At 60.3% G+C, this 54923-nt stretch carries 58 protein-coding genes, 5 tRNA genes, 1 other RNA gene and 1 pseudogene (1 of these 65 cut by a window edge); 25 read left to right on the plus strand and 40 right to left on the minus strand.

Going from position 1 to position 54923, the window contains the following annotated elements; genetic code table 11:
* Window positions 1-156: 156 nt before the first annotated feature.
* Complete coding sequence (locus ACZ42Y_RS01925) at window positions 157-531, minus strand: class II SORL domain-containing protein (protein WP_058370054.1); 375 nt, start codon at window positions 529-531, stop codon at window positions 157-159.
* Window positions 532-631: 100 nt separating this feature from the next.
* Here ACZ42Y_RS01925 and sfsA point away from each other — a divergent pair, with 100 nt between their 5' ends.
* A complete protein-coding gene (gene sfsA, locus ACZ42Y_RS01930; protein WP_058370053.1) occupies window positions 632-1384 on the plus strand; it encodes a DNA/RNA nuclease SfsA in 753 nt (250 codons plus the stop codon).
* On the plus strand, window positions 1381-2181 hold the full coding sequence (locus ACZ42Y_RS01935; RefSeq protein ID WP_083494387.1) for an HAD-IIA family hydrolase: 801 nt from the start codon (window positions 1381-1383) through the stop codon (window positions 2179-2181). The genes sfsA and ACZ42Y_RS01935 overlap by 4 nt, the downstream gene beginning before the upstream one ends.
* Before the next feature lie 13 nt (window positions 2182-2194).
* On the opposite strand, the gene ACZ42Y_RS01940 is transcribed toward ACZ42Y_RS01935, so the two are convergent.
* The 4 genes from ACZ42Y_RS01940 to hemB all read right to left on the minus strand — a co-directional run bounded on the left by ACZ42Y_RS01940 (window position 2195) and on the right by hemB (window position 6164).
* Window positions 2195-2998, minus strand: coding sequence for an SDR family oxidoreductase (locus ACZ42Y_RS01940; protein ID WP_464735561.1), 804 nt, complete (start codon window positions 2996-2998; stop codon window positions 2195-2197).
* A gap of 26 nt (window positions 2999-3024) precedes the next feature.
* A complete protein-coding gene (locus tag ACZ42Y_RS01945; protein WP_058370050.1) occupies window positions 3025-3720 on the minus strand; it encodes an RNA 2'-phosphotransferase in 696 nt (231 codons plus the stop codon).
* A 24-nt stretch (window positions 3721-3744) separates the two neighbouring features.
* Window positions 3745-5004, minus strand: a complete 1260-nt coding sequence (locus tag ACZ42Y_RS01950) for a phosphoadenosine phosphosulfate reductase family protein (protein WP_058370049.1) — start codon at window positions 5002-5004, stop codon at window positions 3745-3747.
* Between the two features lie 110 nt (window positions 5005-5114).
* Window positions 5115-6164, minus strand: coding sequence for a porphobilinogen synthase (hemB, locus tag ACZ42Y_RS01955; RefSeq protein WP_236698061.1), 1050 nt, complete (start codon window positions 6162-6164; stop codon window positions 5115-5117).
* 111 nt (window positions 6165-6275) lie between these two features.
* Between hemB and ACZ42Y_RS01960 the strand changes: the two genes are divergently transcribed.
* Both ACZ42Y_RS01960 and ffs read left to right on the plus strand, forming a co-directional pair.
* Window positions 6276-6908, plus strand: coding sequence for a hypothetical protein (locus tag ACZ42Y_RS01960; protein WP_058370048.1), 633 nt, complete (start codon window positions 6276-6278; stop codon window positions 6906-6908).
* An RNA gene (gene ffs, locus ACZ42Y_RS01965) (signal recognition particle sRNA) lies at window positions 6898-7209 on the plus strand. Before ACZ42Y_RS01960 ends, ffs begins: the two co-directional genes overlap by 11 nt.
* 215 nt (window positions 7210-7424) lie before the next feature.
* Here ffs and ACZ42Y_RS01970 read toward each other — a convergent pair.
* The 3 genes from ACZ42Y_RS01970 to ACZ42Y_RS01980 all read right to left on the minus strand — a co-directional run bounded on the left by ACZ42Y_RS01970 (window position 7425) and on the right by ACZ42Y_RS01980 (window position 9329).
* Window positions 7425-7898, minus strand: coding sequence for a hypothetical protein (locus ACZ42Y_RS01970; RefSeq protein ID WP_236698181.1), 474 nt, complete (start codon window positions 7896-7898; stop codon window positions 7425-7427).
* An 84-nt stretch (window positions 7899-7982) separates the two neighbouring features.
* Window positions 7983-8765: an RsmB/NOP family class I SAM-dependent RNA methyltransferase gene (locus ACZ42Y_RS01975; protein ID WP_464735562.1), complete on the minus strand. Its 783-nt coding sequence runs from the start codon at window positions 8763-8765 to the stop codon at window positions 7983-7985.
* Between the two features lie 45 nt (window positions 8766-8810).
* Entirely contained in the window at window positions 8811-9329 is a 519-nt protein-coding gene (locus tag ACZ42Y_RS01980) for a hypothetical protein (RefSeq protein WP_464735563.1), read from the minus strand.
* Window positions 9330-9421: 92 nt separating this feature from the next.
* Here ACZ42Y_RS01980 and ACZ42Y_RS01985 point away from each other — a divergent pair, with 92 nt between their 5' ends.
* Window positions 9422-9772, plus strand: coding sequence for a hypothetical protein (locus ACZ42Y_RS01985; protein WP_058370046.1), 351 nt, complete (start codon window positions 9422-9424; stop codon window positions 9770-9772).
* Here ACZ42Y_RS01985 and ACZ42Y_RS01990 read toward each other — a convergent pair.
* Window positions 9743-10564 carry a nitrilase-related carbon-nitrogen hydrolase gene (locus ACZ42Y_RS01990; RefSeq protein WP_058370045.1) on the minus strand — a complete coding sequence of 274 codons (822 nt, stop codon included), beginning with the start codon at window positions 10562-10564 and terminating at the stop codon, window positions 9743-9745. The genes ACZ42Y_RS01985 and ACZ42Y_RS01990 overlap by 30 nt on opposite strands.
* A gap of 433 nt (window positions 10565-10997) precedes the next feature.
* Between ACZ42Y_RS01990 and ACZ42Y_RS01995 the strand changes: the two genes are divergently transcribed.
* Entirely contained in the window at window positions 10998-11267 is a 270-nt protein-coding gene (locus tag ACZ42Y_RS01995) for a hypothetical protein (RefSeq protein ID WP_058370044.1), read from the plus strand.
* Between the two features lie 220 nt (window positions 11268-11487).
* Here the strand turns inward: ACZ42Y_RS01995 and ACZ42Y_RS02000 are convergent, their stop codons facing one another.
* The 9 genes and pseudogenes from ACZ42Y_RS02000 to ACZ42Y_RS02040 form a co-directional block, all read right to left on the minus strand.
* Window positions 11488-13128 carry an amino acid permease gene (locus tag ACZ42Y_RS02000; RefSeq protein WP_236698058.1) on the minus strand — a complete coding sequence of 547 codons (1641 nt, stop codon included), beginning with the start codon at window positions 13126-13128 and terminating at the stop codon, window positions 11488-11490.
* Between the two features lie 125 nt (window positions 13129-13253).
* A tRNA-Arg gene (locus tag ACZ42Y_RS02005) sits at window positions 13254-13331 on the minus strand.
* Between the two features lie 85 nt (window positions 13332-13416).
* Entirely contained in the window at window positions 13417-14199 is a 783-nt protein-coding gene (tpiA, locus tag ACZ42Y_RS02010) for a triose-phosphate isomerase (protein ID WP_083494574.1), read from the minus strand.
* A 160-nt stretch (window positions 14200-14359) separates the two neighbouring features.
* Complete coding sequence (fbp, locus tag ACZ42Y_RS02015) at window positions 14360-15538, minus strand: fructose-1,6-bisphosphate aldolase/phosphatase (protein ID WP_058370043.1); 1179 nt, start codon at window positions 15536-15538, stop codon at window positions 14360-14362.
* An 856-nt stretch (window positions 15539-16394) separates the two neighbouring features.
* Complete coding sequence (locus tag ACZ42Y_RS02020) at window positions 16395-17012, minus strand: hypothetical protein (RefSeq protein WP_058370042.1); 618 nt, start codon at window positions 17010-17012, stop codon at window positions 16395-16397.
* A gap of 187 nt (window positions 17013-17199) precedes the next feature.
* Window positions 17200-19041 carry a ribosome biogenesis/translation initiation ATPase RLI gene (locus ACZ42Y_RS02025; protein WP_058370041.1) on the minus strand — a complete coding sequence of 614 codons (1842 nt, stop codon included), beginning with the start codon at window positions 19039-19041 and terminating at the stop codon, window positions 17200-17202.
* 457 nt (window positions 19042-19498) lie between these two features.
* Entirely contained in the window at window positions 19499-19906 is a 408-nt protein-coding gene (locus ACZ42Y_RS02030) for a hypothetical protein (RefSeq protein WP_058370040.1), read from the minus strand.
* A 34-nt stretch (window positions 19907-19940) separates the two neighbouring features.
* Window positions 19941-20558: a phosphoribosyltransferase gene (locus ACZ42Y_RS02035; protein WP_058370039.1), complete on the minus strand. Its 618-nt coding sequence runs from the start codon at window positions 20556-20558 to the stop codon at window positions 19941-19943.
* A 322-nt stretch (window positions 20559-20880) separates the two neighbouring features.
* A pseudogene (locus ACZ42Y_RS02040) lies at window positions 20881-21060 on the minus strand (30S ribosomal protein S17e); the annotation flags it as partial.
* A gap of 140 nt (window positions 21061-21200) precedes the next feature.
* On the opposite strand from ACZ42Y_RS02040, the gene thsB reads away from it, so the two are divergent.
* From thsB to ACZ42Y_RS02060, 4 genes are all read left to right on the plus strand, one after another.
* Window positions 21201-22901: a thermosome subunit beta gene (gene thsB / locus ACZ42Y_RS02045; protein ID WP_464735564.1), complete on the plus strand. Its 1701-nt coding sequence runs from the start codon at window positions 21201-21203 to the stop codon at window positions 22899-22901.
* Between the two features lie 136 nt (window positions 22902-23037).
* Window positions 23038-23640, plus strand: a complete 603-nt coding sequence (locus ACZ42Y_RS02050) for an adenylate kinase family protein (protein WP_236698180.1) — start codon at window positions 23038-23040, stop codon at window positions 23638-23640.
* Window positions 23609-24256: a translin family protein gene (locus ACZ42Y_RS02055; RefSeq protein WP_058370035.1), complete on the plus strand. Its 648-nt coding sequence runs from the start codon at window positions 23609-23611 to the stop codon at window positions 24254-24256. The genes ACZ42Y_RS02050 and ACZ42Y_RS02055 overlap by 32 nt, the downstream gene beginning before the upstream one ends.
* Before the next feature lie 94 nt (window positions 24257-24350).
* Window positions 24351-24593: a hypothetical protein gene (locus ACZ42Y_RS02060; protein ID WP_058370034.1), complete on the plus strand. Its 243-nt coding sequence runs from the start codon at window positions 24351-24353 to the stop codon at window positions 24591-24593.
* Window positions 24594-24643: 50 nt separating this feature from the next.
* Here the strand turns inward: ACZ42Y_RS02060 and ACZ42Y_RS02065 are convergent.
* A tRNA-Ser gene (locus ACZ42Y_RS02065) sits at window positions 24644-24731 on the minus strand.
* Between the two features lie 76 nt (window positions 24732-24807).
* Between ACZ42Y_RS02065 and ACZ42Y_RS02070 the strand changes: the two genes are divergently transcribed.
* Window positions 24808-25539, plus strand: coding sequence for a helix-turn-helix domain-containing protein (locus tag ACZ42Y_RS02070; RefSeq protein ID WP_464735565.1), 732 nt, complete (start codon window positions 24808-24810; stop codon window positions 25537-25539).
* Here the strand turns inward: ACZ42Y_RS02070 and ACZ42Y_RS02075 are convergent.
* Complete coding sequence (locus tag ACZ42Y_RS02075) at window positions 25502-25888, minus strand: nascent polypeptide-associated complex protein (RefSeq protein ID WP_058370033.1); 387 nt, start codon at window positions 25886-25888, stop codon at window positions 25502-25504. The genes ACZ42Y_RS02070 and ACZ42Y_RS02075 overlap by 38 nt on opposite strands.
* Before the next feature lie 166 nt (window positions 25889-26054).
* Between ACZ42Y_RS02075 and ACZ42Y_RS02080 the strand changes: the two genes are divergently transcribed.
* The gene (locus tag ACZ42Y_RS02080; RefSeq protein WP_058370032.1) at window positions 26055-27338 is read left to right on the plus strand and encodes an MBL fold metallo-hydrolase; all 1284 of its coding nucleotides are present in this window, start codon (window positions 26055-26057) and stop codon (window positions 27336-27338) included.
* Between the two features lie 239 nt (window positions 27339-27577).
* On the opposite strand, the gene ACZ42Y_RS02085 is transcribed toward ACZ42Y_RS02080, so the two are convergent.
* The 3 genes from ACZ42Y_RS02085 to ACZ42Y_RS02095 all read right to left on the minus strand — a co-directional run bounded on the left by ACZ42Y_RS02085 (window position 27578) and on the right by ACZ42Y_RS02095 (window position 29243).
* Window positions 27578-27736, minus strand: a tRNA-Tyr gene (locus ACZ42Y_RS02085).
* A 73-nt stretch (window positions 27737-27809) separates the two neighbouring features.
* Complete coding sequence (locus ACZ42Y_RS02090; protein WP_058370031.1) at window positions 27810-28652, minus strand: hypothetical protein; 843 nt, start codon at window positions 28650-28652, stop codon at window positions 27810-27812.
* A gap of 96 nt (window positions 28653-28748) precedes the next feature.
* Window positions 28749-29243, minus strand: coding sequence for a DNA-directed RNA polymerase subunit G (locus ACZ42Y_RS02095; RefSeq protein ID WP_464735566.1), 495 nt, complete (start codon window positions 29241-29243; stop codon window positions 28749-28751).
* 5 nt (window positions 29244-29248) lie between these two features.
* On the opposite strand from ACZ42Y_RS02095, the gene ACZ42Y_RS02100 reads away from it, so the two are divergent.
* Entirely contained in the window at window positions 29249-29707 is a 459-nt protein-coding gene (locus tag ACZ42Y_RS02100; RefSeq protein WP_058370029.1) for an Lsm family RNA-binding protein, read from the plus strand.
* On the plus strand, window positions 29704-31284 hold the full coding sequence (tgtA, locus tag ACZ42Y_RS02105) for a tRNA guanosine(15) transglycosylase TgtA (RefSeq protein ID WP_058370028.1): 1581 nt from the start codon (window positions 29704-29706) through the stop codon (window positions 31282-31284). The genes ACZ42Y_RS02100 and tgtA overlap by 4 nt, the downstream gene beginning before the upstream one ends.
* Window positions 31285-31325: 41 nt before the next feature.
* Here the strand turns inward: tgtA and ACZ42Y_RS02110 are convergent, their stop codons facing one another.
* The 3 genes from ACZ42Y_RS02110 to ACZ42Y_RS02120 all read right to left on the minus strand — a co-directional run bounded on the left by ACZ42Y_RS02110 (window position 31326) and on the right by ACZ42Y_RS02120 (window position 32767).
* Window positions 31326-32072, minus strand: a complete 747-nt coding sequence (locus tag ACZ42Y_RS02110; RefSeq protein WP_058370027.1) for a proteasome assembly chaperone family protein — start codon at window positions 32070-32072, stop codon at window positions 31326-31328.
* Window positions 32069-32581: a PUA domain-containing protein gene (locus ACZ42Y_RS02115; protein WP_058370026.1), complete on the minus strand. Its 513-nt coding sequence runs from the start codon at window positions 32579-32581 to the stop codon at window positions 32069-32071. The genes ACZ42Y_RS02110 and ACZ42Y_RS02115 overlap by 4 nt, the downstream gene beginning before the upstream one ends.
* Window positions 32582-32643: 62 nt before the next feature.
* Window positions 32644-32767 (minus strand) — tRNA-Pro (locus ACZ42Y_RS02120).
* A 180-nt stretch (window positions 32768-32947) separates the two neighbouring features.
* On the opposite strand from ACZ42Y_RS02120, the gene ACZ42Y_RS02125 reads away from it, so the two are divergent.
* Window positions 32948-33304, plus strand: a complete 357-nt coding sequence (locus tag ACZ42Y_RS02125; protein ID WP_058370025.1) for a hypothetical protein — start codon at window positions 32948-32950, stop codon at window positions 33302-33304.
* A 130-nt stretch (window positions 33305-33434) separates the two neighbouring features.
* Here ACZ42Y_RS02125 and ACZ42Y_RS02130 read toward each other — a convergent pair whose 3' ends face one another.
* Window positions 33435-33704 (minus strand): 50S ribosomal protein L38e, encoded by a 270-nt coding sequence (locus tag ACZ42Y_RS02130; RefSeq protein ID WP_058370024.1) that lies wholly within the window; start codon window positions 33702-33704, stop codon window positions 33435-33437.
* Between the two features lie 113 nt (window positions 33705-33817).
* Window positions 33818-33893 (minus strand) — tRNA-Thr (locus ACZ42Y_RS02135).
* A 102-nt stretch (window positions 33894-33995) separates the two neighbouring features.
* Here ACZ42Y_RS02135 and ACZ42Y_RS02140 point away from each other — a divergent pair.
* Entirely contained in the window at window positions 33996-35033 is a 1038-nt protein-coding gene (locus tag ACZ42Y_RS02140; protein WP_464735567.1) for a methionine synthase, read from the plus strand.
* A 73-nt stretch (window positions 35034-35106) separates the two neighbouring features.
* Complete coding sequence (locus tag ACZ42Y_RS02145; RefSeq protein ID WP_464735568.1) at window positions 35107-36327, plus strand: tRNA (guanine(10)-N(2))-dimethyltransferase; 1221 nt, start codon at window positions 35107-35109, stop codon at window positions 36325-36327.
* A gap of 40 nt (window positions 36328-36367) precedes the next feature.
* On the opposite strand, the gene ACZ42Y_RS02150 is transcribed toward ACZ42Y_RS02145, so the two are convergent.
* The 4 genes from ACZ42Y_RS02150 to ACZ42Y_RS02165 all read right to left on the minus strand — a co-directional run bounded on the left by ACZ42Y_RS02150 (window position 36368) and on the right by ACZ42Y_RS02165 (window position 39474).
* A complete protein-coding gene (locus ACZ42Y_RS02150; RefSeq protein WP_464735569.1) occupies window positions 36368-37273 on the minus strand; it encodes an MBL fold metallo-hydrolase in 906 nt (301 codons plus the stop codon).
* A gap of 253 nt (window positions 37274-37526) precedes the next feature.
* Window positions 37527-37946, minus strand: coding sequence for a transcription factor TFIIIC (locus ACZ42Y_RS02155; protein WP_070807844.1), 420 nt, complete (start codon window positions 37944-37946; stop codon window positions 37527-37529).
* Window positions 37947-38171: 225 nt separating this feature from the next.
* A complete protein-coding gene (locus ACZ42Y_RS02160; protein ID WP_464735570.1) occupies window positions 38172-39059 on the minus strand; it encodes a transcription initiation factor IIB in 888 nt (295 codons plus the stop codon).
* On the minus strand, window positions 39040-39474 hold the full coding sequence (locus ACZ42Y_RS02165; RefSeq protein ID WP_464735571.1) for an H/ACA ribonucleoprotein complex subunit GAR1: 435 nt from the start codon (window positions 39472-39474) through the stop codon (window positions 39040-39042). The genes ACZ42Y_RS02160 and ACZ42Y_RS02165 overlap by 20 nt, the downstream gene beginning before the upstream one ends.
* A gap of 132 nt (window positions 39475-39606) precedes the next feature.
* Between ACZ42Y_RS02165 and ACZ42Y_RS02170 the strand changes: the two genes are divergently transcribed.
* From ACZ42Y_RS02170 to ACZ42Y_RS02185, 4 genes are read left to right on the plus strand one after another with little or no spacing between them, the layout of a single operon-like run.
* Window positions 39607-40515 carry a ketopantoate reductase family protein gene (locus ACZ42Y_RS02170; protein WP_058370017.1) on the plus strand — a complete coding sequence of 303 codons (909 nt, stop codon included), beginning with the start codon at window positions 39607-39609 and terminating at the stop codon, window positions 40513-40515.
* 5 nt (window positions 40516-40520) lie between these two features.
* Window positions 40521-41876: an RsmB/NOP family class I SAM-dependent RNA methyltransferase gene (locus ACZ42Y_RS02175; RefSeq protein WP_464735572.1), complete on the plus strand. Its 1356-nt coding sequence runs from the start codon at window positions 40521-40523 to the stop codon at window positions 41874-41876.
* Window positions 41877-41933: 57 nt separating this feature from the next.
* The gene (yjjX, locus tag ACZ42Y_RS02180) at window positions 41934-42527 is read left to right on the plus strand and encodes an inosine/xanthosine triphosphatase (protein ID WP_058370015.1); all 594 of its coding nucleotides are present in this window, start codon (window positions 41934-41936) and stop codon (window positions 42525-42527) included.
* A gap of 40 nt (window positions 42528-42567) precedes the next feature.
* Complete coding sequence (locus tag ACZ42Y_RS02185) at window positions 42568-42966, plus strand: 30S ribosomal protein S8e (protein WP_058370014.1); 399 nt, start codon at window positions 42568-42570, stop codon at window positions 42964-42966.
* A 21-nt stretch (window positions 42967-42987) separates the two neighbouring features.
* On the opposite strand, the gene ACZ42Y_RS02190 is transcribed toward ACZ42Y_RS02185, so the two are convergent.
* The 3 genes from ACZ42Y_RS02190 to ACZ42Y_RS02200 form a co-directional block, all read right to left on the minus strand.
* A complete protein-coding gene (locus ACZ42Y_RS02190) occupies window positions 42988-44160 on the minus strand; it encodes a DUF763 domain-containing protein (RefSeq protein WP_058370013.1) in 1173 nt (390 codons plus the stop codon).
* Between the two features lie 101 nt (window positions 44161-44261).
* Window positions 44262-45389, minus strand: a complete 1128-nt coding sequence (locus tag ACZ42Y_RS02195; protein WP_464735573.1) for a M24 family metallopeptidase — start codon at window positions 45387-45389, stop codon at window positions 44262-44264.
* Between the two features lie 72 nt (window positions 45390-45461).
* Entirely contained in the window at window positions 45462-45992 is a 531-nt protein-coding gene (locus ACZ42Y_RS02200; RefSeq protein ID WP_058370011.1) for an SLOG cluster 4 domain-containing protein, read from the minus strand.
* 106 nt (window positions 45993-46098) lie between these two features.
* Here ACZ42Y_RS02200 and ACZ42Y_RS02205 point away from each other — a divergent pair, with 106 nt between their 5' ends.
* Window positions 46099-46848 carry an ERCC4 domain-containing protein gene (locus tag ACZ42Y_RS02205; RefSeq protein WP_058370010.1) on the plus strand — a complete coding sequence of 250 codons (750 nt, stop codon included), beginning with the start codon at window positions 46099-46101 and terminating at the stop codon, window positions 46846-46848.
* Between the two features lie 13 nt (window positions 46849-46861).
* Here ACZ42Y_RS02205 and ACZ42Y_RS02210 read toward each other — a convergent pair whose 3' ends face one another.
* From ACZ42Y_RS02210 to ACZ42Y_RS02220, 3 genes are all read right to left on the minus strand, one after another.
* Window positions 46862-47110 (minus strand): ferredoxin, encoded by a 249-nt coding sequence (locus tag ACZ42Y_RS02210; RefSeq protein WP_464735574.1) that lies wholly within the window; start codon window positions 47108-47110, stop codon window positions 46862-46864.
* A 154-nt stretch (window positions 47111-47264) separates the two neighbouring features.
* Window positions 47265-47837 (minus strand): DUF429 domain-containing protein, encoded by a 573-nt coding sequence (locus tag ACZ42Y_RS02215; RefSeq protein ID WP_058370009.1) that lies wholly within the window; start codon window positions 47835-47837, stop codon window positions 47265-47267.
* Window positions 47816-48814, minus strand: coding sequence for a DHH family phosphoesterase (locus tag ACZ42Y_RS02220; protein WP_058370008.1), 999 nt, complete (start codon window positions 48812-48814; stop codon window positions 47816-47818). The genes ACZ42Y_RS02215 and ACZ42Y_RS02220 overlap by 22 nt, the downstream gene beginning before the upstream one ends.
* Window positions 48815-49027: 213 nt before the next feature.
* On the opposite strand from ACZ42Y_RS02220, the gene ACZ42Y_RS02225 reads away from it, so the two are divergent.
* The gene (locus ACZ42Y_RS02225; protein WP_058370007.1) at window positions 49028-49951 is read left to right on the plus strand and encodes an N-glycosylase/DNA lyase; all 924 of its coding nucleotides are present in this window, start codon (window positions 49028-49030) and stop codon (window positions 49949-49951) included.
* Here the strand turns inward: ACZ42Y_RS02225 and ACZ42Y_RS02230 are convergent.
* Together ACZ42Y_RS02230 and infB are read right to left on the minus strand one after the other, a co-directional pair.
* The gene (locus ACZ42Y_RS02230; RefSeq protein WP_058370006.1) at window positions 49948-51690 is read right to left on the minus strand and encodes a M28 family peptidase; all 1743 of its coding nucleotides are present in this window, start codon (window positions 51688-51690) and stop codon (window positions 49948-49950) included. The genes ACZ42Y_RS02225 and ACZ42Y_RS02230 overlap by 4 nt on opposite strands.
* 89 nt (window positions 51691-51779) lie before the next feature.
* The gene (gene infB, locus ACZ42Y_RS02235) at window positions 51780-53603 is read right to left on the minus strand and encodes a translation initiation factor IF-2 (RefSeq protein ID WP_058370005.1); all 1824 of its coding nucleotides are present in this window, start codon (window positions 53601-53603) and stop codon (window positions 51780-51782) included.
* Between the two features lie 194 nt (window positions 53604-53797).
* Here infB and ACZ42Y_RS02240 point away from each other — a divergent pair, with 194 nt between their 5' ends.
* Window positions 53798-54454: a 30S ribosomal protein S6e gene (locus ACZ42Y_RS02240; protein WP_464735575.1), complete on the plus strand. Its 657-nt coding sequence runs from the start codon at window positions 53798-53800 to the stop codon at window positions 54452-54454.
* A gap of 137 nt (window positions 54455-54591) precedes the next feature.
* A protein-coding gene (locus ACZ42Y_RS02245) for a translation initiation factor IF-2 subunit gamma (RefSeq protein ID WP_058371299.1) crosses the window boundary here: on the plus strand, window positions 54592-54923 show its 5' end (the start). It continues 919 nt past the right edge of the window; the window shows 332 of its 1251 coding nt (coding positions 1-332); the start codon lies at window positions 54592-54594; its stop codon lies off the right edge, out of view.

Genomic DNA, 54923 nt, shown 5'->3' on the forward strand with positions numbered 1-54923 from the left:
AGAGAAGCCGTACAGAGAGTGGGCGGGACGGCGCGGCCGTGCAGTACAGAGGTGGAGGCTTATACAGCCAGGGCGCGGTGTCCGGCAAAAAGGGCCTCTCGGCGGCCGAGGAAGCGGAGAGGCCGGGCCTGCAGGAAAAGAAGTACTTGGGGCTCTTCACTCTACCTTTATCTCCTTGCGGGACTCCCAGAGGCCGTGGAGGTTGCAGTAGCCGAGCGCATAGAGGGTGCCGCTCTTCTCCAGCTTAATAGTTATAGTTATCTCGGGCTCTGCGTACACCGGCTCAAGGTCTATGGTGGCTATATGTATCGGGTTGAAGGCGCGGCCCTCCTCCTGGAACCATATCTCGAGGCGGCGTATGGAGTGCTGCACCTCGTTAGGGTGCGGGCCTACCTTAATGGTCACATTGAAGGGCTCGCCCTTCCTCACCTTCTCCGGCGCCTCTATCTTGGGCGCATGGGTCTCTGCCTTAGACGCGGCCGGGCCCCCGGCCTCCCGAGTGTATATTAGCTCGCCAAACGCCTTGGCCATGGCCCACAGCCTCCGGTTTAACAAGAGTTAACTTGATACAGAATAAAAGGGTAGCGACGCACATGCATGTCCGAGGCTCAGCGAGAAGGGAGGCGCAGTGTTGAGCATAGTACTGCAGGTTGACAATCTGATAGAGTGTAGGCTGCTGCGCAGGGTTAACCGCTTCGTCGTCGAGGCGGAAGCCGGCGGCGAGAGGATACTCGCCCACAACACCAATACCGGAAGACTTGCCGACGTGCTGGCTCCGGGCCGCCGAGCCCTCTGCATACCGGCCAGGAGGCCTGGTAAAACGAGGCTCAGGCTTATAGCAGTGGAGTACAACGGTGGCTACGCCGTTGTCGATACCAGGCTACAAGAGGATGCCTTCGCCGCCGCCGTAGACAAGGGCCTGGTGCCCTGGGCAGCCGGCTGCAGGGTGGCCTCGAGGAGGCCCCGACTAGGGGGCTCGGTGCTCGACTTCCTGCTCCGCTGCCCGGCTGGAGAAGTCTACGTGGAGTCCAAGAGCGCCGTGCTTATGGGGCCCGGCGGCCTAGCCATGTACCCGGACTGCCCGACTGAGCGCGGTAGGAGGCACATACGCGAGCTTATAGAGCATGCTCGGCGGGGTGTAAGGGCTGCCCTTGTATTTATAGCCGCGCTGCCCGGGGCCCGGGGCTTCGCCCCGAACCCCGAGGGCGACCCCGAGATACCGGGCCTCGTGGAGGAGGCCGTTAAAGCGGGCGTAATTGTGAAGGCGCTGGGCCTGAACTTCGACGCTGAGAGGCGGGGGGTTAGGCTATATGCACCCGACCTCCCGGTCGTGCTAAGGCGGCCCCGAGATTCCAGGAGCCATAGAGGGCTTCTACGGGGATGAGCGTGTTGGGCCTGGCCGATAGATATAGGCTGCTCCTTGTCGATCTTGACGGCGTCGTGTGGAGGGGGTCTAGGCTCCTCCGGGAAAACATCGAGTGGCTGCAGAGGGCGAGGGAGAAGGGAGCCTCCATAGTATTCGTCTCCAACAACTCCACTAGGAGTAGGAGGGTGTACTCGGAGCGCCTCACAGAGATAATGGGATTCAACGTGGCTGTGAACGATATAGTTACTAGCGGCTATGCCGTGGCGCGCTGGATCAGAGAGCAGGAGGGCCCCTCAAGAACACTCGCCCTGGGCGAGGAGGGGCTTGTCGAGGAGCTACTAGCCCAGGGCCATATAGTGTTGAGCGCTGCGGATGGAGGCCGCTGCCCGGTAGACTATGTAGTCGTGGGCCTGGATAGGAACCTCACCTACTCCAGGCTTAAGGCTGCCCACACTGCTGTGAGAAGGTGCGGGGCCAAGCTAGTGGCAGCCAATGACGACGCCTCAATGCCTGCCGAGAAGGGCGATGTGCCCGGCGCGGGGGCAATACTAGCGGCGCTCGAGAGGTCCACCGGTACAAGGGCGTTGTTTGTGGCCGGGAAGCCCAACCCCTACATGTACCGTCTTGTGCTTGAGGAGAGGGGCGTAGAGCCGGGAGAGGCTCTGGCAATAGGGGACCGCTGCGACACCGACATAGAGGCCGCCAGGAGGCTTGGCATAGACAGCGTGCTCGTGCTAACTGGTGTAGCCGGAGAGAGGGGAGACCGCTGTAGCGCCACTTACAGGGTGGAGACGCTCTCCCGCCTGCCCCTCTAGCCCCCGGGAGGGGCTACACGCACCCCGTCATAGCCCCGTCTATGACTATCGTAGAGCCATTGATGTAGCCCGACACGTCGCTCAGCAGGAAGGCTACAAGCCCCGCTATCTCCTCCGGCCTGCCGACCCTCCTCATAGGGGTGAGCTCTATCACCCAGCGGCGCCACGCCTCCTCAAATTCGACCCCCTTCATTTCGGCCAGCTTCCTTATGTTGCTCCTGGCGCCAGGGGTATCGAAGCTGCCCATGAGTATGGTGTTCGCCCGTATACCCCTGCCGCCGTAGTGGCGGGCGAGACTCTTGGCGAGCTGCACCAGCCCCGCGCGGGCCGTGTCGGCGAGCGTGAAGTGCGGCATCGGCTCCTTAGCGGTCACCGATGAGAGGTATATGAGCGAGCCGCGGCCCTGCTCGAGAAACCTCGGCAGGAGGAGGCTCGTCAGGTAGCCCGGGGCTATGAGGTGGAGCTGAGCAGCCTCCATCCAGTCCTCGTAGCCCGCCTGGTCCAGGTAGCATGGCTCGCAGGACACGTTGCCAACATTGAATACGAGGGCGTCTAGGCCTCCCAGGCCGCTCCACGCCTCATCTACGAGCCGCTCCAGGTCCTCCCTCCTCCTCATATCGGCTATGAGCGCTAGGGGCTCCTCCCCGGAGGCTTTCACTATCTCCCTGGCAGCTCTTGTCAGCGACTCTCTGCTGCGCCCCACTATGGCTACCCTGGCACCCCAGGATGCAAGGCCCCGGGCCACGTAGAAGCCTATGCCCCTGGTGGAGGCTGTTACCAGCACACGTAGCCCGTTGAGGCTGAACTTCGCGCTCAATGCGGCCCCTGCCCCGGGCCCTTCTCTTAAACGGGGGTCTCCATGCCCTGGAGACGTTCAATCCTCTTTATGCACTCTGGGGGCACATGGGAGGCGAGATACATCACGTGGCTAGCCCTATACACAGGGATGCCCCGGCTGGCTAGGCACTGGGGGTCTATATGCAGCAATACTACGCGGTCTCCATGCCTCCTGGCCGCCTCGAGGGCCTCCTGGGGCCTGGCGGAGAGGTGCACCATTAGCCTCTTCATGGGCTTGAGGCCCTCCCTCAGTATTGGCCGGAGGTTCTCCACAACAGTGCCATGGTAGAGGACCTGGGGCAGCTCCCTACTGCTGAGGGGGCGGTAGCCGAGCCTTAAGCGGATACTATGGCCGTAGGCTGCCCGTATGCGGCGCATGTCCTCGGAGAGCTGGAACCTTCCCTTCGGGTCGAGGAGGGCAACCGCGACTATATGCTCCGGCGTTACCCACTGGTAGAGGTCGCGTCGCCTCCACCTCTCCCTAATAGCCCTGGCCAGCTCCTCCACCCTGACCCATCCCTGCTCGTCCAGCTGGAGCCCCGCCTCATGAGGTATGTGGCGGAGGAGGGCGCTCATCAGCTTACTCAGCCGGAGCCGCTGCTCAGGCGTCATGAATAGCTCGGCAGGCTTGCCGCAGTGCACCGGCTCCTCAGTGAAGACGCCACAGACCCGGCAGCGGTAGATGGGCCTAGGAGCCCCCATGACCCCGCTTCCCTGCGGAGGATATCAGGAGCCCTGGCCCCCGGATAGCCGCTCGGCCTCAACTAGCCTAGAGGCCTCAGCTGCCCTAGACACCGCCTCCTCGTAGGCCCCGCCCACGACCTCGCCTATCAGCTCCACCGCCTCCTCGGGCGTCACCCTCTTTGCCCTGGGCAGCGGGTTGACCCAGAGGCTGCGATACGCTGCCTCCAGCCTGCTGCGCCTTATCTCCTCCAGATCCATGCCTTCAACCGTCTTCTTCACTCGGTAGAGCTTCACCGCTACAGCGGGGTGATGCCTCCAGAGGTGTTGACGGCGGAACTCCTCCCAGGGGATCCCGGTATCACTGTAGTAGCGCCGGTAGCTAGTCTTAATCGCCTCCTCTATGAGGCCCGGATCCTCGAGTAGGTCCATCTCATCCTCGCTAAACTCGTGGAGCGCCTTGTAGGGGCACATTAGGCATGCAACGCGGGGCAGCCCCTGGAGGTAGTCCGGGTGCACTAGGCCGAGGTCCCGCACGATCTTCGCAACGTCCAGGAGAGTCCATATGTATATCGGTCTTATCCTGCCTCCATCATAGAGCCTGGGCCTCCTGGGGGACATCCGGTACAGCCTGTTAAACCTCTTGAACGCCTCTGTCATCCGGTCCCCGTCGGCTATAGCGTCGGGCCTCCTAGCCTTCCTCAGCCTCTTTATAGGCCGTAGCTTCATGTAGGTGCACCAGCGCTTCCCACGGTAGGGGAGCCCCTCCTCCAGCAGCCTCCTCCTCATAAGCTCCCTATCAGCCTCCACAACCTCTATCTCCACGCCGAGCCTCTCCGCAGCCTTGACTGCGAAGTCTATGTTCCTGGGCGGCTCCAGGTAGGAGACGTGGCTGTAGACCGCGTAGACGTGGAGGCCGCGGACACGCTCCTGCAGCCGCGCCAACACCGCCAGCGCTGCAGTGCTGTCCTTGCCCCCGCTGAAGTTCACCATCACGGTCTTGCCTTCGAGCTTCTCCCCGTACTCCCTGTAGACCCAGTCAACGTACTCATCCAGGTCCCAGGCCACGTAGACGAGGGGCCACGGTATGTCCTCGACCAGCCTCGCGTACTCCACCTGGACGCCGCCAGCCCCAAGCACGCCTCCCGATAGGAAGCTGTCTATCCTCACAGCCTCCTCGGCATCCAGCCAGAGGTAGCGGCCGCGCAGGCTACCATCCGGCCTATACAGTACACTGAACTCCACCGATGAAACAGCGTACCCTGTTACCTCGCCGCTACTGCTCAGCGCCGGATACCTCTCCATTGAGAGCCCCTAGCTTCTTGGCACAGCGCTAATCCCTCTATAAAGTCTGGCTTGAGCCCTCGAGGCTGCGCTGGCCCGGCGGGCAGGGGAGGAAATAATGGATTTAGAAATTAGAACGGGTTGTAGCCCTCGCGGAGCCATCTCGCCACGTCGAGCGCATGGTAGGTTAGTATTAGGTCCGCACCGGCCCTCTTGATCGCCGTGAGTATCTCGAAGGTGACCAGCTTCTCGTCGACCCAGCCCTTCTCGGCCGCAGCCTTCACCATCGAGTACTCGCCACTCACGTTATAGGCTGCCAGCGGGTAGTGGGGAAAACTCTCCTTGACCAGCCTTATCACGTCAAGGTAGGCCAGGGCAGGCTTGACCATCAGTATGTCGGCGCCCTCCTCAACATCGAGCATAGACTCCTTTATAGCCTCCATAGCGTTGCGGGGGTCCATCTGGTAGCTCCTCCGGTCCCCGAACCTGGGGGCGGAGCCGGCAGCCTCTCGGAAGGGGCCATAGAAGCCGCTAGCATACTTCACCGCGTAGCTCATTATGCCTACCTCGCTGAACCCCTCCCGGTCGAGGGCCTCTCGTATAGCCTTAACCATCCCATCCATCATTCCCGAGGGCGCTACGAAGTCCGCGCCGGCCTCCGCGTGGGTGACAGCCATCCTGGATATGACCTCGAGCGTCGAGTCGTTGTCTATCAGCTTCCTGCCTCTCTTTTCAACGGGTATCCCGCAGTGCCCGTGGCTCGTATACCCGCATATGCATACATCGGTGAAGATCAGGGGCTCCTCGCCGAAGTCGCGGCGTATAGCCTTAATGGCTCTAGGCACCGGGCCCCGGGGGTCGTAAGCGTAGCTGCCCGTATGGTCCTTCTTCTCGTCCGGGACCACCCCGAAGAGGATGAAGGCCTTGACGCCGAGCTCTAGAGCGCTCGACACTATATCCGTTACCTTCTCGACAGGGTAGCGGTACTGGCCGGGCATTGCCGCTATGGGCTCGGGCTCGTTGATGCCCTCACGGACGAATACGGGGTATATGAGGTCGTTCACCGTGAGCGCCGTCTCTGCCACGAGGTCCCTTATCGCCTTGGTCAGCCTTAGCCTACGGGGACGCAGCTCGGGGAACCTGGGCATGGCAGACACCATTGCTAGGGGCAGCCTGGGCATCCACGAGGTATAGGCGCACCACCAGGGATTATAGGTGCTGCCACAGCGCTAATCTATTACATAGCGCCAGGGCTCAGCAAGAGGAGTTACCGGTTACTGGGTCTGGACGCTATGGGGGAGCCAGAGTTCCTCATAGTCTACCACGAGCCCGGGGATCCCTCGGAGCACCGGAGGGTGCAGGAGCTGGCTGCACGTATAAGAGAGCTGGCAGGGGTAGAGCTGGAGGCCATCCCGCTCAGGGAGTTCAAGAGGTGTAGTAGGTGTAGACGTGTCTACCTGCTCATGTTCACCCGGGGTGGGCACTGGCTCAGCCTCCGAGAGAAGGGGGTTAACGCGGCCCACATACCGCCCTCGGTCACCGCCGCCGCCGTGGCCGAGGAGCTTGAGAGGCGCGGCCTGGACCGTGTAATGCTTGTGGCGTTGAAGGCCCGCCGGCTAGTGAGGGGGCAGTCCGAAGACCTGGAACTGATTGCCAGGCTCCTCCAGGCTAGGGGGCTCCGGGCGGAGGCGAGGATACTCGATAGCCTTGAGCCGCCGGAGAGGCCGGAAACCCGGGAGCCCGTGGCCCCGGTAGCGCTGCTCGCGGGCAGGCTTGTGAGAGCTGCATGCATGCTCACCAAGGGGCCCTGCCTAGGCCCCTTCATCGACTATGGCTGGTGGCACCTACTCGCATGGATTACAAGCGATATAAGAGCGGGCCTAGGGGAAAATCCCGGGGGGCCGAGGAGGGCTCCGCGCGGGTAGGGCCGGGGGCTCGCCCTCCCCCGAGCCCCGAAATGGGCGTAATGCGGGGGCCAGTAACCCGCACGTCGGCCGTAGTGGTCCAGGGCAGACCCGGCCGACCCATGACCCCCGTCCCGCGGGGCCGGCGGCGGCGGAGCCCCCTCCGGAGGGAGGGAGGCTACCGCCCTTACCGGGGGAACCAGGCCAGGCCCGGAAGGGAGCAACCTAACCCCGGACGCCCGGCGTTCGCGGGGCCACGGGGTGAGGCAACGGCCGGGCCCCCTGCCCTGGGCCCCTACGGCTGGCGTGCGGGGGCCGCGCGGGCCCTCGGCAACCCCCTGCCATCTGCTCCTCCTGGCCGGTTCACAGCCTAGGCGCCAGGCTACGATTTAATTAGGAGGGCCGGGAGCGGTAATTGGTCATGGCCCGGGTATCGCCCGGGGTGACTGCGCCGCGTAACGGCGCAGAAGGGGGATGACCCCGGGTATCCGTTCCAGGCCCCGTAGCCCTGGGCACAAAACGCTTGGAGAGGAGAACCTACTCCGTCACAGCGATGTATTCTGGCAGCCATGTAAGCAGCTCCTCTATAACCTGGTCGGGGTCGCTTATCTCCTCTACTTCCTCCTCCTCGGCCGAGAGTATGCCCTGCAGAGCATGGATTATGGCGGACAGGGTGAGCGTATAAGACTCCTTCATCAGCCTTGAGAGCTTGTCGGCTGCATCGGTTATCCTCTTCCAGGCGTCCTCTGCCTCAAGGGCTACGCAGAAGTCGTCGGGCTGCTCGGTGCCGAAGTGGCAGGCCAGGTAGAGCTTGTCTGTTATCCTTACCCCGACTATCCTTGAGCCCCTGTACTCCTCAACGCCCACTACCGCGTGGCCTAGTCCCTTCTCCACTATCTCGCGGAGCGGGAGCCTCGAAAGGGGAGGCCCTTGAATGCTTCCACGGAGCTTTATGCCTCTCAGAGGCTCGAGCGCTTTATATACGTCGTCATACTTCACTGTAACCTGCATAGACAAGATGGAGTCTCCCTCCCGCTGCCCGTGTCCCCCGGGGCTGCGGCTGGAGAGGGCGGAGGGCTATACATGGATTTGCCGCTAGAGCTTGACCAGCTTGGCTATGAAGAAGCCCTGCGTGCCGTGCAAGTGGGGGAGTAGGCGCTGGCTCCTGGGCAGCCGGCGGGGCCTCTCCCCTAGCACCGGCTCCGGCTCCACAAGCTCTAGCTCCTGATGGCGCTCAAGGAGCCTCCTCACAACCCATATAGTCTCGCTTCTGGTCAGCGTGCAGACGCTGTAGACTATGGTGCTGCGTGGAGGAGCTGCCTCCGCCACCGCCGAGACTATGCGGAGCTGGAGCCTGCGGAAGTAGTGTAGGTCGCCGCGGCCAAGCCAGAGCTTAACCTCGGGCTCGTACTGGAGCCTCCCTATATCGGTACACGGCGGGTCCACGATTGCGGTGTCGAATCTCCTTAGGTAGGGGCTGCGGGCGTCTCCAGCTACGAGGTCTACCAGGTGCCCGATGGAGAGGCGGGCCCGGGTCCGTTTAGCCTCGACCAGCCTGGAGGGTTTAACATCGCCTGCAACGACGTAGCGGGCGCCCAGCCAGGCCATGTGGCTCGCTTTCACCGCCGCACCTGCTGTAGGGTCTACGGCCACCTTCCCGCTGGGCGAGGCCACCCAGGAGACCAGGGCTGAGGCCTTGTCCTGAATAACGTAGAGGCCCTTCTGGTACTCCTCGGTCCTGGCGGCCATGGAGTCGCCGGATACTATCCTGGCAACGTCGGGGAGGTCCCTATCCGGCTCAATAACCACCCCCTGGCGGCCGAGCCTCTCCCTCAGCCGCTCCATGTCCACGCCGGGCTTCACGCGTATCCAACGCACGGGGTCCCGGTTGAGGGCCGCAAGCAGCTTGGGCAGCTCGGGTATCTAGGCCTCCATAAGCTCCTCTATCATCCAGCGCGGAAAGCTGTAGAGGACGCTAAGCCTCTCAACCCCGCTAAGCCCCCGGACGAACTCCCCTGGATCCGCGCCGCGCAGCTCAAGGATCTTCTCCGGGTCGAGGCCTGCGCGGGGTGCCAGCCTACGGGCGCGGCTCGGCTTCAGCTTACCGCTTATCGCCTCGTAGGCAAGCGTGCGGGCAAGCATCCACCTCGTAGAATGGCTTGCTGGGCCATAACCGAGGCTGGTGAGGACCCTGTCAAGCAGGATGTAGTTACGGGCAACGCCCAGCGTTAGTACCCTCACGACAGGCTTCATATAGTCCAGCTCGGGGTGGCGGCTGAAGAACCTGGTCGCTGTGTCGCGCAGCGAGGTGCGGCTCCTCACCGTCTCGGCTAGCACTCTAGCGGCGACCTCCTCCGGAAGTACCATGGCGTCTACACCGTGTCCTCCAATCGCCGGCAGCCGCCTCTTCAACCCCATGGATTCTGGGCGGCTCCCAGGCAAGCATAAGAGCCATATTTGGGTTACAATACAATGTGATCTAGTGTACATCAATTCAGTGTAGGTGTAGTAGAGAATATCGAGGGCGGGGAGCTATGCCTGCCCCGGAGATGGCCGGCGCTAGGAAGAGGATCCTATGGGCCCTGGTGGGCGTCGTAGGCTACATTCTCAGCCCGCTCTCCTGGTGGAACGACGCGTTCGTAAACGTGCCCATAGCGCTGGCTGTTGCATGGGTTCTCGAGAGGCTGTTTGGACTAGCCAAGCCTCTGGGCTTCTACATAGGCTACACAGCGTCCAACGTGCTCGGCCTCTACCTGCTCGCCCTGGGTGTTGGCGGTGCGGCGGCTAGGAAGCCTACATGGCGTCAGCTGCTCAAGATCGCTGTAGTGGGCGCAGTGTATACTGTGATAGCAACACTAGTCCTCTCCTGGCTCGGCCTCCTCTAGCCCCATGAGCCTTGCCGCGAGGGGCTGGAGCCTGAGCAGGGGCAGGAGCCTGCGTACCTCCTCTAGATAGCCCCTGTCGACCTCAGCCTCCACATAGCCTTCGCGGGCACCCGCGTCTACAACCACGAAGCCCAGTGGATCAACAACCATGCTACGGCCGGTGAAGTCGGGCCCCAGAGCCGAGGCCACAGCAAGGTAGACGGTGTTCTCCGAGGCCCTAGCCTGGGCGAGGAAGCGGAGCTGCTCCTCCTTACCCGGGCCACGGTACCATGCAGTAGGCACCGCCACCAGCTCGGCGCCGCGCAGGGCCAGGCTGCGAGCCACCTCGGGGAAGCGGAGTTCGAAGCAGATGAGAGCGCCCACACGGAGCCCTGCAGCATTAACGATTCTCGGCGGCTCTCCTCCCCGGCAGAGCAGGCTCGACTCCCTGTAGCCCAGCGCGTCGAAGAGCAGAGTCTTCCGGTAGAGAAGCTCGACCCCGCCACTAGGCTTCACAGACACCACAGAGCTGTATAGACAGTCCCCGCCCCTCTCCAGAAAACCTGATACAATATATGCACCATATTCTGTCGAGGCCCTGCCCAGGGCTTCCAGGAAGACACTGTCCCCCAGGCCTTCGGCCCTTTCCCTCAGCCCATCACGGGAGAGGCCGGCGGGGTAGACGTTAGCGTACTCTGGCAGCAGTATCAGCCCGGCCTCCACCCTCGAACGTGACAGTATCTCTAGGACACGCTCACCACTCTCGCGGGGCTCGCGGCCCGGCTGGTACTGGAGCAGCCCAACCCTAGGCATGCTGTCAAACCCGCACGCGAGACGGGAACGCCGGAGAGGTGATCGCGATCGCACTGGGGCCTGCTCTGGCCCCTATACGTGTACCGGAAATGGGGCAGCGAAGAGGCCAGATATTGTAGTCCTTGAGCTGTCCTCAACCTCCTTGAGGATATCGGGAGACAGGGCTCTCGATATAGTAGCCATAATGGCCTTGGCTTCAACGTCGCTGGAGCACTACTTCCCAGGCATGTGAGGCATCGGGGCAGCGGCATCGGAACCATCCGCTCTATGGTGGATAAGGTGGTTTAAGGAGGCGTCACACGTCATAACCTTGTACCCTCTCAGCTAGCACTGTAGGCGCTTCCATCCCTGTCAGCTTCTTCTCAGAGACAGCCGGTGCATCCACCGCGCGTATAATAGTACCGCCTCACGGGTATGAGAGCGTTCTATTGTCGTGCTTCGAGCCGAGCTGCGAGAGGCTAGAGCAGGGATTATTGGAGACTACCCGTCTAGGAGGAGGGAGCTACTGGAGAAGGACAGGACGTGGTTCATGCGGAGAGCCGGGGAGTGGAGGAGGCCGAGGAGAATACCAGAGCTTGACGCTGGCGGAACCAGGGTTCTCTTCGCCGATGGTAGAGTCTTCGAGCACCAGGGCGTGAAGCTCAGGTTTACGGGGCCTCTATTCCACTGGGTGGAGTTGATGGGCCTCCGATGTACCTGCTAGGCTACATGCTCAACCGGGCGAAGCTTAGGAGAGCCGTGGAGAACGCTGTAAGGATAATCAGGGGCCTCTAGGCTGGATCTCGCTACATATGATCACCACTGGCTAGGGAGCCGAGGTCCCGGGAGAGGACTATGGAGGTTTGGAGGGAGACGGAGAGGCAGGAATGAGGCTTGTAACCGCCGCCGAGTATCCGGGTGGAGCCGGTGGCGCTCCGCTACCGCTAGCTGGTCCTCCTCTGCTCAGCCGGCTTCTTCTCTGTAAGCTTTAGGTAGCGGCCGCTGCGGCGGAGCCACTTCTCCTTCTCCTGGGGCGAGGAGACGTGTATATGGAGGGGGTGCAACTGGAGCCCCGCCTCCCTCCTAACCCTGGCCTCGAGCTTCCTGGATGACATCTTCTCGCTCGTGGCTACAAGGAGGTCCACGTCGTGCGACTGCTCTAGCTCCCCACGGGCTATGCCGCCCACGAGATAGAGCTCGAAGTCCCTGAGTACGCGGTTGAGCACCGCCACTACCCGTGGGATCCACTGCCTCCACCCCATCTTCAGCCTCTCCCTCTCAACGAGCCGATAGTCTATGTAGCCGGCTATCCTCCGGCCAGTAGCGGCCCGGTAGAGCCACTCCGCGGCGAACGAGCCCGCCAGGAGGAGCAGAAAGAGCGCCGCCTGGCCCGGCTCGCGGGCAGCAGTGTAGCCCACCAGGAGCGCCAGGACAGCCAGCGATGAGAGGAAGCCCGTGAGGGCTAGAAGGGGGTTAGCCTTGGCCTCTCTACGCAACCTGTAGGCGGCGAGGTCCACCATGGCGAATATGAGGAGGAAGCCAGCGCTGCCCGCGAAAGCTATGGCCTCTAGTCCCTCAGTGTTCACGAGCACGAGGGAGGCCAACGCTATTATTAACAAGCCCTCGGGGGCGTGCCTCCAGACGCTCTTGGCCATTACGCGCGGCAACTGCCCATACCTAGCCACCACGTAGCTTATCCCCGCTGTACCATATAGGGTAGCGTTTATCGCTGAGGCCGTCGAGGCCAGGGCGGCCGCAACAACGGTATAGAAGCCCGCCGAACCCATCTCCCTGGAGGCCACCTCCGCGAGCGCGTAGTCGCGGGCCCTCACGACCTCAGAGGGCGAGAGTATGCCGGCGGACACGAGGGCTATAGCGATGTAGACAGCTGTCACAGTGGCCACCGAGGCGTAGTAGGCTTTTGACAAGTCCTCCAGGGAGGAGGCCTCGCCCGCCGCATTGGCTATTAGCTCAAACCCCTCATAGGCTAGGAATATGATCATCCCTCCTACAACTATGCTTGATAGCTGCGGCCACCTGGAGGGGGAGAACCTGCTCCACTCAACCATCAACAGCCCCGGCAGGGCGACCAGGAGGAGGACGGCCAGCTTAAAGAACACGAGCGCATCCTCAACCCTGCTTGACACTAGCCCGCCGAGCGCATTGACGAGGGTGAATACGACTATAACCAGGCTAGCCAGGAGGTGGGAGAGCAGTCGGCCGCCGCCGGCCAGGCTGGCAGCATAGCTCCCGAAAGCGTAGGCGTAAAGCGATATCATAACCGTGTAGCTCACTATGAGGAGGATGTTGAGCCCGCCGGCCACCAGCCCGGGGCCATAGCCCCGGACGAGGAACTCCACCGTGCCGCCGCGGCTCGGGTACCTCATGGTGAGCCTTGCGTAAGAGTAGGCCGTAGCAAGCGCAACGAGCCCGGCGAGGAGGAACGCCACCGGGGCCCCGGCCCCCGCCAGCTGCAGGCTGAGGCCCAGGACGGCGAATATACCGCCACCAATCATGCCCCCAACTCCGATGCTGAAGGCCTCTCTAAACCCCAGTGTGCCCCCTTCAGCAATCCTGCCGGACAAGGCCAGGAAGCCCTCTCTAGCAGCCCGGGTGGATGGAGATATCAGAGCTGCTTGGACCCACATGCCACGTCTATGCCGGGGCGGCCGGGAGCCCTCTAGGAGTGGCGTGGACCAGCAGGGGCGTGTGGCGGGCCCGCCGGGATTTGAACCCGGGACCTCCGGCTCCGGAGGCCGGCGCTCTATCCTGGCTGAGCTACGGGCCCAGCCAGCCCGGGGTGGCCCCGTGGCTTCCGGAGTCTCCACCGCCGGGGGGCTCTATACCCCTTCCGCCCCCCGGGCCGGCGGACTCTATCCCTGCTTCTCAGCAGCCTTTGCCAAGGCTTCGGCCAGCTCCAGCATCTTAGCCTCCGGGTCCTTGGCCTTCATAACCGCTGAGGCCACTAGCACGCCGGCTGCCCCAAGCTCCAGCGCCCTGGCCGCGTCCTCGCCGCTGGTTATCCCTGCACCGGCAAGCACCGGCACCTCAGGGTTGATCATCCTAACCATTCTTATACTGGATGTTATCACTTCCGGCTTAGCCTTGGAGACAGGTAAGCCCGTACCTATAAGCTCCGGCGGCTCCACAGCCACCATCGTAGGAGCGAACACAGCCGCAGCAGCAGCGGCAGCGGGGGTGTCCGCGCAGACAAGCGTCTCCAGCCCGAGGCTTGTAGCACGCCTAACCAGGAGGTCTATGTCGCTGAGGCGTAGGCGGCGCTCGCTATGGTTGAGCAGCGTGCCCTTTGCTCCAGCCTCCTTGACCGCCTCTAGCGGGATAAAGCCCGTGTAGGCGCCAGGCTCTACTGGATCCACGTGCTGCGCGTATACAACAACCTTGTCCAGAGCCTCGCTTATCCTAGCTATCTCGGTAGCTGGCACCGCCAGTATGAAGCGCACTATACCATCGTACTGCTCCGCGAGCTTCTCGGCCGAGAGCGCTATGGCTAGCCCGGCACTGCCGAAGGCTGTTGGATAAGCCTTGTAGTTCACAGCCAGCACCGGCAGCCCCCGGGGCTCCGGGGCGCCGCTGGTCTCCTCCTTCCTGTGCGACGTGTACTGCGCATGTAGCGAGGAGAGAAGCACCGTACCCATAATGCTACGCCCCCAGGCCAGGAGAGCCGGCGCCACAGCCTCAAGGATTTAGGGCTTAGCGCCCCGGGTAGGCGCGGTGGACGAGCCAGCTGAAGGACTAGACTCAGTGCAGTGGGGACGTAACTTTTAGGCTATTGGCTCAAAAACCCGGGGAGGAGCGCTAGTCGTGGGCCTCCGACTCCGCCTCCTTGACTACACCGCGCAGCTTCACGTGGACGTACTTGGTGTAGTACTCGGCGTCGGTGAACCTGTTCTTGAGCTTCTCGAGCACCTGGGGTAGCGTGGTGTACTCCATCTCCTCTGGGCCCAGCCTGTGGGGCATGAATGGGCCATGGCGCCTCATGTAATCGGCTATCTGCTGCGCGAGCCTCCTGGTCTCGTCAAACGCCGGATCGTCGAATAGATCTACCGGGCCTATCAGCCTACCCTTGGTTATGTTGAAGCCCAGCCCTATTATCCTTGGAGGGCCGTCGAATCTGGTGCACTTAGCGTCGCGCAGGCCGACAGGCATCAGCGGGCCCCAGTGGCTGCCCCTCATCCAGCCAGCCACGAGGTGGGGGAAGCTGAAGGGCTCGAGTATCTCGCCGAGCGCCGGGAACCCGCTCTGGGCACGCACGATAGCTACTGGATCATCCTTGCCCACGTAGCGGCCTGCTATCAAGTTGAGCCTCTCGCTGCTCACAACAGCTGCTATCTCATCGTCGCTCTTCCTATACACCCTCTTTATCACATAGCGGCTGGGTGTACCTATGAGAGCCAGCAGGTCATACATCTCCTCGGGCGAGTTTAGCACAACGTACTTGCCCTCATAGAGGTCGAGCACCTCAAACTTGAAGCCATCATGCATCCTCGGGTCTATCACAAGACCGGCAGTGTTGAAGGGATCCGCAAATATCTTGAAGAGCGGCAGGTTGAAAGCGCCAGGCTCGGTCTTGTCAGCCATGAACACTACTATTGGCTCGCTGCGCCTCTCCACTATCTCCATCTCGGCTACGCCGGGGCCCAGACCCCGCACATTGCCGGAGAATGCGTCGCTGAGCAGATCCTGCCCGGCAGCATAGAGGCCTAGCTCCTTAGCCACCTCAGCCGCCTTCTTGAAGGCCTCCCAGGCGAGGCCATGTATATCAGAGCTGTCAACACCCTTACGGTGTGTCATTATGAGCTGGAGGTCGTCACCAACGTGGGTTACATAGTAGTCTATGATGGTGCCCTTTCTCTTAGCCTCGGCGAGGACACGTGCCGCTGCAGCCATGGTGTCAGGGTGAACCTTGTGGTGGCCGGCTATACTCCCTATATCAGCCTTTATCACGCTTATCGTTACACGCCTCTCGTCGGACATTGTGGACTTCACCACTCTAGCCACCATAAATGCGGTTGTATAAAGCCTCTTCTAGCCAAGCAAAATTCCATGAGCAAGGGGTGGGGTGCTAAGAGTCAATTGTCAATTCCAATTAAGAGGAAGGAAGAAGCCTCGAAGAAGAGTACCTGGTAATACCCTTGCTGGGAAGGACTCTATCCTGGGTAGCCTCATAAAACCTTAGTATGAAGAAAATTCTTATTATTACATACTGCTTGATGGAATTTAAAGAGGTTTTGCTGCCTGGACAGGCGATTGGCGCTGGCATGCAGGCCTCTTGCTTAGCCTGACAGGCTACGTGCACTGTTAGCCCCTCCCTGCAAGGTATCATAGCGGCGCATATCTCATGTTAACCTGTTATGCATTTATGTAACAATTATAGAGAGTTTACCTATATATTAGGCGATATGAACCCCGTACCATAGGGATTACGGTTGATCCGGGAGAGCCCCTGCATGCACCCGCACAGGATAGAAGCCCAGGCCTATATGAGGGTATGATGCTCCATGTAGCTCGAGAAGAGAAAATTTGCTGCAACCACTCCACTTATTAGATACAAAAATTTATAAATTATGGTAGTTTATGATAGTAGTAAGTGTTTCATCCATTAGCGATGATCGTTGATGGACAGCCTGGAGGCTCGCCGCATCTTTCACGCGCTTCAGGGAGGAGGACGAGGGATCCAGACCTGCAGCCTAAGCATAATCATGTCGGGGTAAGCTTCAGAGGTAGCTCATAACCAGCACGGGCCCTACCCGGCTCCTAGTGGGGTGGAATAGCGGAGTTACATAAAGGCGCGCTGTCTTGGGGGATGGGGTCTTTAGGGCCATCCCCGCGGTTAAATGGTGCCTCCCCTCTCTGCAAGCTTGACAGCCAGTTCTCTGCTCACCAGCCTGGCCCCGGCTCCTAGAGAAACCGTGAGCTCCTGGAGCGCGTATAGGAGGAGAGGTACTTCGCCCCATATCCTCCTGCCGCGGAGCTTCTCCGTGAGCCTCGCAAGCCTTCTACCCACAAACCTGGCAAGGGCCTTTATGGCGTCCTCGATGCGTGATGCTAGGTTCACTGCTTCTCTCCGGGCCATCCTCCTCGCACCTACCGTAAAGCCGCGTGGAGCGTAGATTATGTATACTAGGTCGGCCCTGTTGAACACCTTGCCTCTCAAGCTGGCTACACGGCTGCGGAGCCTCCTTATGCGGCGTTGCAGCTGGCTCGGGGAGATGGGCCTGCTCTCCTGCGTGCTTGTGTAGAGCGCTACTACCAGGGGGCTGCTGGCCGGAAGCTGCAGAGTCACCACGGTGACCGTGTAGTCGCTGGACTCGTCTACCCTTGAGACGCCTGTCAGGAGCGGGTTGACCAGCCTCCATGCAGTGTAGTACCGTCTAGCACCCCTTAGTAGGGGTAGTAGTAGCTGGTTGACAGCCTCGAGCCGCCGCTGGCGCCGCTGTAGGCTGTGCATAGCCACCGTGTCCCCCGGGTTCGACCCCCCGGGGCCTGTGGTAGATGATGCGTTTCTGGCTCTGAGGATCCTAGCCGTCCTGACAGGGAGTGGTAGGGCTCCGTCCCCCGGTATCAGAGTGCTTCTCTCCTGTCAGGGTCTATGGACTATCGCGCCAGGCTTAAGGCGCTGCCGTCCCCGGCCGGGGCTACTCCTCCGTCTCTCCCTCCTCCTTCTCGCTGGGCCTCGGTAAGTAGTAGTACTTGCCTAGCCTCTTCTGCATCCTGTCCAGGAAGCTTCCCTCCTTGTTGATCCTAGGCCTCCCGGTTTCAGGGTCCTTCCTTATCGTTATGCCCAGCTCCTTTAGGAAGAGGTTCATGCCCTCATGCAGGGGGAGGGGTCTTGAAGCCTTTCCATGCCGCCCTGGGGTGCCGGTGAACACTAGTATCTTGCTGGCTATGTAGTCCTGCACCGCTATATCGTGTTCAACAACGATGGCGGCAGCGCTTCTGGCCTCTGTGAGCCTCCTGATAGCCTTGGCTACGGTGAGCCTCTCCTCCACGTCGAGGTATGCTGAGGGCTCGTCGAGTAGGTAGATGTCCGCTTCTCTCGCCAGCGCGGCGGCTACGGCAACCTTCTGTAGCTCGCCGCCGCTTAGCTCTCTAAGCTTCCGGTCCAGTAGCCGGTCTATGCCGAGCCTCCTCACAATCTCTACGTTAAGCCAGGATCCCGGCGAGAGTGTGGAGGGGTTGGCCTCTCTGAGTAGCTGCTCTACAGTCTTCTCCTCGCCGAGCACCTCGGGGTTTATATACTGGGGCTTGTAGCTCACCTTGAGCTGCCCCTCTGGCTTCTCCACGCTTCCCTCTGCGGGCTCCAGCTCGCCGGCTAGTGTGCGCACGAAGGTGGTTTTGCCTATGCCATTGGGCCCTACTACGCCGAGCACCTCGCCCTCGTGGAGATCCCCGGGCTCGGCCTCTAGGCGGAAGCCGTTCAGGCGCACTAGGAGCCTACTCCAGCCGATGTAGCGTTTCGCCTCAGCGCTGGCCTGCCGGGTGAAGCTTATAGTGTATCTTATTGGCTCGCTCCTTATCCTCATGTTCTCGGCTGGCAGGTAGCCTTTGAGGAAGTAGTTTATACCGGCGCGCACACCGTAGGGCTTGGATGCTATGCCGTAGACTCCCGGCTCGCCATACATTATGGCTACGTGGTCTGACAGGTAGTCTAGCATAGCTATGTCGTGCTCCACCACTACGGTGTAGCTATCCCTGGGCACATAGCTGCGGATGGCCTTTGCCACTCGTATGCGCTCCCTTATGTCGAGGTAGCTGCTAGGCTCGTCGAAGAGGTAGAGGTTGGCGTCCTTGCTCAGCACAGCTGCAACCAGGAAGCGCTGTAGCTCGCCGCCGCTGAGCTGCCTCACGTCGCGGTCGAGAAGACGCTCCAGGTTAAGATCCCTGGCCAGGTCCCTCCATAATCCACGTTCGTCGGCCCGCTCTAGCAGGTCCCGCAGCCGCCCCTTTACCCTGCGCGGTACAAGGTCCACGTACTGTATCTTGTGTGCGGCTCTTATCTTGCCGTCCGCGAGCATTTTAAAGTAGTTCTGCATCTCGGTGCCACGGAACCTCTTGATTATCTCGTCCCAGTCGGGTGGCGCCCCCTCAACTATACCCAGGTTGGGCCGCAGCTCGCCGGCGAGTATGCGGAGGGCGGTAGACTTCCCTGTGCCGTTCTTACCTATTATGCCTAGTATCCTCCCCTGCCGGGGCACGGGTACCCCGTAGAGCTTGAATCCATTAACCCCGTAACGGTGTACCAGCATGCGTTCGAGCTCGTCTGGAAGGTTCACTATGCTTATGGCCTTGAAGGGGCACTTCTTCACGCATATGCCGCAGCCTATGCAGGTCTCCTCATATATGACGGGCTTCCTCCTCTCTGGGCTCATCTCTATAGCCTTGCCTCCTGTCAGGTTTACGGGACAGAACGCTATGCACTCCTGGTGGCACTTGCTGGGCTTGCATAGATCATAATCTATGACAGCTATCCTCACCATTCCAGCGCTCCCTGAGGAGAAGGCCCACAGGCCCAGCGGCTCATAAGGCTCTGGCGGCGCGTACATCCTAGAGGCAGATGACGGTACCTATATAGGGCTCTAGGAATGGCCCAACTTGGGGGTATGGGGAGTGGTGACGGCACCGAGCCGCTCCTCGGCCTGCTAGTTGAGAGCCCTTGCCTTAAAAACCCGGGGAGACGGCGGTGAAGAAAGGCAAGGTATGCCGACGCCCCTCGTTACCTTACCACTCCTCTTCCTCCCACTCCTCCTCTTCCTCCTCTTCCCACCATTCCTCTTCTTCCTCTTCCTCTTCCCACCACTCCTCTTCCTCGTCTAGTATGAGCCATTTCATTATGCCTCACCATGCTTGGCGGGCTCCATGCTCCCCGCTCTTGGCGCTTTTCTTTAACTCTTATCCTAAAGGCCTCCCCGGAGGCTATGAGGAATCAAAAGGGGCCTACTCGCCCTGCATCCGGTAAACCCGCTCGCGCAGCGGGAAGACAGCAAGCCTCGTCTCCCTAGTCCGGTCGCAGCTGCCGGCGGTGCAGGAGCTTGGAGGCTCTAGGACGCCGGGGATAAGGCTCTGTGGCAGTCGGTTTGCGGGGTAGACGGCTACGATCAGCACACGGCCTCCTGGCCGGGGCTTGTAGCTATGTAGGACGTCCGCTATGTTGCGCTGGCCGGCGAGGTATAGGAGGAGGTCTATCCCGGGGTTCCTAGCTATGCCAAAGCCCCTTACCCTGGCAGCGTACACCGCGAGCGCGGCGGAGGCTATCTCCTCCGGGCAGTAGCGGCGAGCCAGGCTCTCCGCAACCAGGGATACCAGTGCTTCGCGGCCATCGGCAGGGCTGAGCTCCTCCTCCAACCCCTCCCGGTACCGGGTGCAGAGCAGCTCGACCTTAAGGTTGCCTATTCCCGGCAGCAGCTGTACCCAGCTGGCGCGTGTTGAAAACCCTCTTGAGGAACCCAAGGTCTTCACCCGTTATTCTCGCCGCCTCCTCGAGGGTTAGCCCCCTCTTCTTTACAAGCTCCTCGACGGTCTCCGCCTTATCCCAGGGGAAGATTATCCAGGCATCAGTCTCCTCGGCGTAGAAGTCAGGCCGGTACATTGACCAGGGCTTGAGGTAGAGGGCGGCTGTGAGTATCCTCCGGGGCCCGTAGTGGGAGAGGAAGCTCACAGCCATGTTGAAGGTCTTCCCGGTGTCGGCTACATCGTCTACTACCAGCACTACCTTATCCCTTATGTCGGCTATAAGGGGCTGGGTGACTACGGGCCTCTCAGAGGTCTCGCCGATCCCCCGGTAGAACTTAATCTCGAGGGCCCCCATCACGGGTGTGCCTAGATAGTCTGAGAGCAGCCTGGCCGGGATCCATCCGCCCCGAAGGACTCCCACGATGACGTCAACCTTTATCCCCTTACTTAGCACCTGCTCGGCTATCCTCGCGCAGCCGTCCTCTACCTCGCGCCAGGTTACAGGCTTAAACTTGACAGGCTCTGGATGGCCTTGACCCGCCAAGGCATCTGGCGCCCCCGGTTGCCGGCGTCACTCCCATCCCATGGCTCGTGGGCTCAGGCCCCCGGGCTTTTGGGCCTCAGGGTGGCCTAAGGGTGCTGCGCGGACGGGGGTAAAGGAGCCGGGCTCCCTAGTGCGGGCCCGGGGCTGTTGTAGAGGCTTATGTCTAGCTCTCCGCTGCTGGCTGGCCTTCGCCGGCCTGCTGGGGCTGTTGCTGCTGCCCCGCCTCTGCCGGCTGCTGCGCCGCCTGGGCTAGCAGCGCTGCCCTGGTCTCCTCGGCGTGCTGCTGCTCTATAAGGTACTGCAGCTGCCCCGTCCTCTTGTATATCTTATATAGCCTGGTGACGTAGCCTGCTATCTGGTTCCTCAGCTTCTTCGAAGGCGTCTCTATAAGGTTTGATACCACGCGCTTGTTATGCTCGAAATCCTCTGTGAAGAGGTCGGGATACATTGACAGCAGCTTACGCGCGGTGCGCTTGACTACCCCGATCCTTACTTTACCCATTACATGCCCCCGGGACCGGCCCCGGCTCTTCCGCGGGAGATATACCTTGTGGAAGCCCCGAGAGCAAGGTTTATATAGAAGCACTCTGAAGGCAACCTACCCGGACGTAGCGCATCAAAGGGATGGCTAGAGGTGGAACCATGTCTGCGCCCGCGCGCGCGGTCACAGTGGAGCCCACCGGTGTGCCGGTGCTCATACTCAAGGAGGGCACCCAGAGGACCTACGGCCGCGAGGCTCTACGCGCTAACATAATGATAGTGCGGGCGATTGCCGAGACTCTGCGCACCACCTACGGCCCCAAGGGCATGGACAAGATGCTAGTCGATAGCCTCGGCGACATAACTATAACCAACGACGGCGCCACCATACTTGACAAGATGGATGTCCAGCACCCGACTGCCAAGCTCGTAGTACAGATAGCTAAGGGCCAGGACGAGGAGGTGGGTGACGGCACCAAGACTGCCGTGATACTCGCTGGTGAGCTACTCCGCGTAGCCGAGGAGCTCCTCGATAAGAACGTGCACCCCACAATCATAGTCAGCGGCTATAAGAAGGCGGCAGAGGAGGCCATAAAGAAGCTCCAGGAGCTGGCCGAGCCCATAGACATAAACAACGATGAGATACTCAAGAAGATAGCCAGGACCAGCCTCACCAGCAAGGCTGTGCACGGCGCCCGCGACTACCTGGCAGAGATTGTAGTCAAGGCAGTCAAGCAGGTCACCGAGAAGCGCGGCGACAAGTGGTACATAGACCTGGACAGCATACAGATAATAAAGAAGCATGGTGGCGGTCTCCGCGACACCCAGCTAGTCTACGGCATTGTGCTCGATAAGGAGGTTGTGCACCCAGGCATGCCCAAGAGGGTTGAGAACGCCTACATAGTGCTGCTCGACGCCCCGCTTGAGGTGGAGAAGCCGGAGATCGACGCCGAGATAAGGATCAGCGACCCGACCTACCTGAAGAAGTTCCTCGAGGAGGAGGAGCGCATACTAGAGGACATGGTGGAGAAGATCTACAACGTTGCCGTTGAGAGGATGAAGAGGGACGGCATGGAGCCTGGTAAGGCCGGCATAGTGGTGATAACCCAGAAGGGCATCGACGAGGTGGCCCAGCACTTCCTAGCCAAGAAGGGCATAATGGCCGTGAGAAGGGTCAAGAGGAGCGACATAGAGAAGATATCCAAGGCCACCGGAGCCAAGATAGTGAGCAACATTGAGGACCTAACTCCAGAGGACCTGGGCTTCGCCAAGCTAGTTGAGGAGAGGAAGGTCGGCGAAGACAAGATGGTGTTCATAGAGGGCTGCCCCAACCCCAAGGCGGTGACTATAGTGATACGTGGTGGTCTCGAGCGGCTGGTTGACGAGGCTGAGAGGAGTATACAGGATGCTATGCACGCAGTAGCCGACGCTATAAGGGACGGCAAGATAGTCGCGGGCGGTGGCGCTGTCGAGGTAGAGCTGTCCAAGTATCTGCGCGAGATCGCTCCGAAGATTGGCGGCAAGGAGCAGCTAGCGGTAGAGGCCTTCGCCCGCGCCCTTGAGGGCCTGCCGATGGCGCTGGCCGAGAACGCGGGCCTGGACCCCGTGGAGAACATGATGAAGCTGCGCGCCGCCCACTCCAAGCCGGACGGCAAGTGGTATGGTATCAACGTGTTCAACGGCAACGTTGAGAACATGATGGAGCTTGGCGTAGTGGAGCCTGTAAGCATCAAGGCTAACGCCATCAAGGCCGGCACCGAGGCTGCAACCATGGTGCTGAGGATAGACGACATAATCGCCGCCGCCCGCCGCGAGGAGAAGGAGGAGAAGGAGAAGGAGAAGAAGGAGGAAGGGGAGGAGTAACCCCCTATTCATCCAAACTCGTTTTTAAAGGAGTAGAACCACTCTATAAGGGGCTTTCTGTCGCCCTGCCTACATTAGTCTCTTAGTAGGGTCTTAGCCTCCACCTGCTCCACGGGAGCGTAGCGTCTTGATTGTTGTGGCGGGTGTGCCCGGTACCGGCAAGAGTCTTGTGGGCTCGCGTGTGGCCAGGCTCCTCCTGCGCCGCTTTACAACACTCTCGTGGATTGTCCTGGAGAAGGGGCTCTGGACGGGCTATGATGCTGATAGGAGAAGCTTCATAGCAGACTATGATAGGCTTGTAAGGGAGATCCGCTACTACCAGGACTATGTTGTTGAGACCCACTGGCTGGAGCCCTTCGAGACCATTCTCGATGCCATTGAGGCTGTTGTAGTGACGAGATGCAACCCCCTGGTGCTCCTGGAGCGGCTGCAGAGGCGTGGGTGGCCTCCAGCAAAGATTGCCGAGAATGTTGAGGCCGAGCTGGTGGGGGTAGTGGCTGCCGAGGCCCGGCGGCTGGTGGATAAAGGCGTCCCGGTGGTTGAGATTGATACGACCCAGATGGATCCCGATGACGCTGCAAAACTTGTGGTTGATATGATCGGCAGGGGAGTGTCTCGCTGCTGTATAGACTGGCTCTCCGTGCTAGAGGGGGATGAGCTAGGGTTTTTGCTTGAAAAGCTCTCTAGCCTGGGTGGTGCCCCTCTGCATGAGCGGCGCGGGAGTGCCGAGGCTGGCTGAGATACGTGTAGACGAGCTGGCTCAGAGGTTTCGCGGCATTATATCCGAGATAGACGCTGTGCTCTCCAGGAGGGAGGAGGCTAGGGATAGCCTGATAAAGACCGGCCGGGACATTATCAAGATGTCCGGCTGGGCTATAAATGCTCTTCACCGGGGCCTCGTCGATGAGGCGCGTGGCTACATTGAGGATATGGATAGGATTGTTAAAGAGTTCCTGAAGCTTGCCAGGAGCGATAGCTTCCTGCTGGAGAGCGGCTTCGTTTACAACGTCTTAGCAGAGTATGTCGAGGCCAGAGTGTTCTACAGCATAGTGGTTGAGGGGAAGATACCCAGCCACCACGACCTTGGAGTGGGAGAGGTCCCCTACCTCCAGGGGCTGGGCGACGTCCTAGGGGAGCTCCGCCGCCTTGCACTAGACCTTATGCGTTCCGACAGGCTGGAGGAGGCAGAGGTAGTACTTGACCTAATGGAAGCCCTCTACTACGAGATGCGTGCACTAGAGTACCCTGATGCGCTCATACCAGGCGTCAGGCATAAGGTTGACGTAGCACGGCGGCTCATAGATGATACTAAGTCTCTGCTCCTCAGCGTAAAGGCTAGGAGGGGATGCGGGTAGATCGGCGATGAGAAGCTATCGGATGGACCCGCTCACGGCTTTTATGGATACCTTTTGCCGCTATCTACGCGACCGGGGGGTAATGGCTCTCTCGATGGCTAGGGCTACTGGCCAGAGGAGGCTTCGAATATCCCTCTACGGCCTCTGGCGGCGCCACGAGGCAGAGGAGACAGGATATATGAGATTCATGGATGTTGTAGAGGAGCTGCTAAGATGCGGGGAGTGCCTGGAGAAGCTCAGGGAGAAGGGAGTGGAGAAGATAGATGCTTCGAGCAAGGAGCCCTACATGGTTGTAGATGTTGATAAGCTCCAGCAGCTCCTCCGGGAGTGCAGGTAGGTGGGATGATGCGGGAGAACGGGAAGGCGTCTGGGCCCTCTGCAGCTCGGTGGCGCCGGGGGCGGGATTTGAACCCGCGCGGGGTGGACCCCCACCGGCTTAGCAGGCCGGCGCCCTACCAGGCTAGGCGACCCCGGCATCCATTTCGAACTATAAGGCTGAGGGCATAGGGGTTAAATCCTTTTCTGTAGATATTAGGGGTGGTATAAGAGAGATGGTCGAGCCCTCCTGGCCCCCGCGTGTGGTGCTCGAGAAGATAGCTAGGCATATCGCTGGAGAGATTGTCATGAGTGAAAGTCCTGGCAGCGTGCTCAGGAAGTGGAGAGAGATATTCGCCGCCAGCCAGCTTGACGTGGCAAGACACATGGGCGTCACCCCCAGCGTTGTAAGCGACTATGAGAAGGGCCGTAGGACGCCTGGCTCTCAGTTTATACGGAGGTTCGTTGAGGCGCTGCTGGAGATCGATAGCGAGCGTGGATGGAGCGTTGTCTCCCACCTGGCTAAAATGCTTCAGCTAAACTACCTTGGAGCCGTCATAGATATGCGCGAGTTTGAGAGCGGCGTTGAGCTGGAAAAGGTGGTTACTAGCGTGAAGGGGTTCCCCGTAAACTCATACCTGTTGAACGAGCGTATATACGGCTACACTGTTGTGGACAGCCTCAGGGCCATAATGAGTCTTAGCGGGAGCGAGTTCCTTCACCTGCTGGGCTCTACTACGCAGCGCGTGATAGTCTTCACTAGGGTCACCACGGGCAGGAGTCCGATGATAGCTCTACGAGTATCAACGATTAAGCCGGCAGCCATGGTGCTGCATGGGCCGCGTAAGCTGGACTACCTGGCCCTCTGGATGGCTGAGAGCGAGAGGGTCCCAGTGATACTAAGCCTGGCGAAGAGCGTCGACGAGCTCGTCAGCGGCCTTCGCCAGCTCGCTTCCTCTCCTCGATAAGCATTATTGCCGCTGCTATGTCGCCCTCGGCTTCCTCTAACGCCTTTCTGGCCTCCTCGAGGCTTACCCCAGTCTGCTCCGCCACCAGCCTTACGTCCTCCTCGCTAACTTCTGCTCCCACGGTCTCCAGCCCTGCCTCCCTCTCCTCGACCTGCTGGGCAAAGGCCTGCAGCATGAGAGCCCCGCCGGGCATCTTAACCACTAGGGCCTGGGGGGTTATGAGGACCAGCTCTCTGCCCTCACGCTTCCTTATAACAATCTCCTCAGCCTCAAGGGTCTCTATGTCAACATTCTTCAGTCCAAGCCTCTTGAGCTGCTTCTTAAGCTCATTCGGGTTGAACCTAAGCAAGAGCCGGGCGCACCCCGCTTACCCTGCTACGGGTCAGCGGCGTGAGCCATTATAGTATATAATGGCTAGTTTGCGTTGCATGTTCAGGGGTGCCACAATTCGTTGTGGGAGTGTGTGAGGTTATGCCTCCTCCGGCCCTTGAACACATGTCGTAGAGGGGGTAGCCTTGGGTAAACCTGTGATCAGAGTACTAGGTGGAGGCAAGGAAGTCGGCAGAATGTCAATACTCGTGAGGAGAAACAGTGGGGATAAGAGAGGCATACTACTTGATGCGGGAGTCAACTTTGATGACGAGGATAGGCCGGTATTCGCAGCCACCTATCCGCCAAAGTACATTGACGCCATTATACTCAGCCACGCCCACCTAGACCATATAGGCACTGCGCCGATGTACTTCATCTCCGGCAATCCACGGGTCTATGCTACGCGCCCAACGATCCAGATGGCGAAGCTCATGCTAGAAGACTTCCTCAAGCTTAACGGCTACTACTCGCCCTATGAGCACCGTGAGGTGCAAACGCTCCTCGAGGCGGCAGAATACATAAGGTACGGCCAACGTGTCGATATAGATGGTGTCGAGGCTTCAGCCTACTCGGCGGGCCATATACCGGGCAGCACCTTTGTTGTGCTCGATATAGATGGTGTCAGGATAGGGTTCACGGGAGACATAAACACTATCGAGACGAAGCTGATGAAGCCTCCGCAGCTCGACGCCATAGGGAGAATTGACGTATTAATAACCGAGGCGACTTACGGAGCCTCCCTTCACCCGCCGAGGGAGAGGGCGGAGAAGCGCCTACTCTCAATAGTAGAGGAGGTTGTAGACCGCGGCGGTACCGTGCTGATACCATCGTTCAGCATAGCTAGAGGCCAAGAGATGATGATGATCCTCGCCGAGCACGATCCCGGAGTGCCTGTGTACGTTGACGGTATGATAAGAAAGGTGACAGAGATATTCCTGGAGAATAGCGAGTACATTAACAACCTACATCTCCTCCGCAAGGCCTACGAGGAGTTCAATATAGTAAAGGGCTGGCGTGATCGTAATAGGGCTTGGAGGCAGCCCAGCGTAATAATAGCGTCGGCAGGCATGCTTAAGGGGGGACCAAGCCTCTACTATCTAAAACGTATAGGCGGAAACCCCAGGAACGCAGTAGTCCTAGTTAGCTTCCAGGCGCCAGGGTCCAATGGCCGTAGGATAGTGGAGGAGGGACTTATGCCAGGAAGCGAGGAGCCTGTAAGAGCCAGGGTTGAATGGCTAGACTTCAGTAGCCATGCTGACTACAAGGGGCTGCTGGAGGTTGTGAAGGCTACCAAGCCTAGAATGGTGGTTATAGTGCACAGCGAGGAGGACGTGGCTAAAGAGTATGCGAAACACGTAATGGATACGGGGATACCTGAAAAGATCGTAATAGGAGAGAATAATAGTGATATAGCGGTGGATGCCTAGCTTCACCGCTTCAAAGCCTTGGACCCTATACATGCTCGCGTGCACAGCCGCTATCTAGTTTTGTCGGCTGAACCCCCTCCGGGTCTGGCAGCTCGTGGCTTGCAGGCCGGACTTCTACTACCTATTTAAATCGTTCAAGACCCTAGCTGCATCAGTGGTTTGCACCGGCTCTCGCCGGTGGCATGTGGCGTGAGTGTGGTCTAGGAGCTAGCAGGGGGTGGGATGGGTTGCCCGGGCGGTGGTCCCGCCGCGGGGATTCGAACCCCGGACCGCCCGGTGTCTGCCCCCAGGCCCCCGTGCCGGCGCGCCCTCATCCAGGCCCCCTGCGGGGGCGTCGGGCGCGTGGGGGGCCTGAGCCCCACCTACAGCCGGGCGCTCTGCCGCTGAGCTACGGCGGGATCCCTCCAGTGGACCGCCATGTAGGGTACGGACAGCTAGACCGGGTTTAATAGTGTTTCTCGTATTGGTGTTTTAGATCTTCAACCCCCTGCATGGAGCAAGCTTGTTCGCGTAGTCGCTGTACTGGGTTATCACTATGCATTTCTCTACATTGTAGTCTTCGGCCAGTCTCGAGAGAATATTTGCGGGAAGGTCAAGGGGCTCTATTATAACGAGCGTGCTCGGCCCGGCTCTCTCTAAGGCGGAGAGCATGCCAGCTATCTTATCGCTTATATAGAGCTTGTTTCCAAGCCTCTCTACAGTAATCTTGCCAGCCCCATCAACTTGCAGGCTGGCCAGAATGTTTTCGTCCAGAAGGTTCTTCAGATCTATAATGAGTACTGGGCCCTTGCTGGCACCCGCCAGCTTTCGCAGGAGCGGTGCGATCAGCTTTGCTCTAATCTGCGTGGCACAGCACTCCGTGTTGGTGTGAGCTTTCGCCGTAGGCCTTGTACATGGAATCGCCTTTATGCTATCCATGTACGAGTTCAATATCTCAATGAGTTCGTGCTGCGTTATTGAGGCTCCTTCTACGAGGAGCAGGGCCCTCGGAGGAGGCCCCTCTACGTTGTACGTAACCCTTCTGGATGTAAGGGATAGCCGGCGGATCAGATGCTCGAGATTCCTTGCATCATTGATGAGGTTTTTCTTGGGGGCTATCTTTGAGGATATAAGCTCTACGCATATGGCTGCTTTCCGCCTGCTCCGAAGGTAGTAGCCGGCCAGCACGGCCGCCAGGCCCGCTGCAAGGACCCCGGGGTGTAGATGGTGCGCGAGACCTGGAAGCATATGTGCTATACCAGTTATGGGCATCCCTACCCCGTATGCAAGGAGCGCTATAGCCGCTGCCGTTGCAAGCGCTGGCAGCTTATCCACGGCAGGGTATTCCCCGGAGGCTGGGCCTTGTTGTGAACCCCTCTTACACTGGTCAGCGAAACAAATGATACTCCATGTCCCTAGGGGTCTTCTCCTCTAGAGCTTGGAAACCTTAACATAGAGCTTCTCAGTCGGCTTCACGTCTAATTCCTTTGAGGACCTAAGTATGAAGAGGAGCCCCCCTAGTGATATGAGGACTGCTTTGCGCCCGCCCTCATCCTTCATCGAGACAACAGTGCCCCTCCCCACGAGGTCCTCTCCATCCTTATAGGCTGGCAGCTCTCTCGAAACGGTTACCTCCACCTCCGTGCCAGGCTCGTAGACCACAAGGTCTCTATGTATATCCATTTCAACCTCATAGACGCCGTCAAGGCTCTTAATACGGGCCAAGAACATTCGCGGGATAAGCTCCCGCTCAACAGACTCAACCCTTCCCCGGAACTGTGCTATCACGTTGCCCAACTCTCTATTGCACCCTGGACGCCCCCTGGCCTGCCGAGCTAAAATCCCCACCCTCCATGGGGGCTGGAAGGCTGATGCACCCTCTGTAGCTATAAAACTCCATGCGTCCCTTGTGTACCAGTGGTGCACCCTAGATGGCCTCAGCAATCGCCCCGGCTGCGGCGAGACGCCTAGTCGCAGAGCTGAACAATCTTCTGGGAAAGCGCGTCGAAGTAGTCCTAATGGATGGACGTAAGTACAAGGGAACCCTTCTCGGCTTCGACCACCCCGAGATGAACCTGGTCCTCGGCGACGTGGAGGCGGGAGAGACAAGGATACCCAGGCTCTTCATAATGGGCAGAGTTGTGGCCGAGATTAGGGCCTATGAAACAACCATGTTTGACCCGCGGGAATTCGCCAACTACGTCGCAAGGAGACTAGGACTGCGCCCTGATGCGATAAAGGTGTTCCAGGACGCCGGTGTCGTGGTAATATACAACAGTATAAGGGTCACAGCCAACGGCGTTGAGGGCGCGGGGCCCCTCGCGGCCAAGGTAAGCTACGTGCTAAGAGAGTATATTGAGGCGAAGAAGAGGGGAGAAGAGCTCCGTTGACCCGGATAGGCGTATTCGAGGTAAAGGATAAGGATCTTGCAGGGAGAATAGGGAGGCTCTACACCCCACACGGGGTCCTCGAGACCCCCGCGCTACTCCCAGTCATAGATATAGCTAGGCAGGAGGTCCCACTAAAGGATATAGAGTCGATGGGCTTCAATGCGGTAATAACCAATGCCTACCTGCTGTGGAAGAGGATGAGAAGCAGGGCGCTCGAGCAAGGCGTACACGGCATACTCAATTTCAATGGCATAGTTATGACTGACTCGGGAGCCTACCAGATACTCCAGTACGGCAGAGTCGACATAGATCCGCGCGAGGTGGTAGAGTTCCAGAAGGGCATAGGCAGCGATATAGCAGTGATCCTGGACGTGCCTACCGGCAACGCTGGGGACCCCGTCCAGGCCCGCTATAGTGTTGAGGAGACGCTACGCCGGGCTCGTGAAGCCCTAGAGCACATAGATGACGAGAGAATATGGACCCTACCGGTGCAGGGTGGACCCTTCCGGGAGCTTCTGGAGAAGAGCGCCAGGGAGTCGGCAAAGCTACCACGCTACCGCCTCTACGCCCTTGGAAGCCCCACAGTCCTCCTAGAGCGCTACGATTACTCCACGCTTGTGGAAATGGTGTTTACCGCGAGACGCTATCTTCCAAGAAGCAAGCCTCTCCACCTCTTCGGCGCGGGGCACCCCATGATAATTCCCTTCGCCGTGGCCCTTGGCGTGGACATGTTTGATTCAGCCTCATACATCCTATATGCAAGGGACGGCAGATACATGACCCTCAGCAGAACCTATAGGCTGGAGGAGCTAGACTACTTCCCCTGCAGCTGTCCAGTCTGCAGCAAATACACGCCACAGGAGCTAAGGGAGATGCCAAAGCAGGAGAGAACAAGGCTCCTGGCACTCCACAACCTCTACGTGCTTAAAACAGCCATAAACGAGGTAAAAACAGCCATAAAGGAAGGGAGGCTCTGGGAGCTCCTCGAGGAGAAGAGCAGAGCCCACCCATCCCTGGCCAAGGCCTTCAGCAAGCTCGCACAGTACAGCAACTATTTAGCCAGGCTGACGCCACGAGCCAAGGGCTCGCAGGCCAAGGGGATATTCCTCTACGGTAACGAGAGCCTCCACCATCCCAAGCTGGTAATCCACCGCGAGAGAGTCGTCAACTACTACAAGCCCAGGAAGGGGAAGGCCCTGCTAATCCCGGTTGACCCCTCGGAGAAGCCCTTCACGCACTCAAGGATATACAGGATGGCGGTCCGCGGGCTCGACCGTGGCTATCACGTGGTGGGTTATAGCCCCTATATAGGGGTGATTCCAGAGGAGCTCGCGGAGACTTACCCCCTCTCCCAGTACGAGATGAATGATTCTCAATACAGCGACGTCGTAGAGCGGACAGTAGGCTATGTTACAGAGTACTTCAAAAGGCATATAGATACCTATAGTGAAGTTATAGTGATAGAATACTCGGAGCTGCCCTGGAGCACCAGGCTAGCTCATCGCATAGCCCAAATGCTCCGAGAGCTGGGGCTACGTGTGGAGCTAAGGAGAATCGACCACCTCGGAGAAGATTAGGGAGCCCTCATCCGGCCCCTCGGGAGGGGAGGAAAAGAGGGCTACATGTAAGCCCGTTCGCTGCTGGGCGGCGTCATCATCTCCCTCTGCTGCTGCTCCATCATAGTAATCATCTCCTCTATCTTCTTTGCCTGCTCCAGCAGCTCCTCAACGCCGAAGCTCAGCCCGTAAAGCTCGTTTATCTTCTCAATGGCCACAGCGGCTGCCCTAGGATCCGGCCTAGCCGCCTCCGTGTAGGGGAGCACGGCCAGCGTCGGATAGCTCCTCACCTCTGCATAGAAGAGCAGAAGGGCCAGAGGCCCAACCACGTAGAGGCCTTTATCCATACGGGGCTCCTCAAGCCCACGGCTATAGGCGGAGGTAGCCACCCAGCGTAGCTTCTCCTCGCCCTGCCTGAACCTGGAGTCAAACCCGCCTATGAGAACAGCCTCCTTAACCTCGGCGGCCTGTAGGAAGTCCACTATAGCCTCGGCGAACCTGCTCCTCTCCTGGACAACCGGTATATCATGGTTGACGAGCAGCGTTATGCGCTTCCCAGAGTTCTCGCAGTAGTAGAGCGTGAAAGGGCCAACAACGCCACGCGAGCTGGGGGTAACGGCTTCGGGCATATACTTTGTTATTACATAGCCAGCTTCCCTGCAGTCAGCCGTGTCGGCAAGATGAAGCGTAGCTATATAGCCTACAGCCCCATAGCCCTTGAACCCTGTGATAAAGAGATCGGAGCCCCTCACATCCTCGGCGTACGCTACGCGGATAGTCCGAAACCTGTGAACGTTATACCTGCTCACCCTGGCTGCACCTCCCGCTGCCCAGGGGATACAGCCTTCTCAGCAAATTTACGTACACGGATAGCCTCTCCCCAGCACTCTTCCTCCAGAATCTCCTCGGGGGAGAGGCGGAGCCTACCCACGCCGAGCAGCACTCCACGCTCATCCAGAACTATAACCTCATCCCCTGCGAGGAGGCTTGTATCCAGCCTCCTTACCGCCCTGCACGGTATACTCTTCCGAAGCTCGCCCATGGCGTCCGGGGAAACCCATGCCCGCAGCCGGGGCTCAGGCAGCGATAGCAGCCGGCGCGCACCCCTCGGCGACAGGGAGAAAAGATAGTCGTGGGCCCGCAGCACCGCTAGAAGCCCTTCCTCGCCGTACACCTCCCTTATTCTCCGCGTCCCCGGCGAGACCCCCACGACAGCGTCATCGGGTATGAGGAGGTCGCCGGCAGGGTAGCCGAACTGGTAATCCGCTATCCCCCTTAGCCTTAGAACCTCCTCCCTCGTGGCCGGCCTAAGTATCATAGCCATCGAGCCCCTTAACGACCGCCAGAACAGGGCGGGTGACCGGCGGCTGGCGGAGGAGATGGTGGGCCCGCCGGGATTTGAACCCGGGACCACGGGGTCCCGAGTCGGGCACACCCCCGCCCTCACGGCTTCCCGGGCGGGGCTGTGTGTACCCCGCATCCTACCAAGCTAGACGACGGGCCCACCCACGCCGCCAGAGACTCCAATTACGGGGGATTCCAAGACCCTGGGGCGCTGTTATTTAGCTTTCTGGCCAGGGGCTAGGGCCGGGGTAGATACCGATTTAACCCCCAACAGGATGCATACCCAGCGTTGGCCTCTTTAAAGCCGCGTAGGAGCCCTATTGGAGATGGTGGCTAGGGAGTGGCAGGCAACGCTACCAATGTAAGCTCTCTCACAAGCCTGATAGCCGCAGCCAGCACTAACCCGCAGCTACTGGTAGCTGTAGTTCTGCAACTTCTCCTAGGCTTCGCGGCGGGCTACTATATGGCAAAAATAGCAAAGTACATTATAGCGCTCATAGGTGTGTTCCTGCTAGGTACATTGATAGGCGTGTGGGGAGCCTCTGGTAGTGTTAACGACCTAGCATCGAGGATAGAGGGACTGGCGAAATTCAAGGATCTCATACTAAACGCTGTAAAAATGCTCGGCTTCATAGCCGTAGGCCCTACGTCGATAGGCTTCATTATAGGTATAATAGTGGGCGTCACGCGTAAATAGGGACAAAACTACAGCATTTTCCCTCCCATCCCGCCCTTGAGGATGAGGGATGCCCAGGGCCCATACCGTAAAGACCCGGGGGCTAGCGCGGGATAAGCTAGAGTGTTGAAGCTAGAGCGTTATCTACAATTCACTTAAGCCTATCCTCCATCTCAGGGTCGAGAACCCGGAGGCTCTTGCACCTGCCCTTTATCGACTTAACGAACTCTACACCCTCGTCAATATTGTTGAACACCAGGGTGTAGAGATAGCTGGGGGTCCTGGCCTTAACCTTCAGCACCTTTATCCTCTTGGCCCCTTCCCCTGTTTCAACCCTCCGGTATCCAAGCTTGACACGGCACTCGCTAGCCCTCTCGACAACCTTGAGGAATTCCTCCTTGCTCTTTAGCTCGACGGGCATGCCGGCAACCCTCCGGGCTCCGTGACGCCCGTGGAGACCCCTTCTTAAAGGGAACTCTCTGCCCCCTTAGAGCGGCGGGCCCGAGGAAGGGAGAAGGCGGGGAGGCCCGCGACTGGAGCCGCCGCCGGGATTCGAACCCGGGACCTCCGCCTTACCAGGGCGGCGCTCTGCCGGCTGAGCTACGGCGGCGCCTCTCCAGGCTCAGCCTAGCCCGTCCCGCTGAGGGGTAAATCCCTTACGGCCTACTAGGCGCTCGGCCTGGGCTACGTGCCTCCGGGGTAGTAGAATTATATGCCGGTTCGCTCCTCGCCCTTCTCGGGTGTTTCCATGGGCTACGAGCTTCCCAAGGCTCTTGTAACGACGGTCGTAGGCAGCTATCCCAAGCTGCCCGAGGCGGAGCAGGCCATACAGAGGAGGAAGCGCGGGCTCATAAGCGAGGAGGAGTTCCATGAGCTCGTAAAGCCTGCTATAAAGGCGGTGGTTATGGACCAGATAGAGGCCGGCGTAGATGTAATCAGCGACGGCGAGCAGGCCCGCGAGGACATGGTTGTATACTTCGCCGAGCGCATTGAGGGCTACCAGAGCGGCGACTGGGTGAGGATATTCGATAACGTGTACTTCCGGAAGCCGATAGTAGCCTCCAGGCTCGGCTACAAGGGGCCCATGGCGGTCGCTGACTGGGAGTACGCTAGGAGTATAGCAGAGGGCAGGCCGGTGAAGGCCATACTGACAGGCCCCTACACCATGGTTGACTGGAGCTTTGACCTAGCCTACGGCGATCGCCGCGAGCTAGTGCTCGAGATGGCTAGGGTGCTGCGCCGCGAGATAGAGGAGTTCGCGCGCCGCGGCGCCGAGTTCATACAGGTCGATGAGCCCGCTCTCTCTACAAGGCCCTACCGCGAGGAGGCCGAGCTGCTCAGGGAAGCGCTCGAGATAATGTTCAAGGGTGTAAGTGCGAAGAAGATAGTACACATATGCTTCGGGAGGATAGAGAGGATACTCCCCTACGCCCTCGAGTTCCCTGTAGACCAGCTTGACCTGGAGTTTAAGAACAGTAACTTCCGGCTGCTCCCCCACCTTAAGGAGTATGGCTTTGACAAGGAACTCGGCTACGGCGTCATAGACGTGCATAGCACCCGGGTGGAGACGGTGGAGGAGATAAAGAATGATATATACAGGCTGCTAAAGATGGACATACTGCCTCCCGAGAAGATATACGTAGACCCCGACTGCGGGCTCAAGAGGCTCCCGAGGGAGATAGCAAAAGCAAAGCTCCGCAACATGGTTGAAGCCGCCAGGCAGGTCCGCCGCGAGCTGGGCTACGAGTAGCCGGCAGACCCCCTGGAGCAACTAGAGGCCTAAGGGGGCCTGGGGTCCCAACGTCATAGTGGGGCCAGCTGGTATGGTGGCGCTGCATGAGCTACCCTACCCTACTAAGAGGATACGAGAAGGCGGTGTAGAGATCCTGATCCCCGACCCCAATGCATACCGCCGCAGCGATGGCGTTTACGAGCCCGCCTGGGCCCCGGTCTTCTACAATCCCCGTATGGGGTTCAACCGTGACATAGCGGTTATCCTCGCAGCAGCCTACCGGGAGCTGGCTGGCCTCGAGAAGCTAGTTGTCGTCGAGCCTCTCGCAGGGAGCGGTGTGAGGGCTCTGCGCTACGCAGTGGAGGCGGGCGCCTACGTCTACGCTGCCGATATAGATCCGGACGCGGTCCACCTGGCGAGGATAAATATTGATATCAATGGCGTGACGGACCGCGTGAAGATTGAGAGAGCAGATGCCAACGAGTTCATGGCCAAGCTCCGGAGGAGCGGGGTAAAGCCCAGCATAGTAGACCTAGACCCCTTCGGCAGCCCTGCCCCCTTCATAGACGTCGCGATACAGTCTATCGGCGTTAGAGGAGTCCTGGCCGCGACAGCCACCGACACAGCACCCCTCTCCGGCGCCCATTCCAGGGCACTCCGCAGGAGATACGACGTAAAGCCCGCCAGGACTGCCTGGGAGAAGGAGCAGGCTGTGAGAATACTGGCAGGCTACATAATCAGGAGGGCAGCGAGCCACGAGTATGGCGCAAGAATCCTCCTAGCCTACTACGCCGACTACTACGTACGAGTCTACGCCGAGCTTCGGCGCGGAGCGGGCAGGGCCGACGATAGCCTCTCAAGCCTGGGCTATGGCGCCTACTGCCCCTACTGCGGCTACACGGGCTACATACAGCAGCCGGACACCCGCTGCCCCTACTGCAGCGCCCCGCTCCAGGCCACCGGCCCCCTCTACACCGGCCCCCTCTGCGACCCGAGGCTGGTCCAGCTCATGAGAAGGATTGCAGAGGAGAGGAGGCGCACACTCTCGGACTACGAGCGCGTTGCCAAGCTTCTCAGCCGGCTAGGAGAGGAGTGCAGCATTGTGAAGCCCTACTACAGGCTGGACCGCCTATGCAGCCTGCTCCGCATGAACATGCCCAAGCCTGCTAAAGTGGTTGAAGCCCTCCGGTACAAGGGCTACCGAGCCACGCTCACACACTTCGACCCGCGGGGCTTCAGGACGGATGCTCCACACCCGGTGGTCGTGAACACGCTTGTTGAGATGAGGGCCAGCGGGACCCGCCAGGCATAAAAAGACGGAGGGCTCGGGGAGGCTATAAGCCCCCGAGGGCCTACCCTGGGCTCCGGAACACTGCTGTATAGCCTGCTGTGATCCGGTGGAACCTATCCCCATAGACCTCCGCCAGCCTGCTCTCAGCTCTCAAGCCCGTACAGTGACCCGGGTAAACCTCCTCTACACCGATTTTGCGGAGCATGCCGGCTATCTCATCTATGGTGCCCCGCTCGGCCGCGTAGAGGTGGAAGCCGCCCATTACAGCCTTAACATCGTCTTTTAGGGCGCGGGAGGCATGTACAGCTATATTGGTTATACCCGAGTGCCCACAGCCACTAACAACCACGAGGCCATAGCCCTCAATCCTTATCGCAACACCTGTGTCGTCCCTCAAGCTATGAGGTACGAGCTCACCGTCTACAATGGTATAGGCGCCCGGGAGGCCTGGGGCCAGGTCCTCCCTCTCCCTCTCCACCTCCCCCAGGTAATAGACCCCCGGCACCACCTCGAGAGGCCTCCGCGCCTCAACGAATATAGCACCGGCTCTCTCGGCCTCCCCCCTGCTCCAGCCCGGCCCGAGATCCATGAGGCCCTGCCCCCCGCCAACGTAGATTGAGGGCTTGAACACGTCAGGATGAACAACCACCGGCACTCGACGCCCTATCTTCTCCAGCACGCCTATAAGCCCGCCAGTATGGTCGTAGTGGTTATGCGAAAGCACTATGGCATCAACGTCTTCGAGGCTAACGCCGAGAAGCCTGGCGTTATGAATGATTGCTTCAGCATACTGGCCCGTATCGAATAGAACTTTATAGCGCTTCCCCTCGCTGCCCTCTACCTCTATAAGGGCTGAAAGCCCGTGCTGGCCCAGTATGTTGCGCTTTGTTGCTAGGAAGGAGCCTGCAGTATCCTCCGCGAGAAAAGTTACGCGGGCTTCCTGGACCGAGCCCGGCGAGGTTAACACCCCTACACATGGCTTAGAGCATACATGTATCGTTCACATACAGCGCAGAACCCACAGATATATCATTTACTATTTCACGCTTGATAGCTGTCAACCATTATAGAATCAGTGCGGAGAGGAGGGTATAGAGTCACGCCAAGTACAGCCCGCGAGCCGGAAGACCGAGGAGCCCTCCAGGACCACCTGGGAGACACTGCGACGGAGGGGCTGCGGGATGAGAACACGGCTCCCGGCGCCAAGGCTAGGGGCGATGCTATGAGGACATGCTGCGTTTCAGTCTAGCTATCTTCGAGGCCAGCCAGTTAACTAGTATAGGGCAATTAGTTGGGTCGAAGAACCCGCCTATGTGGCAGCGCTCAAGGTTCTTACAAGTAAAGCAGGGCACCTCGATGACACTGCCAATCTTGATGTCGACGCTAACCGGCTGCCTCGTCTGTTCTGCTATATACAGCTTGTACGTATGCCTGCCCTTGTGTACTGTTGGCTCTCGCCGGATAAGCCCCTTCTTCAACAATCTTAGTGCCAGTCTTGAGCCTTCCCTGCTGTCCAGCCCCAGCGTCTTCCACAGTTCATGCTGGTATATACCCTCGTCACCGTGAGCCTTTATTATCTCCAGCGCCTTGGCTTCCAGCTCCTCGAGGCCCTTCCTCCCACTGCCGATGGAGGGCTCCATGGCAGCCGACAAGGGTATCCAACCCCTTTGCTACCTTCCGTTGCCTACATAGTGTCTCCCGAGATGCCCGGGGGACACCAAGATGTTATCTAGTGCTAAGCCCCGCCCCTATATCCTTGTCCCGATGTGGGCCTCATGCCCGTCATTCGTAGCCTTCTTAAGCTCATGGAGTGACCGCTTCTATAAAAGCCGTTGCCTGTGTGTCTCGTGTGGTAGCTGCGGAGGCTAGAGCCTCACTTCTATGTAGAAGTTGTCCACTATGTCACGGTACCTGTTCCGTATTGTGGCGTCTGTAACGCCTATCGACTTTGCTACAGCTAGCTGGTTCCTCTTCTCGTCCAACAGTATGGATGCCACGTAAACCGCTGCAGCTGCCAGCGCCTCCGGAGGCTTGCCCTGAGCGAGCCCGCTCCTAGCCAGCATGAAAGTGAACCTTGTGGCTAGGGCCTCGACCTCCCCGCTTAGCCCGAGCTTCGAGACTATCCTGGATACATACATCTGAGGCTTAGGAGGCGCTGTGATGCGTACTTTGAGCCTTGTTACTATGCGCCGGTATGCTCTCCATACATTCTGGGAATCGAGGCCCAGAAGCTCGGCAACGTCGCGCATAGTAAGGGGATGCCGCTCTATTCTGGCGGCTATGACTGCCGCGGCGGCTAGGTAGTCATTTACATTGTTCCTCTTTATGACGCCCAGGGAGTGCAGCTGCCTAACAATCCTGGCCATGGTCTCGGCTACGCGGGATGGCAGCTGAAGCTTCATAGCTATCCGGTTAGCCTCCTGGAGCACCTTTATGAGCTTCTTCTGCCCGTGGGTCCTCAGGCTGGCCTGTATCGCCATCAGCTTCCTGGCACGTATATCATTCCTTGGAGCGTATATGTAGGTGGTTAACCCCTTGTCATGAACCCGCTCCGTGAGCGGAGCCCCTACACGGCTCCTCCGGGCCCGGTCCTCCTCCGTGAAGCTCCTCCACTCCGGCCCCGAGTCTATGGGGGACTCCTCGATCACGTACCCGCAGCGCGTACATACCAGCCTTCCATCGCTCTGCCTACGTGCATAGAGGCTCAATGGGGCTCCACATACGGGGCATCTCTCATCCTTGTGCATAATCATCCCTTCTATCCCTCCTCTGAGGCCTCCCGCCCCCGCCACCCCCTCTGCCACGCTGCTGCCTGCCCCTCTGCCCCCGCCCGGGCCTCGCCTGGGGCTTCTGCCGTGGAGATGCGGCAGCCCTCCTCCCGCTGGGCTTCCGCCTAGGCTTACCCCTGCCCTTGCCGCGGCGAGGCGTCGGCGGCCGGTAGTAGAGCCGGGTCCCGGCCTCTACCTTCACGTTGGGCGAGGACGGCTTTACCACGGCGTAGGGGGAGGATACGGAGCCTATAACGTCGAGGAGTACTCCCACCCTGTTCACATTCTCGTCGTAGACAATAGTGTTTAGCGGCGGTAGCGTGTCGTCCTCCTTCTCAAGCCTAGCTACTATGTATCCATTGGGTGCTGCATGAAGCACTGTGCCGAGCTTCTTCAGCATAGGATGCGCCCTCGTTCCAGGGGGTGGCGGGGCCGGCTCCTATTATGTTGCAGTAAGTACCATAGAATGGAGCATATGGCTCTGGTTAAAAGCAGGAGGCATGGTAGTACCTCAGCATCCAGGCGCCGGGGCTTGGGCAAGGAGGTTGCTGTAGCGGGCTGCGGGCCTGTGGGCCTCTTCCTGGCTGCAGGCGTTGCCTACGCCGGCTATACACCGGTACTCCTATGCCTCAGCTCTGAAAGCGCGGCAGCGCTGCTTCAGAGGGAGATACGCGTCCACTATAAGGGCGGCGAGGCCCGGGCACGTGCCTCAGTAGCCCACATACTGGCGGCAAGGAGGAGATTCCAGCACGTAATTGTTGCTGCCAGGCTCAACTACTTAGACCACGCCCTCGAGGCGGTCAAGAGGGTGTTAGAGCCTAGCGGCGGGGTGGTTTTCGTCCAGCCCTCGCCCTACGTGCTCGAGCTAGCCTCCTCCCGGGGCTTGAAGGTCTACGGAGCCATAGCCCTCTACACTTGCGTGAGAAAGATAGGCCCAGGTGAGATCGAGTGGCCGGGTGAGGGGGCTGTACGCGTAGCAGCGGGCCCTGGGGCAGAGCACCTGGCGGACATGATGGCCCTGCCCGGCGTCCCCATTGAGCGCGTGGGGGGCCGTGTTACCCAGCTTCTCTGGGACTACAGCATAGCGGCTGCCTCGCTCCAGCCCCTCTCGGCGCTGCTAGGCCTGCCCTACTCTAGAGTCTGGAGGCTTAAACACGCCCGTGAGCTCGCGCTACGCGTCGCTGAGGAGGCAGGCCGTGTGGCGGAGGAGACAGGTACAGAGCTGTGGAGGAGCCCCCGGGAGGCACTCGAGGAGCTCGCGGAAGTGAAGGGCTGTGTGCCCAGGATGCTTCAGGACGTGAGCGAGAGGAGGGAGACGGAGGCAGACTATATGCTCGGCTACCTGCTGGGCCAGGCGCTTAGGCGCGACCTCTATACCCCCTACATAGACTCCCTATACCTGATGGTCAAGTCTGTCGAGGAGTCTATGAGGAGCGTGTAGAGGGTATGGCGCTGAGAATAGCGAAGAGGCATGTTAAGGCCCTGGTTGAGGTCCTTGAGGAGTCTGAGAGGGTAAAGCCCTTCCAGGTGGTGAAGAGGAGGGTGTTCTCCAAGTACGGCATCCTGGGGACAAGCTATGATCGCGTGTTCACTGCCCTCCTCTACAAGATGTACAAGCTCCAGGGTATATTGGATAGGATAGCGCGGGAGAGGCTCGGTGTCGAGCCCCGCCGACTCCCGGCGGGCCTCCGCCAGGGGGCCCGGCTCGCGGCGGTGCTAGCGGCCTTCGACGAGACAGGGGATGAGGAGCTGGCCAGGGCCATAATAGATGGGCTCAGTAGGCTCCTCCGGCAGCGCTTCGGCGACAGAGCAGGGATGATAGGGAAGCTCTACAGAAGCCTCCTAAGGGAGCCCTGGAGCCCGCGGAGCAGGGTGGAGGAACTCGAGCTGCGATACCTCCTTCCAGGCCTCCTCATAGAGAGGCTTCAACGGCTACTAGGCAGCGAGGAGCTTGAGCGCTTCGCAGAGGCGGTGAACACCCGGAGGCCGACGCTGGGCTTCCGGGTGAACAGGCTGAAGTCCAGCGTAGACCGGGTGCTGCGGAGCCTCCGGGAGGCTGGCGTAGAGGCGTGGGCAAGCAGCCGGGTACCCTACCATGTCCGGTACCGCGGCCAGCTCGACTATAGGCGCTTCGAGCCCCTCGCGAAGGGGGAGGTGGTGCCCCAGGACGAGGCCAGCGCCGCTGCCGGCTGGCTGCTCGGGGCAGAGCCCGGCGAGCTTATTGTGGACATGTGCGCGGCGCCGGGAGGGAAGGCCACGCACCTAGCAGAGCTCTCCGGCAATATGGCTAGGATAATTGCGGTGGAGGTGTTCACTGACAGGATGGATAGACTGGTCGAGCTCGCCAAGCGGACCGGGACCATAGCCCCGATAGAGCCTGTGGTGGGCGACGCTACACGTGTAACCTACCTACTCCGCGGCCATGCTGACCGCGTACTACTAGACCCACCCTGCACGAGCACCGGTGCGCTCGCCAAGCATCCCGAGGCTCGGTGGAGGCTCACAGAGGAGGGCATACAGAGGCAGGTGGAGCGGCAGCGCGCTATGCTCCTCCAGGCTGTAGAGGCTCTCCGGCCGGGCGGCCTCCTCCTCTACACGGTGTGCAGTGTACTGCCGGATGAGGGCGAGCATAATATAATATGGTTGCTCGAACGCAGGAGGGATGTGGAGCTGGTGCCGCTAGACGGGCCCTACGACCCCTCCCCGCTCCTCCCGGGCACCATGAGAGCCTGGCCCCACCGCCATGACACCGCCGGATTCTTCTACGCCCTCCTCCGCAAACGCCCGTCCATAGGAGCCTAGCGGTAGCATACAATACTCAGCTGCCAGGCGGCTGGCAGTACCGGGGTACTGGGAGCCATGGTAGGGCAGGGCGCCTGCCTGGTGGCGGTGGGCTCCTCCAACCCTGTAAAGGTGAACGCTGTGAGACGCGCCATACGCCTCCTCTGCCTAGCGGATGTGCACGGCGTGGAGGTGGAGAGCGGTATCCCTAGCCAGCCGCTGGGCCTGCGCGAGATAGTCCTAGGGGCGGTCAACCGGGCAGTGAACGCGCTGAGGAAGCTTAACGCCGACTACGGCGTGGGCGTCGAGGCAGGAGTCATAGAGACAACAATAGAGCCGCTAGAGCTGCAGGCGGCAGCTATAGTTGACAGGGAGGAGAGAGTCACAATAGGGCTGAGCCAGGCATTCCCGGTACCGAGAGACTGGATGAGCAAGCTCAGAGAGAGGATTGAACTCGGAGACATAGCATCAAGGATCACAAGACGTGCCGACATAGGCGAGAGGCTGGGCCTTATAGGCTACCTCACCGGGGGCCATGTAACGCGCACCGATCTAACCTACAACGCGGTAGTAATGGCGCTAGTGCCCAGGCTCAACCCGAGCCTCTACACGCAGGCGCCGCGCGTAAGGGAGGTCCTCGTGAAGCTGGAGAAGGGGGGACAGAGCTTATAGCCGGGTAGGCGAGGCCGCAGCCCCTCCACGGGGGAGCTGGATGGGCGTATACCAGGGCAACGACTTCAAGAAGCCCACTGGAGGAAGGAAGTGGCCGCACCAGAAGGTGAAGAGAAAGTACTGGATGGGTAGATACCCTACCTACACGAGGCTAGCCGGCGAGGAGGTCCGCGAACTGATAAGGGTGCGCGGCGGCAACTACAAGGTTAGGCTAAAGCGCGCTGTCTACGCCAACGTGGTCGACCCGGAGACCAAGACCACCAGGAAAGTTAAGATACTACGCGTGCTCGAGACACCGGCCAACCCGAACTACGCCCGTGCAAACATAATAACGAAGGGCACTATAATAGAGACGGAGCTCGGCAAGGCTGTAGTGACCTCCCGCCCCGGCCAGGACGGTGTAGTAAACGCGGTCCTGCTGGAGAAGCGGGGGAGCTAAACCCCGGAGGGCCCCGCTCCTTTAACGCGGCAGGAGGCTCGCCAGCCTCCTAATCCGCTCGAGCACCCTCCTTCTAGCCTTCTCATCGATCCTAGCCTCCTCCACAACCTTCTCGAGGAACTCTATGACCTTCTCCGCGTGGTCTCTCCGGAAGGGGTAGGGGACACCGTCTTTGCCTCCCGCCACATACGCGTACCGGAATGGGTCTATCGGGCTATTTGCCGGGTCCCTGTGGCTTACCGGCACTCCGTACACAATCTCTGCGACGAGCGCAAGGCTCCGCAGCGTGGCAGGGCCCACACCCTCTATCATGACTAGCTCCTCTATGCTTCTTGGCGAGGCCTCGTAGACCTTGTTGAGCACCCTCTCTATGTGGCGGGGAGGCCTGCTCTGGGGCCTATAATACCTCGCGTATCTCCTCAACTCCTCCAGGCTGATGCGCGGCCGGGAGCCCTGGAAGGCGGTTAGCGGCGCCACCCCACGGACCAGTGCGTAGGCCTGCCTGATCTGATCCAGTACACGCCTGGGCCCCTCCCTGGCCAGGTCGACTATGGTATTACGCGCCTCTATACTCATCCTACTGGTTAGGTCTACAACGAAGCTCTCCCTCCTCCCCGAGGCTATGGCGTTATGTGGCTCCAGCGTCGGGACCGGGGGCAGCGGCCTCGACCAGTGGTAGCGGCGCGCCATCCGCGCCTCGGTATTCATGCCCTGCTGCACTACGGTCCACCTCCCGGTAGCAGAGACTATCACCGCGTGGTGGTAGAGCTGGTAGCCGTCCTGGAGCAGCACTGAGTCGGTTTTTGCCGAGAGCCTTGACGCCAGCTTCAGCTCCTCCAGGGCCTGGGAGGAGAGGTTGAGCCTCTCAGCAGCCTCTTCTATCTCGAGGGGCGCCTCCCTAGCCTTCTCCCCCTTGCCCCCGGCCACCGCTATGCCTAGGCTTGGGTCCTCCCTTGCAACCTGTTTCACTATGCCTATTGTTACCGTGGTCGAGCCGCTGCTATCCCAGTCCATGCCTATGGCATTGTTGAACGCTTGGAACCAGAAGGGGTCGGCGAACCACTTCACAGCCCTATCAGGGCCGTGCAACTCTACAACAGCAGCCAGGATCGCGTGGGCGAGCCTCTTCATGTACCTTGCAAGCCACGCCGGCACATGGCCGCCGTGGAGGGGCAGCTCTGCGACCCCGTACATCGGCTATACAATCCCTCCCCCGGGTGCTGTAGGTAGATTGTACAGGGAGCTCTACTCTAAAAACGCTCTAAGACGGCTTCCAGGAGCCCTCCGGGCAAGCGCTACCATAGCACGGAGGGATACCTCGTCAGCAGCCTGGCACCACGCTGTGTTACCAGAACCATCTCCTCTATCCGTACACCAAACTTGCCTGGTATGTAGACGCCAGGCTCTACGGTGACCACCATGCCCTCGCGTAGCTTTGTCTCGCTCTTGTAGGATACGCGAGGCTTCTCATGTATCTCTATCCCGACGCCGTGGCCGAGGCTGTGGATGAAGTACTTGTCCAGCCCATGGGATGCGAGTACCCGGCGTGCAGCCTCATATACCTCGTGGGAGGTTACTCCAGGCTCTATGGCGTCTATGGCAGTGTAGGTGGCCTCGTGGACCGCCTCTGCTACCCTGCGGAACTCCTCCCTGGCGCCCTCCATAGCGGTGCGTGTCATATCGCTGCAGTAGCCCTTGTAGACAGCACCGAGATCTATTAGCACCGGCTGCGGCTCGTACCCCATGACTCTGCGCGGCGAGGGCTCGGCGTGCGGGTATACGGTGTTCTCGCCGAAGGCCACTATAGGCGGGAAGGAGTGGTCGGAGGCTCCTCTCCTCCTCATCTCATACTCTATCATGGCTGCTATATCGGCCTCGCTGACCCCGGCGTCAATGCTGTACAGGGCTGCGTTGAGCGCTGCCTCAGCTATCGCCGCAGCCTCCTCCATCCTCTCTATCTCCCACGGCTCCTTGACAGCCCTCATATCAGCTATAACGTCCCCAGCCTCCTCGACATTGTATGTACTAGCCAGCCTCTTGTATAGGGCGAGCGAGTCGGTGTCTACGAGTAGCCGGCAGCCCTTAGGAAGCATCGACACTATTATATCGCCGAGCCTCCCGTAGACAAGCTTGTAGTCTCCCTGGCTATCGAGCTCTAGGCCTCCAGGGAGCCCGTAGGGGGCGAACGCGGCTAGCTCAATCCTCCCCAGAAGCCCCTCCTCCTCAAGCGCGTGCTTAGCCCTCAGGTACTCGAGCGCCGGCACGAGCAGCGTGTATGAGCCAGAATCCCTGTCATAGACCAGGTGGCCTGGGCCACGGAACCCTGTAAAGTAGAAAACATTGGCCTCGCTCGACACTACAGCGCCGCAGCCCCCCTTCTCCTCGACAAGACTGGCTAGCTTCTTGAGTAGAGAATGGCGCATACCTGAACCGCACCTCCATGCATGCCTTCTAGGAGCCCGCCGCGGGCCGCTCTATAGGGTTTGCACCAGCCCCTAGCCCCGGCGGAGGCCCAGGCGCCGGCAGAGCGCCTCAAGCAGCTCTTCTACGGAGTCAAAGTACTCTATACACCTGCCCACACGGGGATCTATAGAGCCCTCGGCGAAGCACTCGGCAAACCTGTCACTCGGCAGCCCGTAGCCTCTAAGGTAGAAGACTGGAACCCCGTAGCTGCAGGCAAGAAGCACCTCAGCCAGGGTCCCCACGCCTCCGCCCAGCACGACCAGGGCGTCGCCGCTCCTCACGAGAACGCTGCTCCTCTCCCGCGGCCCAAGCCCAGTCCTCACGACCAAGGAGCCTCTGGGATAGGGATCCTCCTCATACTCTCCCGGGATAACGAAGGCTAGCTGGAGCCCAGCCTCAACGGCGGAGTCCGCTACAACCTTCATGAGGCCGCGGTAGCCGCCAAGCAGCACCGCAGGCCTGGGCTCACAGCCTGCAAGTCCCTCGACGAGCCGTCTTGCAGCCTCTACAAGCCCAGCTGGAGGCTCGCCACTATAGGCTGCAACAACAACCTGGCGCCCCATGCCCCGGGCCCCCCGGGATGGGAGTTCCTGCAGCCTCTTAGCCGTGGGGACGGAGCCTTTGAGAACCCCGGGGGCAGGAGGAAGTCTAGCCTATAGGGCAGATGCCTTGGGGATACTCTCGGAGCAGCTCCTCTACCCCGTCGACATAATCGTGGACAGCAGGGAAGCCTCGAAGAACCGGGACGTCGTGGAGGAGCTTAGGCGCAGGGGGCTGAGAGTAGCGGTCCAGGCCCTCGAGGCCGGCGACTACTACCTCCTCGCGAGGAATCCCCGGAAGGCGTTACTGGTAGAGAGGAAATCGGTCACCGACTTCGCCAACAGCGTGCGCGACAACAGGATATGGGAGCAGGCGAAGCTGCTGCGGCAGGCGGCGGAGAAGGAGGGCGTGCGCCCAGTAATCCTGCTCGAGGGCTGGCTAGGAGTCATAGAGAAGAGGACTAGATGGAACATAGCGGCAATACTGAGGATACTGGACGAGATAGTCCTAGACTGGGGTATACCCGTCATACCCGCCCATAGCAAGAGAGCCACAATAGTATGGCTCGCAGCCAAGGCTAAGAGCCTCGGCAAGACCGAGGAGAAGCGCATCGTGAGGCTAAGGGTCGAGAAGAAGCCCCCGACTATACAGGAGAGGATTCTCTACGTCGCGGAGGGGCTGGCCGGCCCAGTGCTAGCGCGCCGCCTCCTGGAGAGGTTCGGGACACTGCGCAGGATAGCGAACGCCAGCATAAGAGAGCTAATGACGGTGGAGGGTGTAGGCGAGAAACGCGCAAAGGAGATATACGAGATCTTCAACACCGAGTGGAAGCCCTCAAGCGAAAACAGGGCGGAGAAGAAGGAGGAGAAAAGGGCCTAAGGGCCCCGGGCTCTTAGACCTCCTTCTCCTCCCAGTGTATGATGCTAACCGGGCAGGCCTCAGTAGCAGCGTTGACACAGTCCTTGAGGTCCTCAGGGACGAGGCCATGGGCGGGATCGTTGTCTATACGCCACTTAGCCACTATCTGAGACTTGCCGTCCTCCTCGCTCATCTCGATCACATCGGGGCAGAGGCTCACGCATACCATGTCAGCTATGCACTGCTCGCGGTCTATCCAGACGTGTATCTTCTTCTCCGCCACAGCTCTTCACCGGCAGCAAGGAGTGCCGCAAGGGGAGCTTTAATAGCTTGTCTGGCCTAGTTCAGCCCGCAATCGCAGCCAAAACCCGTAGAACCCCTCCAAAAATTAACAAGTGTGATGCGGGGGAGGCCCCTTCCGGCCTCATGCCTCCGGATCATGGCCTGGATATGCACGTGCCCGGCTTCACCATGTATACAGTGTCGCCGGCCTCCCGAACCTCGAGGCCGCAGCCCGCTTCCACGCAGTACGCTACAAGTGCTGCAACCAGGGCGTCTCTCTCGTGCTTGGAGAGGCCTCCTGGCTCCTCTACGCCGAAGGCGGCGTAGAAGCGGCTGTGGGAGCCGCAGCCACTGAGCCGGAGGACAGTCGAGGGATGTGTCTCCACAACCCTAACGCCTTTACCCTCAAGGAGGCCTTGGAGTCGTATAGCCCTCTCAGCGAGCTTCCTCATAGGCTCAAGGCTCAGGGGGAGGAGTCGCCCACCCATGGAGAGGAGTCTTCGCTCCACCGGGCGGAAGCCCTGGCCGGGGGGTGGGAGGGAGAGGGGCGCATCTACAGCGGCTACGAGAACCCTCCCGGCGGGGATGAGAGCTAGAATCTCGTGATCGGAGTACGCTATTCCCACCGACTCCAGCCCGAGCCTGCCCCCGCCGCCACCACAGACTATAGCGACGCCGGTGGGCCTACGGGGCGAGGCGGCAAGGTCTATTCCTGCGTAACAGGGCATCCGCCGATGTCCTCCAGCACCTGCTCTATGAGGTGCTTCGCGTAGTAGAGCCTAGCCTTCGGCCAGAAGAAGGCTAGGAGCCGGTAGCGGAGGGGCATCTTCAGCGGCGCCCCCGCGGCTCTTGGGTGGCCTCCCCCGCCGAGCCGGAATGCTATCTCCCTCACATTCACTCGGCGGGAGCGCAGGCTTATACCGCGCCCTCTGCGCCGCACTATGGCTACCACGTCGGCAGAGAGCCTGTCGATGAGGCTGTTGCCTAGTATGCTGGCGTTCGGGGGCCCAGGCCTCTTCAGCACTAGCACGGCCCGGCAGCCATGCATATCCGCTACCACTACATTCCTCAGCGCATCGTTGAAGCCGCTGAACTCCCTCTTAAGGTACTCGTTGAGGGCCTCGTCCAGCTCAGGCCACCAGAGGCTGCCCTCCCAGAAGCCGCGGAGTATCTCCCTCTTCCACCGGTCGCCCCTCGCCCCGTGATAGCGGTCGACAACGCGGTAGAGCCTGGGGGCGAGAGGGTCGTCCCACCTCCAGAGGTCGGCGGCACAAGTGGCCCGGGCAAGCCGCTCGATGACCCCGTCGGGCTCCGCCTCAAGCTCTGCAGGCGCGTACTTAGCCACAACCCCGGCTCCACATGTAGAGGTGTCCACATGCATTCTCGCGCCCAGCGAGCTTAGCTTCTCCACCCACTCCGGCGCCCAGCGGTGGTGATCGTACCACTCCACCCTCACCCCGCTCTCCACGAGCCTGGCCACGGCCTCTACTAGATCGTTGAAGGTATCGGCGTTAGGGCCTAGATCCATAATCGCGAGCCTATCCACACCGTCTATGTTCTGTAGCACCCGGTGCAGCTTGTAAGGCTCAGTGAACGTGATGCTGGCATCTATATCCGGCTCCGCGCCCGCGAGCCTAAGGTATATGGCGGCGGACGCCACTCCGTCAAGATCGGTGTGGGTCACCACCGCGTAGCGCTGCTTCACAGAGGCCTCACCCCTAGGAGCAGTAGCGCAGCAGACCCATCCCTATAGACGTTTAACCCCCGTCATCAAGGAGGGGGCCGTTAAGCCTCGGCGACGCCGACCCTGCTCATAGCCCTCCGCTCACGCCTGCCAGGAGGAGCGGGGGCTCACGCCGGTGTCTATCCTCACCGGCTCCCCGGGCCCGGGTACGTGGGTGTCCTAATATAATATAATATGTGCGGTGCCCTTGACCTAGCCTGGGAGCCCGGCAGCGGTGCCGCAGCCTTGGCCATTACGGTGAACGTTCACAGGGTAAAGGCTTTAGCCTCGGTGCTCCGAGAGGCACCGGCTTCAGCGATAGACGTGATAGAGCTGAATGACCCCCAGTACCACGCGGTGAAGAAGCTCGTATCGATCCACGGCGAGGCGGCGGTTGCGCTAGCAGCCGCTAACGCGCTGATAAGCTACCGCCTCAGCATGCCGGGCGAGAAGTACTGGATGGAGTTTGCCGGCTGGGCCTCGAAGCGGCCCCGGCCGGGTAGTGGCAGGGAGCTGGTCACAGAGATGAAGGAGTTCCTCGCCGAGAGCCGCGGAAACCGCATGGTTGGCCTACAGAAGGCTCGTAGGCTTGAGCGCGCCCTCCCCGCGCTGGAGAAGCTGCTGAGGGAGCCCAGGAAGTACAGCAATCTCGGGCTCCTTGTCCGCGAGCTGGCAGGGGCTCTCGGTGCACGCCTAGAGGAGAAGACCATAGTCTTCGCGGCCAAGATGGCCTACTACGCCTACCGGGCTCTCGGCATCGAGGTCTCCGGGAAGGACGACATACCACTGCCTCTCGACCGGAGGATGGCAGTGCTAACCTCGGCCTCGGGGCTTCTTGACGCGCCCCCCGACCGCGTGTTCACCCGGCACCGGGCCGAGGCGGTTAAGGCATGGCAGATGGTGGCCGCTGAGTCCGGCATACCGGGTATACACTTGGATGCGGTGGTCTGGCTCCCGGCGCAGGGGATAGAGAGGAACCTGCGGATAGGCCTTGAGTATGCCCGCGAGGAGTACGCCTGCAAGCTGGTAGACTATAGCAGGGGCGTGATAGGCTGGGGGCTAGCCAGGAGGGTGGCCGGCGAGATACTATATAGGGACCCGTACTCCATGCACTCCTAGTGATCCGCTCCCTCGAGCGCCTCCTCCACAATCCTGTAGGCCTCCTCAAGCCTCTCGGCAGCCCGCCAGGCCAGCCTCCAGTAGGCAGTGCGTAGAGCCTCTCCAGCCGCCTCCACGGCCCTGGCCAGCCTGTCGCAGCCGCCCCGGAAGCTGGCCAGCAGCCCGCCTGGCGCGGGCAGCGCCTCGCCCCCCGCGGTTACGCGGGCAACGTCCATATCCCTTGCTAGTGTCAGCGCCTCCTCGCAGCCTCCCCTTTCCAACGTCTTCCTTAGGGCGTTAAGATCGGCTAGATCGCGCTGGAGAGGCTCCAGGACAAGCCCCGCGTCAAGCCAGAAGGAGCCGTCCGGCCTCTCGCCGTACACGGCTGTCCAGAGCACCTGGTTCACTACCCTATACGCCCTAGCCAGCACCCTGTGGAGCCTCCTCTCCTCGGCAGCCCTGGTCGCCCGATAGAGCTTGTAGAGCACTGCAGCCAGCACTGGCGTGCTGCTCAGCCGCTCTAGCATGCTCCTAGCGTAGTCCGTGTAGCGGAAGCTCTCCCATCCTCTCCTCAGCAGCTCGGCCGCAGCCTCAGCATAGAGCCTCACCCCCCGCTCGAGCACGCCATAGTTGAGCCTCTCTGGTGAATCGAGGCTACTATGGTAGTACTCGAGCCACTCATCATACCCCATGAGCGTGGCTGCCTCTATCCCCTGCATTGAGAAGCTAAAGCTGTCCGAATCAGTTGTATCGTAGCCCGTGGCGTCTAGCCCCAGGCCCAGGCGGCCCGCCAGCTCCAGGAGAAGCCCGGCAAGCAGCGGGGTTGCATGTATCCGCACCCCCGGCGAAGCCGCCACGTCGAGGTTGAGCGCGGCGAGAACCTCGTCCAGCAGGCCCATAGAGCGGAGCGAGTCAACGTAGAACCTCGAGCCGTAGGCCCAGTACCAGCCCGGGAGCCCCGGGTCCCCGAACTCCTCGGCAGTGAAGCTCACAACCCTCACACGCCCCCCGGCGCCGCGGAGACGCTTGGCGAGAAGCTCTGCCAGAGCCAGGACCCCAGCCACGCCTGCAAGGTTGTCGTTGGCGCCGCCAAGCCAGTGGTCGTGGTGCGCGGTAATCATTACCTCCGGACCGTCGGCGCCGCCCTCGATGACGGCCTCCACGATGTAGCCGTAGCTCCTCCACATTCTGCCGCCGTGGACGACGCGGAGCCTCCTGCAGCCGAGGAGCCTGGAGGCGTCCTCCCGTCTAACATGGACTGCAGGCGCTCCCGCAAGCCCGGCCGTGCCCAGGGACAGCGGGGCCTCGGTCACGACTATCCTACGGAGCCTCCCCGGCAGCCAGTCGTAGAAGACTATGGCCGCGGCTCCGCGCCTGGCCGCTGAGCGGTAGAGGGCGAGCGCCCTATCGGGATCCCGTGGCAGCTCGGCCACGAGAACCCTGCCTTCCAGGCTCTCCGGGAGCGGGGCGTCAGGCTCCCGGAGTACCACTGCCTCCCCCTCGGCCTCGCCCCCGAGGCTGCCGGGCCACGCAGCCGCCTCAGCCTCGAAGCCGCAGCCAGCCACCAGGGAGCCCTCATCGCTCCAGGCGGCTACCGGGACTGGTAGCAGCCTCGCGTCAGCCCCTACGCCTTGCAGGAGGTCCCTTACCTCCCCGGCCAGGAGCCGCTCCGCCCTGGTGCCGGCAGGAGCCTCGCCGAGGATGTAGAGTCTCTCCACAGTATTCCGGAGCCTAGCCGGCAGCCCTTCTCCCACAGCCACGGGGCCAGCCCTCTGCCGAGATTATGAGGGAGAAGGCGCCTCGAGAGAGGTGGCGGCGGAGGGCTTGCGGTAGAAAGCCTTGGCAGCGGCTATATTGTGAGAGCGAAGGCGGGATTCTGCCTCCTCTTTATCTTTATTATCTCCTTGAGGACTACCTTCTCGTCATCGCTCAGCTCGCTCTTGTACTTGGTAAGCCACATTATAGCATGCTTCTCAGGGACATCAGTGTAGAGTACATCGCCTTCATCTATATGCCTCCCCACCATCACGTGCCCCTTTATCGATATGGCCACCGCCATTCCGGCCCTAGCTTCCGGCACGGTCTTGCCGCGATCCTGGATCTGGTGGATTACTCCCATCCTCTTCCCATCCTCCCTCATCAAGGGGTAGCCGGGCTTTATTACCCCGCCGAGGACCTCTATGCCTACTATAGCCGGGTTGCTGCGCCTGAACACGTAGCCAGGCAATATCCTTATCTTACCCGGGCGTACCAGCTGCTCTAGCTCCTTCCTCCTCTCGGCCTCCGTCTGCTCCCGGTACCACTTCTCGAAGTCCTCCAGCAGCTGGTAGATCACGTTATGCCTAAATACGGGTATTTCATGCTTCTTGGCTTCCTCCTCCGCCTCGGGGAGCGTCTTGACGTTAAATGCCAGTATCACGGCGTAGAACTTGTTTATCTCCTTGCTGGCTACAGCCTCTATGACATCGCGCTTAGCCACGGGCCCTACGTCGGCGTATCGTATCGGTATACCCCGCCTCCGGAGTGCCTCGACCATAGCCTCTAGGCTTCCAAGAGTGTCGGCCTTGACTATAACGCCCTCGGCCTCAGTCTTGATGCGCAGCGCCTCTATCTCCTGCCTAACCCTCTCCGCCAGCTTCTTGGCCTCCTCCTCGCTGGTGGCGACGTAGAGGGGTGCACCGGCCACAGCCTTCTCCAGCTCCGGTGCTACGACACGCACTCCCGCGGCCGCGTAGACCTCCCCGACGGGCTCAAGCTCCCTCTTAGCAATACGTATCTCCTGGAGGGGCTTAGGCATCAGCAGGGCTCGTACCCTGGTTATAATGGGGCCCTCGAGCCCGCCGGTGACTATCAGGTCGCCGCGCTTCAACACACCGTCATAAATTATCACGTCGGCTGTGGTACCCAGGCCTGGTTGCTCGCGCAGCTCCAGTATAACGCCCCTAGCCGGGCCCTCGGCGAAGCGCAGCCGGTGCTGTAGATACCTCTGGGCAAGGCCTGCCAACACGGCTAGCAGCTCTGCTATCCCCTCGCCGGTCTTAGCGGATATTGGGACCACGGCCACCGTCCTGGTGAAGTCCTTGACTCTGTCGAAGCGCTCGGCCTGGAAGCCGAGCTCGTAGAGCTTAGCTATAACGTTGTCCCATAGCTTCTTCTCGAGCTCCTCCTGGACCCACTTGGCCTGCTGGCGGTAGGATATTATGAAGGGCGTGTCGGGGTGAGGCTTCCAGCCCGGTATCTTGTCTATCTTGTTAGCCGCTACTACGAATGGGACGCGGCGCTGCCGAAGAATCTCTATGGACTCGTAGGTCTGAGGCTGGAAGCCATCATTGATATCAACCACTAGTATAGCGAAGTCGGCTACGCTGCCGCCCCGGCGCCGTAGGTTGCTGAACAGCTCGTGCCCAGGGGTATCAATGAACAGCAGGCCTGGGATAATGAGCTTGAACGGTATTATCTTCTTCAGCGGCTCGGCCAGCCTCTCTATAACGCTTGCCGGCACCACGCTGGCGCCTACGTGCTGGGTTATCAGCCCCGGCTCCTTGGCGGTCACCGCTGTGCCGCGGATCTTGTCCAGGAGCGTGGTCTTACCATGGTCTACGTGGCCTAGTACAACAACTATTGGCTGTCTAAGCCGTTTACCGGGCTGTTTTCCTGCCTCGTTACCGGGCATCACCCGCCACCCAGAACGAGGAGCAGCAGACACCCCACTATAACCTGCACCTAGGCAGCCTCCTCCCGCGGCTATGGGGCCAGCGCAAATAAGGGGAGGCGACGGCGGCCCTGGCACGGCCCCTCCCGCAGAGGGAGGGGATGCTGGGCCCCTGCAGGGCCCGGGGATGAACCCCCTGGAGGTGCAGAAGGGCCATGCCGGAGTTCAAGATAGTAATATCCGACCCCCAGGCTAAGGCCGACTCCCCGATAGTAAAGGTCAAGGTCAAGGGCGACGGGAACATAGAGTACGGCGAGGAGGAGAAGAGCCAGCGTAAGCTGCCTACCTGCAAGGCCAATCCCAAGCTCCTCGAGAAGCTGGGGGCAGTCCACAGAGTAATAACCATTAGGATAAGGAAGGAGGAGAAGAAGATAAAGCATACCTGCAAGGCGGTGGCGGACGCCGAGGTTCCCGAGGACGAGGTGCGTGTAAGCCTCGAGTGGCTGGGCGACGCTGTTGGGGCTGAGGAGGCTGAGGGCGAAGCGTTCCGCGCCAAGGCGTGGCAGGTGGCTATAGGCAGCCCGCAGGCTGATCAGCTGATAGGCCTTAAGATAGGAGATACGTTTGACGGCAGTATAGTCGGGCTTCGAGGTTACCAGCTGAGGATACGTGGAGGCAGCGACAATAGCGGCTTCCCCATGATACCCTCCATTCCAGGCCCTGTGAAGAAGAGGGTGCTGCTATCCGGCCCGCCGGGCTTCCACCCGCGCGAGAAGGGGGAGAGGCGCAGGAAGACCGTCAGAGGCAACACGATATCCCACGATATAGTACAGATAAACACTGTGATAGTCTACTCGGAGGAGCGTAGGTGAGGAGCACGCTCCCAGCCTTATTTTTAAGCCCCCTTCGCCCCTCCCAGCGTCCGTCCCCAGCGGGGCCGAGCCTTCTTTACTCCCTTAGCGGCTGCTAGGCCTCTAAGCGGGGTGTAGCAGTATTGGCGAGACTCGACATGGACGAGATCGAGGCTCAGCGGCGGCGCCAGCCGGAGGTGAATATAGGTACAGCGGGCCATGTCGACCACGGCAAGACCACGCTGGTGCAGGCCCTCACCGGAGTCTGGACAGCCAGGCATAGCGAGGAGCTCAAGAGGGGTATGACAATAAAGCTCGGCTATGCCGAGGGCGAGGTCTGGTACTGCGAGGGAGCCGAGCCCCCGGAGGCCTACCAGCCCTTCCCGGAGAAATGCCCGGAGGGTACGGTGCCCAAGCTGCTTAGGAGGGTATCCTACGTGGACGCGCCCGGCCACGAGATACTGATGGCCACAATGCTCTCCGGCGCGGC

The sequence above is a fragment of the Pyrodictium brockii genome, from assembly GCF_055379715.1.

Excerpts from the sequence above, each read along its gene's own strand:
- fbp (WP_058370043.1), bottom strand. The coding sequence starts at position 15,538 with ATGTCCGACGAGAGGCGTGTAACGATAAGCGTGATAAAGGCTGATATA.
- ACZ42Y_RS02225 (WP_058370007.1), top strand. The coding sequence starts at position 49,028 with ATGTGCGGTGCCCTTGACCTAGCCTGGGAGCCCGGCAGCGGTGCCGCA.
- ACZ42Y_RS01990 (WP_058370045.1), bottom strand. The coding sequence starts at position 10,564 with ATGCCTAGGGTTGGGCTGCTCCAGTACCAGCCGGGCCGCGAGCCCCGC.
- ACZ42Y_RS02115 (WP_058370026.1), bottom strand. The coding sequence starts at position 32,581 with ATGATACTTAGGCCGGCCACGAGGGAGGAGGTTCTAAGGCTAAGGGGG.
- hemB (WP_236698061.1), bottom strand. The coding sequence starts at position 6,164 with ATGCCCAGGCTGCCCCTAGCAATGGTGTCTGCCATGCCCAGGTTCCCC.
- ACZ42Y_RS01925 (WP_058370054.1), bottom strand. The coding sequence starts at position 531 with ATGGCCAAGGCGTTTGGCGAGCTAATATACACTCGGGAGGCCGGGGGC.
- ACZ42Y_RS01945 (WP_058370050.1), bottom strand. The coding sequence starts at position 3,720 with ATGGGGGCTCCTAGGCCCATCTACCGCTGCCGGGTCTGTGGCGTCTTC.
- ACZ42Y_RS01950 (WP_058370049.1), bottom strand. The coding sequence starts at position 5,004 with ATGGAGAGGTATCCGGCGCTGAGCAGTAGCGGCGAGGTAACAGGGTAC.
- ACZ42Y_RS02140 (WP_464735567.1), top strand. The coding sequence starts at position 33,996 with ATGCCGGTTCGCTCCTCGCCCTTCTCGGGTGTTTCCATGGGCTACGAG.
- ACZ42Y_RS01960 (WP_058370048.1), top strand. The coding sequence starts at position 6,276 with ATGGGGGAGCCAGAGTTCCTCATAGTCTACCACGAGCCCGGGGATCCC.
- tpiA (WP_083494574.1), bottom strand. The coding sequence starts at position 14,199 with ATGGGTACGGTGCTTCTCTCCTCGCTACATGCGCAGTACACGTCGCAC.
- ACZ42Y_RS01985 (WP_058370046.1), top strand. The coding sequence starts at position 9,422 with ATGCCTGCCCCGGAGATGGCCGGCGCTAGGAAGAGGATCCTATGGGCC.
- ACZ42Y_RS02145 (WP_464735568.1), top strand. The coding sequence starts at position 35,107 with ATGGTGGCGCTGCATGAGCTACCCTACCCTACTAAGAGGATACGAGAA.
- ACZ42Y_RS02200 (WP_058370011.1), bottom strand. The coding sequence starts at position 45,992 with ATGGGGCGCCAGGTTGTTGTTGCAGCCTATAGTGGCGAGCCTCCAGCT.
- ACZ42Y_RS02160 (WP_464735570.1), bottom strand. The coding sequence starts at position 39,059 with ATGATTATGCACAAGGATGAGAGATGCCCCGTATGTGGAGCCCCATTG.
- ACZ42Y_RS01970 (WP_236698181.1), bottom strand. The coding sequence starts at position 7,898 with ATGCAGGTTACAGTGAAGTATGACGACGTATATAAAGCGCTCGAGCCT.
- ACZ42Y_RS02100 (WP_058370029.1), top strand. The coding sequence starts at position 29,249 with ATGGCCTCAGCAATCGCCCCGGCTGCGGCGAGACGCCTAGTCGCAGAG.
- ACZ42Y_RS02055 (WP_058370035.1), top strand. The coding sequence starts at position 23,609 with ATGAGCGGCGCGGGAGTGCCGAGGCTGGCTGAGATACGTGTAGACGAG.
- ACZ42Y_RS02185 (WP_058370014.1), top strand. The coding sequence starts at position 42,568 with ATGGGCGTATACCAGGGCAACGACTTCAAGAAGCCCACTGGAGGAAGG.
- ACZ42Y_RS02060 (WP_058370034.1), top strand. The coding sequence starts at position 24,351 with ATGGCTAGGGCTACTGGCCAGAGGAGGCTTCGAATATCCCTCTACGGC.
- ACZ42Y_RS02155 (WP_070807844.1), bottom strand. The coding sequence starts at position 37,946 with ATGGAGCCCTCCATCGGCAGTGGGAGGAAGGGCCTCGAGGAGCTGGAA.
- ACZ42Y_RS01935 (WP_083494387.1), top strand. The coding sequence starts at position 1,381 with ATGAGCGTGTTGGGCCTGGCCGATAGATATAGGCTGCTCCTTGTCGAT.
- ACZ42Y_RS02175 (WP_464735572.1), top strand. The coding sequence starts at position 40,521 with ATGGCGCTGAGAATAGCGAAGAGGCATGTTAAGGCCCTGGTTGAGGTC.
- ACZ42Y_RS02195 (WP_464735573.1), bottom strand. The coding sequence starts at position 45,389 with ATGCGCCATTCTCTACTCAAGAAGCTAGCCAGTCTTGTCGAGGAGAAG.
- ACZ42Y_RS02240 (WP_464735575.1), top strand. The coding sequence starts at position 53,798 with ATGCCGGAGTTCAAGATAGTAATATCCGACCCCCAGGCTAAGGCCGAC.
- ACZ42Y_RS02070 (WP_464735565.1), top strand. The coding sequence starts at position 24,808 with ATGGTCGAGCCCTCCTGGCCCCCGCGTGTGGTGCTCGAGAAGATAGCT.
- thsB (WP_464735564.1), top strand. The coding sequence starts at position 21,201 with ATGTCTGCGCCCGCGCGCGCGGTCACAGTGGAGCCCACCGGTGTGCCG.
- ACZ42Y_RS02025 (WP_058370041.1), bottom strand. The coding sequence starts at position 19,041 with ATGGTGAGGATAGCTGTCATAGATTATGATCTATGCAAGCCCAGCAAG.
- ACZ42Y_RS02165 (WP_464735571.1), bottom strand. The coding sequence starts at position 39,474 with ATGCTGAAGAAGCTCGGCACAGTGCTTCATGCAGCACCCAATGGATAC.
- ACZ42Y_RS02020 (WP_058370042.1), bottom strand. The coding sequence starts at position 17,012 with ATGCACAGCCTACAGCGGCGCCAGCGGCGGCTCGAGGCTGTCAACCAG.
- infB (WP_058370005.1), bottom strand. The coding sequence starts at position 53,603 with ATGCCCGGTAACGAGGCAGGAAAACAGCCCGGTAAACGGCTTAGACAG.
- ACZ42Y_RS02190 (WP_058370013.1), bottom strand. The coding sequence starts at position 44,160 with ATGTACGGGGTCGCAGAGCTGCCCCTCCACGGCGGCCATGTGCCGGCG.
- yjjX (WP_058370015.1), top strand. The coding sequence starts at position 41,934 with ATGGTAGGGCAGGGCGCCTGCCTGGTGGCGGTGGGCTCCTCCAACCCT.
- ACZ42Y_RS02130 (WP_058370024.1), bottom strand. The coding sequence starts at position 33,704 with ATGCCCGTCGAGCTAAAGAGCAAGGAGGAATTCCTCAAGGTTGTCGAG.
- ACZ42Y_RS02215 (WP_058370009.1), bottom strand. The coding sequence starts at position 47,837 with ATGCCCTGTTACGCAGGAATAGACCTTGCCGCCTCGCCCCGTAGGCCC.